The following is a 55485-nucleotide window of genomic DNA, read 5'->3' as shown; positions in this document are numbered from 1 at the left end:
GATTGATTTTAACTAATGGCTGAGGGTCTTGCTAGAGTATTGCGCTAGCCCCAGGTCCGGGCTTGCCCTGGGTAGACCGAGGCCGCCGATCAGGGCAGGCGCCCTGGGCTGCTCAGTCTTCGCTGGTGCTGTTGGCCGGCTGGCGCTGCAGCCATTCCTCAAAGGCCTCGCGGGCCGAGTTGCGCAGTGTTTTGCGAAAGCGCTGCTTGTCTTCCAGGTAGAGGCAGTGGCGCATTACCGTGAAGGGGTTGAAGCTGCTCGACGGGTAGCGGTGCTGGAAATCGGCCTTGTAGTGGCGCACCGTGGTGACATGCTTTTGCACCACGGCAAACAGCCAGCCCGCGTGGCGCACGGCAAAGTCATGCAGCAGCTCGTCGAGGAAGAACTCCACCTTCTGCGGATCGAACTCATAGCCGGGAAAATGCTTGTGGCCAAAGGCGACAAAGCTGAAGGCATCGAGCGGCTCGTTGTTGTCGCCCAGGCCATCGCCCAGTGCGCCGTCGATCTCGTCCTCGGCGCGCGAAAGCGCCAGGGCCTGGCTGGTTTCATTGCGGATCTGCAGGAACTCGCGGTCGGCCAATTCAAACAGCGCCGACAAAATGTTGATGCGGCGCTTGAGGTTGGTCGGGATCGACTTCTTGTACTTGATCTTGTGGTCCAGCTCGCTCCAGGAGTCCTGGATGATGGTGCGGATCTGCAGCTCAAAGGCCTGGTCGGCATAGGCATGGTGCTCGGTCAGCTGCGCCTGCTGCTGGTTGAGCCGCAGGTCCATGTGGATGCCCTTGTAGCCAAACTCGGACTCCGAGTCTTCCATCGGCGAGGTCTTGTCGGTGATCTCGATCACATCGAAGTATTCGCGCACCCGGGACATGATGGCCGGTGGCTCGTCCTCGTAGAGACAGACCACGCGCACGCCGATCAGGTCGGTGATGTAGTCCTGGATGGCATAGTCCTCGGACTGGTCCTCGACAAAGTTGCGGTACTTGCGCTTGAACTTGCGCACGCATTCATCGGCGGTCTTCACCCGGCATTCGAACTTGGCGATGTTGACGCCTTCGAGGTTGCTCAAGATGGCGTGGATCAGCGCATTGAACGAAGCCGCCGCTGCCTTGAGGGTGGGCAACTGGGCGGCGTAGAAATCCAGGAACTCCTGTTTGCGGGATTCAAAATCGCGAGAGGGCATGGGGCAGGGCAGCAAAGAAGGGGCAGGCGCCGTGCGCCCGCCAAAAGAAGAGATTACTTGACGCTATTGTCAACCTCGGCGGAGTCGCTGATGTGGGCCTGGGGCGCAAAAAGATCCCAGACCGCGATGAACAGCGCCGCAATCAGCGGGCCGATGACAAAGCCGGTGAGGCCGAACAGCGACAGGCCGCCCAGGGTGGAGATCAGGATCAGGTAGTCGGGCATCTTGGTGTCCTTGCCCACCAGCAGCGGGCGCAGCACGTTGTCGACCATGCCCATGATGCCGGCGCCATAGGCGGCCAGAACGATGCCTTCGGTGGTGGAGCCGGTGGCAAAGTAATAAATGGCAACCGGACCCCAGACGATGGCCGCGCCGACGGCGGGCAGCAGCGACAAGAAGGCCATCACCACGCCCCACAACAGGGATGCTTCAATGCCCAGAATCCAGAAGATGATGCCGCCAAGCGCGCCTTGGGTGGCGGCCACGGCCAGATTGCCCTTGACGGTGGCGCGCACCACGGTGATGAACTTGGCGCCCAGCTTCTTCTTGTGGGAATCATCGAGCGGGGTGGCGGCCAGGATCTTGCGGATCAGAGTCTTGCCATCGCGCAGGAAGAAGAACAGCAGGTAGAGCATGATGCAGAAGCTCACCAGGAAGCCCATGGTGTTCTGGCCGATGGCCAGCACCTTGGTCGCCACATACTGGCTGGCTTGCACGGAGATGCCGGAGATCTTCTCCTGAATCACCTTGGGATCGTTCAGGTTGAAGCGGGTGAGCAGGTCCAGCACCCACTGAGGCATGGCGTTGTAGATCTGCTGGAAGTACTGGCCGAAATTCATCTCGCCCGAGTGCACGCTCTCATAGATGGTGGCTGCTTCCTTGGCCAGCGAGATGCTCAGCAGAATCAGCGGCAGGATCACTAGCACCAGGCAGAGCGTCAGGGTAATCAGGGCCGCGATAGTCGGGTATTTCGGGAGGCGGACCAGTATTTTTTTGTGTAGAGGCGTAAACACAACAGCGAAGATCACGGCCCAGAAAACGGCGCCCTGAAAGGGGAAAAGCACGGCAAAAAAGGCAATGCTGACGCCTATTAGCAGCAAGATGAATGCTTTGTCGTGAAGAGAGTGGTTGTTGAACATCGAGCGCATCGGTGTGAATGGATAGCGCAAATGTATCTGGTTCCTGCATAAGCCCACGCTATTTCGGATGTGTAGGCGCAGCCCCAAGGCCATCGAAGGACAAGCCCAGACGGAAGTGGCACAATACCGTTTGTTCGGCCCTTCCCAGCCACAGTCGCATCCGCCAATCGGTTCAGCCGTGTCGCGGAAGGTTGTTTATATGCACCAGCTAATGCTTTCCAGAGGAAAGCGGAGGTCAGCGGAGAAAATGAGCGATACAAACTCTGTGTATCAAGCCTATCAAGGCAACACGTATCTTTTCGGCGGCAATGCCCCCTATGTCGAAGAGATGTATGAGAACTATCTGGATAACCCAGGCAGCGTACCAGACACCTGGCGCGCTTACTTTGATGCACTGCAAAACGTCCCCGCATTGGACGGAAGCAACGCCAAGGACGTCCCTCATCTCCCCGTAGTCAACGCCTTTGCTGAGCGCGCCAAACAAGGCGTGACCAAGGTGGTGGTTGCTTCCGGTGCTGATTCGGAACTGGGCCGCAAGCGCACTGCGGTGCAGCAGCTGATTGCCGCTTACCGCAACGTGGGCGCACGCTGGGCCGATCTGGACCCCTTGAAGCGCCAAGAGCGTCCCGAAATTCCTGAGCTCGATCCAGCCTTCTACGGCTTCACCGATGCTGACCAGGAAACCGTGTTCAACATCAGTAACACGTTCTTCGGCAAGGAATCGATGACCCTGCGCGAGCTGCTCAACGCACTGCGCGAGACCTATTGCGGCACGCTGGGCGCGGAGTACATGTACGCCTCCGAGCAGAACCAGAAGCGCTGGTGGCAGCAAAAGCTCGAAACCATTCGCAGCAAGCCCGCCTTCAACGCCGACCAGAAAAAGCGCATTCTCGACCGCCTGACCGCAGCCGAAGGCCTGGAGCGTTTCCTGCACACCAAGTATGTGGGCCAAAAGCGCTTCTCGCTCGAAGGCGGCGAGTCCTTCATCGTCGCGATGGACCAGCTGATCAATGCCGCTGGCCTGACCGGCGTGCAGGAAATCGTGATCGGCATGGCCCACCGTGGCCGTCTGAACGTGCTGGTCAACACCCTGGGCAAGATGCCCAAGGACCTGTTTGCCGAGTTCGACCACACCGCTCCTGAAGAGCTGACTGCCGGCGACGTGAAGTACCACCAGGGCTTCAGCTCCGACGTGTCGACCATTGGCGGCCCGGTGCATCTGTCGCTGGCCTTCAACCCCTCGCACCTGGAAATCGTCAACCCCGTGGTCGAAGGCTCGGTGCGCTCGCGCATGGACCGCCGCAACGACCCAGAAGGCAAGCAAGTGCTGCCCGTGCTGGTGCACGGTGACGCGGCCTTTGCCGGCCAGGGCGTGAACCAGGAAACGTTGGCGCTGTCCGAAACCCGTGGCTACACCACGGGCGGCACGGTGCACATCATCATCAACAACCAGATTGGTTTCACGACCTCCGATCCTCGCGATCTGCGCTCGACCACGTATTGCACGGACATCGTCAAGATGATCGACTCGCCCGTGCTGCACGTGAACGGCGATGATCCGGAAGCGGTGGCCCTGGCCATGCAGATGGCTTTGGACTTCCGTATGGAATTCTCCAAGGACATCGTGGTGGACATCATCTGCTACCGCAAGCTCGGTCACAACGAACAGGACACCCCTGCGCTGACCCAGCCGCTGATGTACAAGAAGATTGCCCAGCACCCCGGCACGCGCAAGCTGTACGCCGACAAGCTGGCCACGCAAGGCCTGGGCGAGACCCTGGGCGACGAGATGGTCAAGGCCTACCGTGCCGCCATGGACGCGGGCAAGCACACGGTGGATCCGGTGCTGACCAACTTCAAGAGCCAGTACGCCGTGGACTGGAGCCCCTTCCTCAAGCAGAAGTGGACCGACAGCGCCGACACCGCCATTCCTGTGGCCGAGTGGAAGCGTCTGGCCGAGCGCGTCACGACCCTGCCTGAGTCGGTGAACCCGCACCAGCTGGTCAAGAAGGTGTACGACGACCGCGCAGCCATGGGCCGTGGTGACATCAACGTGGACTGGGGCATGGGTGAAACCATGGCTTACGCCTCGCTGGTGGCATCGGGCTACCCCATCCGCCTGTCTGGTGAAGACAGCGGCCGCGGCACCTTCACCCACCGCCACTCGGTCGTGCACGACCAGAAGCGTGAAAAGTGGGACGAGGGCACCTACATCCCACTGCAGAACGTGGCCGACAACCAGGCTCCGTTCACCGTGATCGACTCCATCCTGTCCGAAGAGGCAGTGCTGGGCTTCGAATACGGCTACGCCTCCAACGATCCCAACACCCTGGTGATCTGGGAAGCGCAGTTCGGCGACTTCGCCAACGGCGCGCAAGTGGTGATCGACCAGTTCATCGCCTCCGGTGAAGTCAAGTGGGGCCGTATCAACGGTCTGACCTTGATGCTGCCACACGGCTATGAAGGCCAGGGTCCTGAGCACAGCTCGGCACGCCTGGAGCGTTTCATGCAGCTGTCGGCTGACCAGAACATGCAGGTGACCCAGCCAACCACGGCTGCGCAGATCTTCCATTTGCTGCGTCGCCAGATGGTGCGTCCGCTGCGCAAGCCGCTGATCATCATGACGCCCAAGTCGCTGCTGCGTAACAAGGATGCGACCTCGCCTGTGTCGGAATTCACCTCCGGTGGCTTCCAGACCGTGATCGGTGAGCGCGATGAGGCCATCGTCGCCAATGCGGCCAAGGTCAAGCGCGTGATCGCCTGCTCGGGCAAGGTCTACTACGACCTGGTCAAGAAGCGCACCGAAGAAGGCAGCAACGACGTGGCCATCATCCGTGTTGAGCAGCTCTATCCGTTCCCACACAAGGCCTTTGCCGCTGAACTGAAGAAGTACAGCTCTGCTAAGGAAGTGGTGTGGTGCCAGGACGAGCCGCAAAACCAGGGTGCCTGGTTCTTCGTGCAGCACTACATCCACGAGAACATGATCGACGGCCAAAAGCTGGGCTACTCCGGCCGCGCCGCTTCGGCATCGCCTGCAGTGGGCTATTCGCACCTGCACCAAGAGCAGCAAAAGGCGCTGGTCGAAGGCGCATTCGGCAAGCTCAAAGGCTTTGTGCTGACCAAGTAAGCACGAGTTCAGCATTTAACGAATACAGAAAGAATTGTTATGGCAATCGTAGAAGTCAAAGTCCCACAGCTGTCCGAGTCGGTCGCTGAAGCCACCATGCTCACCTGGAAGAAGAAGGCCGGTGAAGCTGTTGCTGTCGACGAAATCCTGATCGAGATCGAAACCGACAAGGTCGTGCTCGAAGTGCCAGCACCCGCCGCTGGCGTGTTGACCGAGATCGTGCAAGGCGACGGCGCAACCGTCATCGCTGACCAGCTGATCGCCAAGATCGACACCGAAGCCGTGGCCGGCGCCGCTGCAGCCCCCGCTGCCGCAGCACCTGCACCCGCTGCTGCCGCTCCAGCCCCTGCTGCTGCACCTGCAGCCGCCGGTGGCAACAAGGGCGACGTCGCCATGCCTGCCGCTGCCAAGCTGCTGGCGGACAACAACCTGTCGGTCGGCGCTGTCGCCGGCTCCGGCAAGGATGGCCGCGTCACCAAGGGTGATGTGCTGGCCGCCGTGGCCGGTGGCGTCAAGTCCACCGCCGCTGTGATCCCCACCGGTGCACCGACCAAGTCGCTGCCCCAGGTGGCATCGCCTGCTGCTGCCCAAGACCTGGGCGAGCGACCAGAGCAACGCGTGCCGATGAGCCGTCTGCGTGCCCGTATCGCCGAGCGTCTGCTGCAATCGCAGTCGACCAACGCGATCCTGACCACGTTCAACGAAGTGAACATGGCACCGGTGATGGCCCTGCGCAAGAAGTTCCAGGACGACTTCACCAAGGAACACGGCGTGAAGCTGGGCTTCATGTCCTTCTTCGTGAAGGCTGCAGTGCACGCACTGAAGAAGTACCCCGTGCTGAACGCCTCGGTCGATGGCACCGACATCATCTACCACGGTTACTTCGACATCGGTATCGCCGTGGGCTCGCCTCGCGGTCTGGTGGTGCCCATCCTGCGCAATGCAGACCAGATGAGCTTCGCCGACATCGAGAAGAAGATCGCCGAGTTCGGCAAGAAGGCTGCTGACGGCAAGCTGGGCATCGAAGACATGACCGGCGGCACGTTCTCCATCTCCAACGGTGGCACCTTCGGCTCGATGATGTCTACCCCCATCATCAACCCGCCACAATCGGCCATTCTGGGCGTGCACGCGACCAAGGACCGCGCTGTGGTCGAAAACGGTCAAGTGGTGGTGCGTCCGATGAACTACTTCGCGATGTCCTACGACCACCGCATCATCGACGGCCGCGAAGCCGTGCTGGGTCTGGTGGCGATGAAGGATGCGCTGGAAGATCCATCGCGTCTGCTGTTCGACCTGTAATCGGGTCGCCGGGCAGTGATGCTACGCGTTCTGGTGGCTGCAGCGTCCGCACTCGTGCTGGGCGCCTGTGGCACCTTGCCCCGTCCTGCGGCGCAGGATGTGGCAGCGCAAAGCTGGAGCGGTGACTACCGCTTCCAGTGGGCAGCAGGCACGCAGGCTGCGCGCCGTGGTCTGCCTGCCCCATCACAGGTTCGCATTCGCCCGATCACATCCGCCAAGGATGTGCCCGGCGCGAAGGCGGACGGAAATGGCCCGCAATGGGCCATTTCGTTTGTCGGCGAGCCCGGTGCGCCGCTGCCGCTCATCCCCTTCAAGGCCCAAGGCTATGAAGAGATGGGCTGGGCGGTGATGCGCGCTGGCGGCAAGATCGCATGTCTGGAGTCCGGCTCCTTCATGTTCGTCTGCCGTACGCATCCCGGCACCACCTTGTCGTTCGGTCGTCAGAACGACGAACAACTGACCACCAAGACAGGCCTCTTCGGTGTGGCATTGCACCAGGGCAGTTTTGAACTAACACCATTGGATTAATCATGAGCAAGCAATTTGATGTCGTCGTGATCGGCGGCGGCCCCGGCGGCTACGTAGCGGCCATCCGTGCAGCCCAGCTGGGCATGCAAGTGGCATGTATCGACGAGTGGAAGAATGCAGCCGGCGGCCCAGCCCTGGGCGGCACCTGCACCAACGTGGGTTGCATTCCTTCGAAGGCGCTGCTGCAGTCGTCCGAGCATTTTGAGCACGCCAACCTGCACTTTGCCGACCACGGCATCTCGACCGGCAAGGTCGCCATGGATGTGGCCAAGATGATTTCCCGCAAGGATGGCATCGTCAAGCAGAACAACGACGGCATCCAGTACCTGTTCAAGAAGAACAAGGTTACTTTCTTCCACGGCCGTGGCTCCTTCGTCAAGGCCGCTGACGGCGGTTACGAAATCAAGGTCGCTGGCAAGGAAGAAGAATCCATCACCGGCAAGCAGATCATTGTGGCCACTGGCTCCAATGCCCGCGCACTGCCAGGCGTGCCTTTCGACGAAGACAAGATCCTGTCGAACGACGGCGCACTGCGCCTGGGCGCCGTGCCCAAGAAGCTGGCCCTGATCGGCGCTGGCGTGATCGGCCTGGAAATGGGCTCGGTCTGGCGCCGTCTGGGCACCGAAGTGACCGTCCTCGAAGGCATGGACAAGTTCCTGCCCGCTGTGGACGAGCAAATCGCCAAGGAAGCCAAGAAGTCCTTCGACAAGCAAGGTCTGAAGATCGAGCTGGGCGTGAAGGTGGGCGACATCAAGGCCGACAAGAAGGGCGTGCAGATCAGCTACACCAATGCTAAGGGCGAAGCCCAGCAGCTGGATGTGGACCGTCTGATCGTGTCCATCGGCCGCGTGGCCAACACCATCGGCCTGAACCCCGAAGCCGTGGGCCTGGCCCTGGACGAGCGTGGTGCCATCGTCGTGGACGAGAACTGCAAGACCAACCTGCCAGGCGTCTGGGCGGTGGGCGATGTGGTGCGCGGCCCAATGCTGGCCCACAAGGCTGAGGAAGAGGGCGTTGCCGTGGCCGAGCGTATTGCCGGCCAACACGGCCATGTGAACTTCGCCACCCTGCCATCGGTGATCTACACCAGCCCCGAAGTGGCTTGGGTGGGCCGCACCGAGCAGCAGCTCAAGGCCGACGGCGTGGCTTACAAGGCAGGTACCTTCCCGTTCCTGGCCAACGGCCGCGCACGTGCACTGGGTGACACCACCGGTATGGTCAAGTTCCTGGCCGATGCAACGACCGACGAAATCCTGGGCGTGCACATGGTCGGCCCGATGGTCTCGGAGCTGATCTCCGAAGCCGTGGTGGCCATGGAGTTCAAGGCATCGAGCGAAGACATCGCCCGTATCTGCCACGCCCACCCATCGCTGTCGGAATCGACCAAGGAAGCGGCTCTGGCCGTAGACAAGCGCACCCTGAACTTCTGATCCTGAAGTTTTAGGCGAAAATAGCCTCTGGTGCAGATCGGTTCTGCGCCAGAGGCTATGTCATTTAGAAGACCGTCAACAGGTTCTTAGCAACAAGAGATTGAGACACCCATGGGTACAGCGGTAAGAGATGCATACGAGGCCGAACTCAAGGCCAAGGGTTTTCAGAGTGATCCTGCACAGATGCGTGCAGTGGACGCCTTGCAGCGCTGTGCCGATGAGTGGGAGCAGTACAAGAACAAGCGCTCCAACCCGATCAAGAAGCTGATCAACCACCCCGACATCCCGCGCGGGGTGTACATGTATGGCGGGGTGGGGCGTGGCAAGAGCTTCATCATGGATTGCTTCTTCAATGCCGTGCCGCTGCGCCGCAAGGTGCGCCTGCATTTCCATGAGTTCATGCGCGAGGTGCAGCGCGAGCTGACCTTGCTCAAGGGCACGCAGGACCCGCTCGATGTGCTGGGCGCCAAGATCGCCAAGAAGTACAAGCTGATCTGCTTTGACGAGTTCCATGTGGCGGACATCACCGATGCGATGATCCTCTACCGCCTGCTGCTGGCCCTGTTCAACAACGGCGTGGGCTTTGTCACCACCTCCAACTTCACGCCCGACGGCCTCTACCCCGATGGCCTGCACCGCGACCGCATTCTGCCGGCCATTGACCTGCTCAATGCACGCATGGATGTAATCAATGTCGACAACGGCACCGACTACCGCCGCCGCGCCTTGGAGCTGGCCCAGCTCTACCATTGCCCGCTGGGCCCCGAGGCCGATGCGGCGATGGAGCAGACCTTTGGCCAACTGGCCGAGGTGCCTGACGAGAAGCCGGTGTTCAAGATCGAGTCGCGCGAGCTCAAGCCGCGCCGCCGCGCTGGCGGCGTGATCTGGTTTGATTTCCATGAGCTCTGCGTCAACCCGCGCTCGCAGAACGACTACCTGGAGCTGGCCACCCAGTTCCACACCGTGCTGCTGTCCAATGTGCCGCAGATGTTCGTCAACATGGCCTCGCCCGCCCGCCGCTTCACCTGGCTGGTCGATGTGCTCTATGACCGCCGGGTCAAGCTCATCATGTCGGCAGCGGTGCCGCCCGAGCAGCTCTACACCGAAGGGCCGCTGTCCCATGAGTTTCCGCGCACCGTCTCGCGCCTCAACGAGATGCAGTCGCAGGAGTATTTGTCGCTGGAGCGACGCGTGGTTGATACCGCGCTGACCTGAGAAGAGAGGGCCCTATGCCTCGTTTGAACACCCTGAGCTTGTTGCTGCTGCTGGCTGCCAGCGGTTTTGCCCATGCGGCATCCGACAAGCCTGCGAATGCCAAGGAGCGCACGCAGGCGCGTGCCCAGATCACGCTGGAGCGCAAGGACAGCGAAGCGCGCCTGGCCAACAACGAAAAGATCTGCTACCAGCACTTTGCGGTGACGGACTGCCTGCAGAAGGTACGCCGCCAGTACAACACCGAAGAGCGCGCACTGCGCCAGCGTGAGCTGGCCATCAACGCGCAGGAGCGCGAAGAGAAAACCGCCAACCAGCGCGCGTCTCGTGCATCCAAGCAGAACGATTTTGAGCGCAAGCACCCCACCTTGGATGGTGGCGCCTTGAACCAGCCCGATCTGGAGCAACGCCAGAAAGAGCATGACGAGCAGGCGGCCCAGCGCAGCAGCCACGCGCCCAAGCGCAATGCCGAAAGCATGGCCGAGCAGCAGCAACGCCGCGAGCAGGATGCCGCCCACCGCGCCAGCAGCCAGGCCGGCAAGCTCGACAGCAAGCAGCGCGCGCAGCAGCGCCAGAACGCAGAGCGGCCTGACAACATCAGTGCCGCCCAAGAGGAATACGACGCCAAGCAGGAGGCTGCCAGGCACAAGCAGGAAGCGCATGAAAAGCGCATGAAGGAGCTGGAAGGCAAGCGCAAGGCGGCGCCGCTGCCCGTGCCCCAGTAAACCGCCTGACTGCCCATCGCGCGTCAGGGCGCCTTGCACAGGCTGCCCAGGCGCTGTAGTTCAGCCCAAACCCTATAATGGAAGATTCGCGCCCGCACCGCTTCAGGGGAAGCCGGACAGGCGCCACCACCGCTTCACACCATGAGTACACCCACTTTTTCCGTCGCTGAGATCCGCAAGACCTTTCTGGACTTTTTCGCGTCCAAGGGGCACACCATTGTTCCGTCCAGCCCGCTGGTGCCGGGCAACGATCCCACGCTGATGTTCACCAACTCCGGCATGGTGCAGTTCAAGGATGTGTTCCTGGGCACCGACAAGCGCCCCTACACCCGGGCGACCAGCGTGCAGACCTGCCTGCGCGCCGGCGGCAAGCACAACGACCTGGAAAACGTGGGCTACACCGCGCGCCACCACACCTTCTTCGAAATGCTGGGCAACTGGTCCTTTGGCGATTACTTCAAGCGCGAATCGCTGAAGTGGGCCTGGGAGCTGCTGACCGAGGTCTACAAGCTGCCGGCTGAAAAGCTGTTGGCCACCGTCTACGAAGAGGACGACGAGGCCTACGACATCTGGACCAAGGAAATCGGTCTGCCCCCAGAGCGCGTGATCCGCATCGGCGACAACAAGGGTGGTCGCTACAAGAGCGACAACTTCTGGATGATGGCCGACACCGGCCCTTGCGGCCCTTGCTCCGAGATCTTCTACGACCACGGTCCGCACATTGCCGGCGGCCCTCCAGGCTCGCCCGATGAAGACGGTGACCGTTTCATCGAAATCTGGAACAACGTGTTCATGCAGTTCGACATGGCCGAAGACGGTTCGGTCAAGCCGCTGCCAGCGCCTTGCGTCGACACCGGCATGGGCCTGGAGCGCCTGGCTGCCATCTTGCAGCATGTGCACAGCAACTACGAGATCGACCTGTTCCAGGCGCTGATCAAGGCCGCTGCACGCGAGACCCATATCGACGATCTGGAAACCCCATCGCTGAAGGTCATCGCCGACCACATCCGCGCAACCGCCTTCCTGGTGGCCGATGGCGTGATCCCGTCGAACGAAGGCCGTGGCTATGTGCAGCGCCGCATCATCCGCCGCGCGATCCGCCACGGCTACAAGCTGGGCCAGAAGACCCCCTTCTTCCACAAGCTGGTCAAGGACCTGGTCGCCGTGATGGGCGATGCCTACCCCAAGATCCGCGAGCAGGAAGCGCGCATCACCGAGGTGCTCAAGGTCGAGGAAGAGCGCTTCTTCGAGACCCTGGCCAACGGCATGGACATCCTGGACAGCGCACTGGCCGGTGGCGCCAAGGTGCTGCCCGGTGATGTGGCCTTCAAGCTGCACGACACCTACGGCTTCCCGCTGGACCTGTCCAACGACGTGGCGCGCGAGCGCGGCCTGAGCGTGGATGAGGCAGGCTTCCATGCCGCGATGGAGCAGCAAAAGAGCCAGGCCCGCGCAGCGGGCAAGTTCAAGATGGACCGCGCACTGGAATACACCGGCGCGGCCAATGCCTTCACCGGCTACACGCAGCTGAGCGAGGCTGCCAAGGTCGTGGCGCTGTATGTCGATGGCAGCAGCGTCAACGCGATCGAAGCGGGCCAGACGGCCGTGGTGGTGTTGGACATCACCCCGTTCTACGCCGAATCGGGTGGCCAGGTGGGTGACCAGGGTGTGATCTCGGCAGGTGCCAACCGCTTTGTCGTGGAAGACACGCTGAAGATCAAGTCCGATGTGTTCGGCCACCATGGTCAGCTGGCTGCGGGCAGCCTCAAGGTGGGCGATGCGGTGCAAGCCGAGGTGGATACCGCCTTGCGCGCCGCCACCATGCGCAACCACTCGGTCACCCACATCATGCACAAGGCACTGCGTGAAGTGCTGGGCGACCACGTGCAGCAAAAGGGCAGCCTGGTCAACGCAGAACGTACGCGTTTTGACTTTGCACACAACAGCCCGGTGACCGATGCGCAAAAGCGCGAGATCGAAAAGCGCGTGAATGCCGAGATCCTGGCGAACACCGAAACCGGCGCGCGCGTGATGGACATCGAAAGCGCACAGAAGACCGGCGCGATGATGCTGTTTGGCGAAAAGTACGGCGAGACCGTGCGCGTGCTGGACATCGGCAGCAGCCGTGAACTCTGCGGCGGCACCCATGTGCAGCGCACCGGCGATATCGGCCTGTTCAAGGTCGTGGCCGAAGGCGGCGTGGCCGCTGGCGTGCGCCGTATCGAAGCGGTGACTGGCGAGAACGCGCTGGCCTATCTGCAGTCGCTGGAATCGACGGTGGACGAAGCCGCTTCGACCTTGAAGGCCCCGGTGGCCGAGCTGAACCACCGCATTGGTGGTGCGCTCGACCAGATCAAGGCGCTGGAGAAGGAACTCGCCCAGCTCAAGGGCAAGCTGGCTTCCAGCCAGGGCGATGAGCTGGCCGGGCAGGCCGTGGACGTCAAGGGCATCAAGGTGCTGGCTGCCATCCTGGATGGCGCCGATGCCAAGGCGCTGCGCGACACCATGGACAAGCTCAAGGACAAGCTGGGCACCGCTGCCATCGTGTTGGCGGCGGTAGACGGCGACAAGGTGCAACTGGCCGCTGGCGTGACCAAGGACAGCATTGGCAAGGTCAAGGCCGGTGAACTGGTGAACTTTGTCGCCCAGCAAGTGGGCGGCAAGGGCGGCGGCAAGCCCGACATGGCCATGGCTGGTGGCACCAACCCAGCGGGCCTGGCGCAAGCGCTGGCGGGCGTTCAGGCCTGGGTGGCCGAGCGGGTCTGACAGCGGTTTAAGCCGCTTCGCCATCCCCAACGAGCCTCCTGCCATGCAGGGGGCTTTTTTGCGTCCGCACGGCAGCCATCGCTTCGCCATTCTGACCATTTCGCATGGCGGTACGTAGTCGCACTTAACGAAATTGACCTGCCCGCATGAGAAGATCGCCGCGCTTTGAAATTAACGCGAGACAGAAAGGTGACTATGTCGGTGCAATTGGAAGAGAGCCGCTCGGCGCGGTTTGCGATGCGGTGTGCGGCTTGGGCCGAGAAGTGGTTCCCCGATTCCTGGGTGTTTGCCGTGGTGGGGATTGCGATTGTGGTGCTGGCCGCGCTGGCCATTGGTGTGCCGGTGCAAGAGACCAGCAAGGCCTTTGGCAAGGGCTTTTGGAGCTTGATCCCGTTCACGATGCAGATGGCCTTTGTGGTGATTGGCGGCTATGTGGTGGCCAGCTCCAAGCCCGCTTCGCGGCTGATTGAGGCGCTGGCCAAGGTGCCGGGCAATGGCCGCAGCGCGGTGGCCTGGGTGGCACTGATCTCGATGGTGGCCTCGCTACTCAACTGGGGCCTGAGCCTGGTGTTTGGCGGCCTGCTGGTCAAGGCGCTGGCCCGCCGTACCGATCTGAAGATGGACTACCGTGCCGCCGGTGCTGCGGCCTACCTGGGCCTGGGCGCCGTCTGGGCGCTGGGCATTTCTTCGTCGGCTGCGCAGCTGCAGGCCAACCCGGCCAGCCTGCCGCCGTCCATCCTGGCGATCACCGGTGTGATCCCATTCACCGAGACGATTTTTCTCTGGCAATCGGGCGTGATGCTGCTGGCCCTGGTGCTGATCTCGCTGCTGATTGCCTATGTGACGGCCCCTGGCGCTGCCAATGCCAAGGATGCGGCTGCCTGCCAGGTGGACATCAGCGCCGAAGCGCAGCCGGTGACCAAGCCGACACGCCCGGGCGAATGGCTGGAGCACAGCCCCATCCTGATCATCTTTCTGGTGCTGCTGGCGGTCGGCTGGATGGTGGAAGAGTTCTCCAGCAAGCCGGCCATCCAGGCGATCTCGGGCCTCAACACCTACAACCTGATTTTTCTGATGGTCGGTGCCTTGCTGCACTGGCGCCCGCGCAGCTTTCTGGATGCGGTGGCACGCGCTGTGCCCACTACCACCGGTGTGCTGATCCAGTTCCCGCTCTACGGCTCGATCGCCGCGATCATGACCGAGGTCAAGGGCGTGGATGGCCATACCATTGCGCACTACATCTCGACCTTCTTCACCCAGATCGCCACGCATGACACCTATGCGCTGCTGATGGGCGTGTACTCGGCGATCCTGGGCTTCTTCATCCCCTCGGGCGGCGGCAAGTGGATCATCGAGGCACCGTATGTGATGCAGGTGGCCAATGACCTGCAGTACCACCTGGGTTGGGCCGTGCAGATTTACAACGCCGCCGAGGCCTTGCCCAATCTGATCAACCCCTTCTACATGCTGCCGCTGTTGGGCGTGCTGGGTCTGAAGGCGCGCGACCTGATCGGCTTCACCTTTGTGCAGCTGCTGGTGCACATCCCGGTGGTGCTGTTCCTGCTGTGGTTCCTGGGCCAGACCCTGGCCTATATACCGCCGGTGATGCCCTGAGCATTGTGAGTTGGCAACCGGCCATGACCAAGGCGAGCTGCGGCTCGCCTTTTTTGCTGGCTTTGCTTACAAAACCGCTGGCGATTTCGGGTTAACCTTGGCCCCCATCGAAGACGACAACGAGGAGAGAGCAATGGCAAAAACAACATGGAGCGGCGCTGCCTTAGGCGCACTGGCACTGGCTTTGGTAGCCATCGCCCCTGCCGCGCAGGCCCAGTATGGGCGCGATGGCGAAGTGACCTGTGAGAGCCAGGACGGACGCACGCGCGAATGCCGCACGCCCTTCCGCGATCCGGTGGTGAGCGAGACCCTGTCGAGCGCATCCTGTGTGGAAGGCCGCAGCTGGGGCCACCGGGGTGGCGGTGTGGTCTGGGTGACCGACGGCTGCCGGGCCCGCTTTGCCGATAGCCGAGGCGGTGGCGGCGGTTGGGGTGGTGGCGGCGGTGGCAGCAACCAGCTGGTGCGCTGCGAAAGCAATGATGGCCGCATGCGTGAATGCGCGATTCCGCGCGGCGCCCGGGTCGAGGTCGCCCGCCAGCTGTCGGATGCGCGTTGCGACGAGGGTCGCAGCTGGGGCCAAGGTGGTGATTCGGTCTGGGTCAGCCGTGGCTGCCGTGCCGACTTTGCGATCAGCAGCGGCTATGGTGGTGGCCGGCCCAACCCGGGCTATGGCCAGGGCCGTGAGCTGACCTGCAGCAGCGATGACCGCCGCGACAACAGCTGCGACTGGAATGCGCGCTGGGGCCGCCCGGTGCTGCTGGAGCAACTGTCCAGCGACAGCTGCCGCGAAGGCTATACCTGGGGCTATGATGACCGTGCGCGCCGCATCTGGGTCACGCGCGGTTGCCGTGGCCGTTTTGGCAGCCGCTGATCTCGGCAAGCCACGACCAAGCGGTCAGCGAGAGCTGGCCGCTTTTTTCATGGGCGCATCCATCGGCTGCAGAATCAGCAGCGCCCGAAAATCATTCACATTGGTGTGGGTCGGCCCGGTCACCACCAGATCGCCCAGCGGGCCAAAAAAGCCATAGCTGTCATTGCGGTCCTGGTAGGCGGCGGGTTTGAGCTGCAGCGCAGCGGCCCGTGCCAGCGTGTCCGGTGTCACCACCGCGCCGGCATTGTCTTCCACCCCATCAATACCATCGGTGTCGGCAGCCAGCGCCCATATGCCGGGCACGGCCTGCAGTGCCTGGGCCAGGCCCAGGCAGAACTCACCCGCACGGCCGCCCCGGCCCCGCGCGACGCCTTCGGCCGGTTTGCGCACTGTCACCGTGGTCTCACCGCCAGACAGAATCACGCAGGGCCGGGCAAAAGGCTGGCCATGCAGGGCCACGGCACGGGCCAGCGCGGCATGCACCTTAGCCACTTCGCGGGACTCGCCCTCCATCTCGTCGCTGAGCACATGGCAGGCGATGCCGGCATCGCGCGCGGCAGCGGCCGCTGCCTGCAAGGACTGCTGCGGGGTGGCGATCAGTTGCACCTGGTGGTCGGCAAAGCGCGGGTCGCCGGGCTTGGGGGTTTCCAGTGCGCCACTGTGCAGCGCTGCACGCACGGGCTCGGGTATCGCAATCGCATAGCGCTCCAAAATCGCCAGCGCATCGGCGCAGCTGCTGGGGTCGGGCACCGTGGGGCCGCTGGCGATGATGGCCGGCGAATCACCGGGCACATCGCTGATCAGCAGGCTGACCACCTGCGCCGGGTGGCAGGCAGCGCCCAGGCGCCCGCCCTTGATGCGTGAGAGGTGCTTGCGCACGCAGTTCATCTCGCCAATGTGGGCGCCGCTCTCCAGCAGCTCGCGGTTGATGCGCTGTTTGTCGGCCAGGCTGAGGCCCTCGGCCGGCAGGGTCAGCAGCGCGGAGCCGCCGCCCGAGATCAGGCAGACCACCAGGTCATCGGCGCTCAGCCCCTCGGTCAAGGCCAGCATGCGCTCCGCCGCTTGCTGGCCGGCGGCATCGGGCACGGGGTGGGCGGCTTCCACCACCTCGATGCGCTGGGCCAGGCCCAGCGGGCGCGGCGGAATATGCCCATAGCGGGTGACGACCAGGCCCGATAGCGGCGCATCCAGGGGCCAGAGCTGCTCCATCGCCTGCGCCATTGCCGCGCCGGCCTTGCCCGCGCCAATCACCAGGGTGCGGCCCTTGGGCACCGCAGGCAAATGCTTGCGCAGGCCCTCCAACGGCAGCGCATCGCGCACGGCGACCCGGTACAGGTGTTGCAGGAACTGCAAGGGCTGCAAATGGGGCTCGGGCAAGGGCTGGGCATCAGCGCTGCCATGCACATCGATCAGGTGGGCTGCAAAGGCAGCGGAGGGGCTAGAGGTCATGGGCTGGGAGCATGGCAGAGTGAGCCGTTTTGCGAAGGCGCGGCTGGTCGCCCTTGGGACCCTCTGTAAAACTCCCTGCCGTGGTCTGAACGCGGTCTCGGGCGATCCGCTGTGTTGTCTTCCTTGTCAATAGCTACGGCTATTGACTGCAAAAGACGCCTTGCGTCTCATCCCGATCCGCATCCATCCCGCTTGGCGAGGGTTTTGCAGAGGATCCCTTGCGGTGGATTGTCGCTGCGCCCCCGGGGTATGGGCAAGCAGCGATAATGCTGGCCTATGTCATCCCCCAAAGTGTTGTTCGGCTTCCATGCCGTTGGTGTGCGCATGAAGACTGCGCCCAAATCAATCATCGAAGTCTATTTCGAGACCACGCGCCGCGATGCGCGCATGCGCCAGTTTCTTGAGCGCGCCAAAGAAGCGGGCGTGCGCCTGATTGAAGCAGACGCGCCACGCATCGCCAAGCTGGCCGGCTCGCACGGCCACCAAGGCGTGGCTGCCCGCGTTGAAGAGATCAAGGACACCCGCACCCTGGATGAGCTGCTGGACGACCTGGAAGAAGCCGGCGTTACATCGCCGCTGCTGCTGGTGTTGGATGGCGTGACCGATCCGCACAACCTGGGTGCCTGCCTGCGCGTGGCCGACGGTGCCGGCGCCCATGCGGTGATTGCGCCCAAGGACCATGCCGTGGGCATCAACGCCACGGTGGCCAAGGTTGCCAGTGGCGCCGCCGAGACGGTGCCGTATTTCATGGTGACCAACCTGGCGCGTACCTTGAAGGAGCTCAAGGAGCGCAATGTCTGGATCATTGGCACCAGCGACGACGCCCCCAATACCTTGTACCAGGTGGACCTGAAGGGCCCCGTGGCCATGGTGCTGGGCGCCGAAGGTGATGGCATGCGCCAGCTGACCCGCAAGACCTGCGATGAGCTGATCGGCATCCCGATGATGGGGGCCGTGTCCAGCCTCAACGTGTCGGTGGCCAGCGGCGTTTGCCTGTATGAAGCGCTGCGCCAGCGCACGCCTGCCAAGGTCGGTTAACCACCCCTCCCCAGTGGCCAGCGTCCCAGGCGCTGCGCCATAGAAAAAAGGCTGAACCCCATCGGGCTCAGCCTTTTGCTTTTGCAGGGGGCGACTTAGTCCTCCAGCTTTTCACGCAGCACCACACCGGTTTCGGGGTGGATCTTCAGGTCCACGCGGAAGCCCTGGGCATTGATCGCATCGGCTTCCCAGATGCCGTCGTCGAGTTCCAGGTCATGGATATGGGTGTAGCCCGCCTGGGTCAGCAGCTGCTGGATTTGCGCTGCGCTCAGAATGGCGCTGCCCGCACCGGCGCCTGGGGTAGGGGCCGGCTGGCCGGGTTGGGACAGTACATCCAGGCTCACCGGGTGCAGCACCAGCTTTTGCTTGACGCCATTGGCGCCGCGCACCTTGGCTTCCCAGAAGCCGTCGTCAAACTCCACTTCCTTGATCTGGCCGTAACCCATGGCCTGCAGCTTGGCAGCGACCTGGCTGGCGCCGGGGTAGGTAGTGCCCAGCTCGGCCTTGCGAATGGCCAGCAGGCTGCCGTCGGCATCGTTCACCAGCACATAGGCGCGGTTGCCGTCTTGCTGGGTGGCCTTGGCGGTCCAGTAACCGTATTGCTTTTCCAGGTCTTGCGGGGCAACCAGGCCGCTGGCGGTAATGCTGTTGAGCACTTCCTGGGCGTTGTAGGCCTGGGCGGCAAAAGGCAGGCTGGCAGCGACGCTGGCGGCACCCAGGATCCATGCGATGGTGGTCTTCTTCATGGTTCAATCCCTTCAATGTTGTGGCATGCAAACCAGCAGGTGGCTGATTCGTCATGGACTGAAGTATTGAAAAACTGCTCTAAACGCCGTGTGAAGCGGCCGTTCATGGTCTGTTTAATCGCGCTTGTCATAATGCCTGCCATGGCGCAAATTCAACCCCGCTTTTCTTGCATCGCTGCCTGGTCGCTGGCCGGCAGCTTGCTGCTGGGCGGCGCCAGCCAGGCGGCCGAGCACGATGCCGTGCGTGCGGCGGTGGCCACCGGCCAGTACAAGCCCTTGTCGGCCATCCTGAGCGACATTGCGGCCAGCCAGGCCGGCCGTGTGGTGGATGTCGAAACCAAGCGCGGCCCCCAGGGCGAACTGCGCTACGAGATCAAGCTGGTGGACAACCAGGGCCTCAAGCAGGAGCTGCTGATCGACGCGGCCAGCGGCCAGACAGTGCAGCGCGTGGCCAAGGACCGATCACAGGCGCTGGGCATGCTGGAGCTGGCCCAGTACCTGGCCAAGCTGGCCCAGCAGCACAGCAGCCGCATCACCGATGTGGAGTTTGAGCGCGACAGCCAGGGCCGGGGCGTCTATGAAATCAAGCTCAGCGCGGACCAGCAAGGCTACCGCAAGCTGGTGATGGATGCCGCTACCGGCCAGGTGCTGCCATCGGCCCAGGCCAAGGCCCGCAACCCGGCGCCGCTCAAGCGGGTGGACGAGGTTCTGCAGGCGCTGGCGCCGCGTTTCTCCGGCCAGGTGCTGGAAGTGGAACTGGAGCATGACGAGCGCCAGGGCTCTTATTACGACATCGAGTTGCTGCAGGCCAATGGCAACACCTTGAAGCTCAAGGTGGATGCGCGCAGCCTGCAGGTGCTCAAGCAAAAAATGGAGGATTGAGCGCCAATGCGAATTCTGGTGGTCGAAGACGATGCCGAGCTGGCAGCGCAGATGGAGCAGGCGCTGGTGCGTGCCGGTTTTTCGGTCGATGTGGAGGCCGATGGCGATGCCGCATCCTTTGCGGGCAGCACCGAGCAATACGACGCGGCCGTGCTGGACCTGGGCCTGCCCCAGCGCGATGGGCTGACGGTATTGCGCGACTGGCGCGAGGCTGGCTGCCAATGGCCGGTACTGATATTGACCGCCCGCAACCGCTGGAGCGACAAGGTGGCCGGTTTTGGCGCAGGCGCCGACGACTACCTGACCAAGCCCTTCATGCTGGATGAAGTGGTGCTGCGCCTGCGGGCCATGCTGCGCCGCACCGCTGGCAGTGCTGCCACGGTGCTGCGCGCAGGCTGCCTCGAATACGATGTGACGGCCGGCCGCTTTTTGCAGGATGGCCAGGGTTTGCAGTTGACGGCCCAGGAGCACAAGATCCTGGCTTATCTGATGCACCACCCCAACCGGGTGCTGACGCGCACCGAGATCAGTGAGCATGTTTATGCCCGGGATCTGGACCCGGACTCCAACACCATCGATGTGCTGATCGGCCGTATACGGCGCAAGCTGCGCCAGTCCGATCTGCTGGTGACCGAGCGCGGCCAGGGCTTTCGCCTGAACGCGCCCAGCTAGCGTTGCTGTAGATACCCAGCGCCATGGTTTTGCCCCTCAGCCCTGCCTCCCAGCGCCTGCCTGCGCGGCGCTGGTCGCTGGCTGCGCGCATGGCCGTCCTGGTCATCGTGCCCAGCTTGTTGGTGATGGTGCTGGGCGGCTGGTGGCTGCGCTATGAGGTGCATGCCAGCCTGCTGGGCAGCATGTCGCGTACCTTGGAAGAAAAATCCGAGCGCATCAACGCGCGCCTGGCGCTGATGCCGGATGGCAAGGTGCAGGAGGCAGCCGGCGGCAGTGATGAGTTCAGTGCCATTTTCTCGGGCTGGTACTGGCAGCTGCAGGGCCAGGCGCCTGCACAATTGCGCACTGCTGCGGCGCCGCTGGTTCTGGCCCGCTCGCGATCGCTGTGGGACCAACCAGATCTGCTGGTGCACCGGGGCGGGCTCTGGGGCAGCGAGCAGCTGCAGACATCGCTGGGCCCGCAGCAGGAGCCGCTGATTGTGCAGCATTTTGCGGTGCAGCTGGCAGCCGGCGCCGCGCCTATGTACCTGCAGGTCTTTGGCCCGGCACAGCCCTTGCTCGCCAGCCTGCGCCGGATTGACCAGATCCTCTGGATTACCGGCGCCGTGCTGCTGTTGCTGATAGGCGCGCTGGTCTGGCTGCAGCTGCGCGTGGGCCTGGCGCCGCTCAAGCGCCTGGTCGATGTGATTGCCGGGCTGGGCAAGCCGCTGCCAGGCGCCGCGCCCGCCACCGAGCAGATTGCCCAGCTGCCGCTGGGCGCCGACCTGCAGCCCTTGCAGCAGGAGCTGGCGGCCTTGCTGGCGCGCAATACCCAGGTGGTGGAACGCTCACGCTCGCACGCGGCCGACCTGAACCATGCGCTGAAAAAACCGCTGTCGCTGCTGATGGCCCATGCCGGCAGCGGTGCGGCAGTGCCAGCAGATCTGGTGCTGCAACAGACCACGGCGATGGCGCGTTTGATTGACCGCTACCAGGCCCGCACCTTCAGCGATGCGACCCTGGTACATGGCGCAAGCGCCGGCCTGCCGATCGATGTGCGGGCCTGCGCACTGCAGATGCTGGCAATGCTGCGACAGCTGCACCAAGCCAGTGACCTGGACTGGCAGCTGGTGGAAGAGGGCAGCGCTTTGTGGTGGCGGGGCGAGCGCGCCGATCTGGAAGAGCTGCTGGGCAATTTGCTGGACAACGCCGGTAAATGGGCGGCCTCGCAGGTGCGCCTAACCTTGCAGGGCAGCGCGACCCAAGGCTTGGTGCTGCAGGTGGAGGACGATGGCCCGGGCATGACTGCCGCGCAAATGCAGGCGGCCGGCGCGCGGGGCCAGCGTTTTGACGAGACGGTTTCCGGCACGGGCCTGGGCCTGTCGATTGCCCAGCACATCGTGCAAGGCTACGACGGCCAGCTGCAGCTGCGCAAGAGTGAGGCTTTGCGAGGGCTTCTGGTGCGGGTCGAGATGGACGGGCTGTTGGGCTGATGGCGCCCAGCCCGGCTTGGGCTGGCCGGGGCTATCAGGTCCCCAGCTGCACGACCGGCGTAAAGCCGCCAAAGATCATGCGCTTGCCATCAAAAGGCATATTGGCCGGTTGCATGTCTGCCAGGCGCGGGTCGGCCATCACGGCGGCATTGATGCGGTCGCGCTCGGCCCGCGAGGTGTAGACGATCCAGGAGAAGCAGGCGACTTCGTCAGGCTTCAGCTTAACGGCCATCGGGAACGAGGTGACTTCGCCATCGGGCACATCGTCGCCCACACATTCCCAGTACTGCAGCGCGCCATGCTCCATCCAGACCTTGCCGGCCGCCTCGGCCATGGCGCGGTAGGCATCGAGGTTGGCGCGGGGCACTGGCAGTACAAATCCATCGACATAGGGCATGCTGGTCTCCTGGGCGCTCAGTGGCGCCGTTATATATGTGGCGCTATATGGCAGCGATCAAGCCGTGGCTACAGTGTGGCAGCCAAGGCCACCAGCTGGTCGGTGGCCAGGCCCCAACCGGTGTGGAAGCCCATGGCCTCGTGCTGCTTCCGGCTCTCTTCGCTCCAGTGCCGCACGGTGGCGGTGTAGCGGGTCTGGCCGCCATCGGGCTCAAAGTCGATGATGGCCGTCATGAAGGGTTTGGCACTGGGCACCCAGCCAGCGGTGTAGGCATCGGTAAAGACCAGCCTGCGGTCAGGTACCACCTCCAGGTACACGCCGGCATTGGGGTATTCATTGCCTTGCGGGTCGCACATGACGATCTGGCTGCCGCCGCCCACGCGCACATCGATGTCGGCGCTGGCAATCGTCCAGGGTTTGGGCACAAACCATTGGGTCAGCAGTGCAGGTTCGGTCCAGCAGCGGTAGAGGGTGGCGGCGGGGGCGTTGATCAGGCGGCTGAGCACCAGATCATGGAGATGGGGCTGTACGGACATGGTGGCTGGCTTGGTGCGTTTTGCGGGTATGGCAGCGGGATGAGGAGGAGCTTAGGCTGCGGGCTGGGTTTGGACGTTCACCATCCAGGGCGTCCCAAAACGGTCGGTCACCATGCCAAAGCCGGGCGACCAGAAGGTGGCGGAGAAGGGCATCGCAACCTGGCCACCATCGGCCAGAACCTTGAAGATGCGCTCGCCATCGGCTGCGGAATCGACACCGATGGAGACCCACATGCCCTGGGGTTTGACATAGCCGCCTCCACAGGTCTCGGCGCTCGCACCGGGCATGGCAGGCATGGTGTCCGAAGCCATGATGGCCTGGCTGCCCACTTGCAGGTGGGCATGCATCAGGCGGGATTGCGCCTCGGGCGGGAGCGGCGGCATGCCTTCGCTGGGCGGCATGTCGCTAAAGCGCATCTGGTGCTTGATCTGGCCGCCAAACAGCTTGGCGTAAAAGGCCATGGCTTCGGCGCAATGGCCGTCAAAGTTCAGATAGGGGATGAATTGCATCTGCGTCTCCTGGTCGTGGTTCAGCCATTCTGGGCTTGGCCCGTTGGTCATGTCCATCTCCAAATCGTGATGACCGTTTCTGAATGTAAACCTCCTGTGTGCTGCGATGCTGGACTGTGGCGGCTGTGCTCACAGCTTGCTTTATGCTGATCGCCTGCCTTTCCACGTTTTGTATATGTCTCTTGCCCCCTTGAATACCTCCGCAGCCCTGCCGCTTGCCGATACAGAAATTGCCAGCCTGCGACAGCGCTTGCAAAACGCGCGGCATGTGCTGGTGTTGACGGGGGCCGGCGCCAGTGCCGAATCGGGTGTGCCGACCTTCCGGGATGCGCAGACGGGCTACTGGGCCCAGTTCAGCCCGGAGGAGATGGCCAGCGAAGCGGGCTTTCTGGCCCATCCGCAGCGGGTCTGGGACTGGTACCAGTACCGCCGTGATCTCGTCCGCCAAGTGCAGCCCAATGCCGGCCATGTGGCGCTGGCCCAATGGCAGGCGCGCCATCCTGATCGGATGACCCTGGTCACCCAGAATGTCGATGGCCTGCACCAGCGTGCCGGCAGTGCGCCGGTGCTCTGCCTGCATGGCAATCTGATGGACAACCGCTGGCTGCTGCCGCCCAAAGCCTGTTGCGATGTCCGCTTTACCGAAGGCGATGCGCCGCCGCAGTGCCCTGGTTGTGGCAACTACCTGCGCCCTGGCGTGGTCTGGTTTGGGGAGGCGCTGCCGCTGGCCGAGCTGCAGCAGGCCCAGGATGCGGCCAAGGGCTGTGACCTGATGCTGGTGATTGGCACCTCAGGCCATGTCTACCCAGCGGCGGGCCTGGCCCATATTGCGGCCCGGGGCTGCGCCCATGTGGTGGTCATCAACCCCGAGCCGACCGAGTTGGACAGCGTGGCCGACAAGTGCTGGCGCCTGCCTTCGGCGCAGATTTTGCCGGCTTTGCTGGCCTAGGCTATCTGGCCTATGGGCTTCAAGCCTCGGCGCTGGCGGCGTTGAGCGTGGCCATCGCATCGGCATCCAGCTGCAACTGGCTGGCGCGGATCAACGACTGCAGCTGTTCCAAGTTGCTGGCGCTGGCGATCGGCGATGCAATGGCCGCCTGGCGCATCACCCAGGCGACGGCTACCTCGCCCATCGGTGCATCGATGCGGGCACTGACCTGTTCCAGCGCAGCCAGAATGCGCATGCCCCGGTCATTGAGGTAGAGCTGGGTGGTCTTGGCGCCGCGCGGGCTTTTGCTGGCGTCTTCAGCCTTGCGGTATTTGCCGGTCAGAAAGCCGGCGGCCAGGCTGTAGAAATTGATGACGCCCACGCCCTGCGCAACGCAGAGCGGTTGCAGTTCTTTCTCGAACACGGCACGGTCGTAGAGGTTGAAGAGTGGCTGCAGGCTTTCGTAGCGCGCCAGGCCATGCTGCTCGCTGGTCTGCAGCGCTTGGGCCAAACGCGCTGCGCTGTAGTTGCTGGCGCCCACGGCGCGCACCTTGCCTTCGGCGATCAGCTCGCCAAAGGTGCCCATCACATCGGCCAGCGGCACCTGCGCATCGTCGTCATGTGATTGGTAGAGATCGATGTAGTCGGTCTGCAGGCGCTGCAAGGAGGCATCAACCGCCTGGCGGATGTATTCCGGGCGCAGGCCGACCTTGCCATCGCCCATGTCCTTGCCGACCTTGGTGGCCAGCACCACTTGTGCGCGCTTGCCAGAGCTGCGCAGCCATTTGCCGATCACGCGCTCGGACTCACCTCCGCTGTGGCCGGGTGCCCAGCGCGAGTACACGTCAGCGGTATCGACAAAGTTCATGCCGGCATCCAGCCAGGCATCGAGTAGGCGAAAACTGGTGGCCTCGTCGGCCGTCCAGCCAAACACATTGCCGCCCAGGCACAGCGGCGAGACTTGCAGTGAGGATCGGCCAAGAGAACGCAGGGATGTTGTCATAGGTAGAGCGCGCGTTGGAGCCCAGCAGGGCGGAGAAAACATTATGCGGCGCGGGCTGGCGCTGTGCCATCGTTGATGCAGCGCAAACGGATCGCAATCGCCGCAAGCGCAGCAGTGCTGCTCGGCCGTGCCCGTTTGCCGGGCCATGCGTTTTAGAGTAAGTTATGCATGCAACAACAAAAAGGAGTGACACTATGTTCAAACATATTCTGGTTCCGGTCGATGGGTCTGCCACCTCCATGCTCGCCGTCAACAAGGCCGCCGGTCTTGCCAAGGCTTTTGGTAGCCAGGTCACTGCGGTATATGTGATCGATCCCTATCCCTTCACCGGCGTGGGTGCAGATTTTGCCTACGGCCAGGCGCAGTACCTGTCGGCCGCCACGGCCGATGCGCACACCGCGCTGGACGCCGTCAAATCCGCGATGGAACAGGCGGGCATCCCCGTTGACACCGTCATGGGCGAGGGCCACTCCGTGCACGACGGCGTGATGGAAGCCGTCAAGACCACCGGCGCCGACCTGATCGTCATGGGATCGCATGGCCGCAAGGGCCTGGAAAAGCTGGTACTGGGCAGCGTGACCCAACGCGTGCTTAGCGATAGCCAGATCCCTGTATTGGTCGTCCGCCAGTAAGCAGCCAACACGCCGCCCTAGCGCAGGGTTTGGCGCGGACAGTGTCTTCATTCCTAGGCGATGAGGCACCAGAGGGCAGCGCTGCGGCGCTGCCCAAACTTGTGTAGCACGCAATGCTTTTGTGACCGCCGTAAGCTCGCCCGCTTGACGGAGTTTTACATGCAGTCTTTTCCTCCTCCTTACTGTGATGCCGACCAAGTGGACGGCACCTTGCGTGCGTATGGCTATGCGGTACTCAGCCCCGCAGCGGTGGCCCAGTGGGCAGCCTGCCCAGCCGATGCGCTGGCGGCACTCAGCAGCCACTGGGAGGCCATGCCGCACGATGCCTATCTGAAAGACGGCGGCCGCTACCGCAAGCGCCGCCATTCCTGCTATGTCGTGCAGGACGACCAGGTGCTGCTGGTGCCCCACCGCGCCCACTGGCAACCGGTGGAATACAACGCCTTGCATGGCGGCATGCAGCGCTGGTTTGAGCCCGTGGCTGCCAGCACCCAGGCGCTGTCGGCCTGGAGCCAGATCATGCTGGCACTGGGGCACACAGCGCAGGCGCTTTTCCCCAGCGCCGAACATGCGCCCTGGTACACGGAGGCGCACCAGTTCCGTATCGACACTGCCGAAGGCATTGGCCGGCCAACCCCCGAAGGCGCGCACCGCGATGGCGTGGACCTGGTCGCAGTATTTTTGGTGGCGCGCGAAGGCATCAAAGGCGGAGAGACCCGCGTGTTCGATGCCCAGGGCCCGCAAGGCCTGCGCTTTACCTTGACCGAGCCCTGGTCGCTGATGCTGCTCGACGATGCCCGCATGATCCATGAGAGCACGCCGATCCAACCAGTGGGTGAGGAACCAGGTCACCGCGATACGCTGGTGGTGACCCTGCGCCGCGAGGCTTTCCAAGGCGACGGCGCCTGATCGCTGGCATCGCCGTTGATCGCCATTGGCCCCTTGGCCTGGCCACAAAAAAGGGCACCTGTTAGGTGCCCTTGTCGTATCCCAGCCCTGCGGCTTACTGGATGGTCGCGCCGGAGGCTTCGACGATGGCCTTGGAGTCCTGGAAGTCCTTGTGGAAGAACTTGTCAAAGTCAGACACGGACATGGCTTGGGGCTCGGCGCCTTGGGCCAGGATGGAGTCCTGAATTTCCTTCTGGCCCAGCAGCTTGTTGACCTCGGTGTTGAGCTTGCTGACGATGGGCGCGGGCAGGTTCTTGGGGCCAAACAGGCCGTACCAGGTGCTCACATCAAAGCCCTTCATGCCCAGCTCGGCGACAGTGGGCACATCGGGCAACGATGTGCTGCGCTTGGCCGAGGTGACGGCCAGCGGACGCAGCTTGCCAGCCTTGATCTGGCCAATGGCCGAGGGCACCGAGGAAACCAGCAGGTCGACATTGCCGGACAGGGTATCGAGCAGCGCGGGGTTGGAGCCCTTGTAAGGCACGTGGGTCAGCTTGACGCCAGCGGCCTTCTCAAACAACACGCCAGCAATGTGGATGCTGGTGCCGTTGCCAGGTGAGCCATAGGTGATCTTGCCGGGATCGGCCTTGGCGGCGGCGATCACATCGTTCAAGGTCTTGAACCTGCTGTTTTCCGAGGTGGCGATGATGACCGGCGAGTAGGCCACATGGGCAATCGGGGTCAGGTCCTTGGCGGGGTTCCAGGGCAGGCCCTTGTACAGGTAGTAGCCCAGCACCACGTTGTCCTTCTGGCCCATGACGATGTCGTATCCGGTTGGCTGGGCCTTGGCCACTTCGCTGATACCGATGGTGCCGCCCGCGCCGGCACGGTTGTCGGCGACCACGGTCCAGTGGTTTTGCTCGCTGAGCTTTTGTGCAATGATGCGCGCCAGAATGTCGGTGCCACCCCCTGGAGGGAAGGGCACGACCATGCGGACTGGCTTGCTGCCGGGGTAGTCTGCCCCCGCACCCTGTGCCATGGCACCCGAAGCTGCCCCCACCGTGAGTGCCACTGCGGCGCACTGCAGAATCTGTTTCATCATTTTGTTGTCTCCTTGAGAGTGACACCTTCGCATGGCTTTTGCAGAGTTGGCCAAGGAGGTAGTTGCATAAACGGTCAAAGGGGTGATGATGCATGCCATCACGCCAGGTGGCATATTCTAGGGGCTGTGGTGTGGAGCGATGTTGCGCAGACCTGTTGCAGCATGCAAAACATGACAAGCCGCTGACAGCCCCGGCGTGGGGCGTATGCAGATGACAACAGTGACAACAGAAGGATCGACTATGAAAGCAAAACTCGTGGGGGCTTTGGCCTCGGTGGTCATGGGCTGTGCGGCCTTGGTAAGCCTGCCCAGCCAGGCGGCGCTGGCTGTCGGCGCCCAGGCACCGCTCTTCAGCACCCAGTCGGCATTGGCGGGCAAGGTGCAGCGTTTTGACATGGCCGAGGCCTTGAAGCGCGGCCCCGTAGTCCTGTACTTCTTCCCCAAGGCCTTCAGCCAGGGCTGCACCATCGAGGCCCATGCCTTTGCCGAAGCCACGCCGACTTTTGCGGCCTCCGGTGCCCAGGTCGTTGGCATCTCGCATGACGACATCGCTACAATGCAGCGCTTCTCCAGCGAAGCCTGCCGCGACCAGTTCAGTGTGGCTTCCGACCCCGATGCCAAGGCCATCAAGGCCTATGACGCGAGCTCGGCCGCACGGCCCGGCACGGCATCACGCATTTCCTATGTGATCGCACCAGACGGCAAGGTGATCTATGCGCATGAGGGCAGCGATCCACTCGAACACGTGCAGCAGACCTTGAAAGCGGTGCAGGACTGGAAGGCACGCCAGAAGTCTTGAGCTGCACTGGCAGCGGGTGGCAGCAGCGCTCCGTCCTGCCCGCCATCCTGCTGAACACTCCCCATGCCGGCATCTATGGCCTATGATCGCCTGATGCTGGCAAGTCTGCTCCAACCCCAATGGCCCCACCGGACCTGGCGCACCGCGCGCCGCTGGGCGGTGGCCTGGTGGCGCATCTTTTATCTGGGTGCCGTTGTGCTGGTGATGCTGATGTCGCCCAGCAGCTACGGCCCGCAAACCCGCGCGCGGCTGATGCGCCGCATGTATGTCGACACGGCGCCCATCCTGCTGGGCTTTACCGGGCTGGCCGCCTTGCTGTGCCTGGTGGTGGCGCGCATCGTTTTTGTCACTGCCACCAGCTATGGCCTCTCGCGGGTGGCCGTCGAGATGGTCATCCGCGTGCTGGTGCTGGAGCTGATCCCGCTGACGGCCGCGCTGTTTGTGGCGATGCGCTGCTCCATCCCTGCAGGTGCCGCTCTTGCCAAGATGCGCGAGGACGGGCATTTTGAGCGTCTGCGCCACCATGGCTATGACCCTGTGCGCACGGAGATGCTGCCCCTGGTCGTTGCCAGCATGTATGCCTCCATCACCTTGGCCGCGCTGTCTTGCGTGGTGTCGCTGGTCATGGTCTACCTGAGTGTGTATGGCCTGAGCTGGGTCGGTTTTGAGCTGTACACGCGCATGTTTGCCAGCGTGTTCACCCCCATGGTGACCTGGTTGTTCGGCCTCAAGACCTTGTTGTTTGGCCTGGCCGTGGCGCTGATCCCCACGGCATCGGCGATGAACCGGCCCTACGGCATAGGCCGTAACGAGAGCCTGGGCCCCGCATCCGATCTGGGCGGTCTGGCGCGCATGTTTGCGGTGCTGGTGCTGATTGAGGTGGCGTCGCTGCTGGGGAACTACTACTAGTCTGTTCTTGGCTTCAGCGGGGCGGCGAAAGCAGAGTCCTTGTCCTGAACGGCTTATTGCTCGAATTGGAAGCCCGAACTAACGCGCAAACAGCCCCATGTAGTGCAGGCCGTTATAGCCCTTGTGTATGTCGGCGATCGACAGCAGCGGATCTGAGTAGATAAACATGGCATTGGCCGCTGTGATGTTGTGGCGTGAACAAGCTTCTAAAACTGCGGCGAATGCCGTGTCAGAAGTGAGAGCACCCAAACCCAGCAGATCATGCACAGCCATAGGTTTGCTTTTGTGGACGACCAAGAGCAGGTCTTCATCGTATAGGCGTTGTTGCATAAATCGGCCATAGGCTGAGACATCCCCAATCCCAAATAGATTTACGCAGCAGCGACCGTCTGGGGTGTGCCCAGAGCGGTAAATTGATTGAGGATTGAAGCTCGGATGTGGAGCTCGGTCACCTGGCGCTCAAACGTCCTGGCCATCACCTTCTCGCCCAGGCGCTTGAAGCAATTCATCTTGGTCTCCACCAAAGACCGTCGGTGGTAGCCGCTCCAGCGTTTCCAGATAGCCCGCCCCAACAGCCTACACGCCTTGACCGCTTCATTGCGGTGAGCAAATGCCAGCCCTTTGCGCAGCTTCGCTCCTTTACGTGGCGGGATGATTGGAATGGCTCCCCGCAGGTAGCACGCCTTATGTACATCCTGCGTGTCGTACGCCCCATCACAGGTAAAGCTAGCTATCTCTTCATTGCTTGGGATTTGGCCTAGCAGGTCAGCTGCCATTGGCGAGTCGCCCACTTCATTGGTTGTAACTGCGATGGCCCGAATCTGCAGCGTCTGGGCATCAATACCCAGATGCACCTTGCGCCACTGGCGGCGGCGCTCGGCGCCGTGCTTTTTGGTTTTCCACTCACCTTCGCCCAAGAACTTGATGCCCGTGGAATCGGCCAGCAGGTGTAAGCCTTTCTCGCTTGCTCGGTAGTGCACCTGCACATTCAAGCTGTTTTGCCTGCGACACACCGTGCTGCAGTCGGGCACTGGCCAAGGCAGGCCTGCCATACGCAATAGCGACTGCACCAGGCCCAGTGTCTGGCGCAAGGGCTGGCCAAACAGGCTCTTGATGGTCAGGCAAAACTGGATGGCCGCATCTGAGAACTTCTGGCAACGACCACGCCTACCCGTGGGCAGGGCTAGCCACTGCATGTCCCTATCCAGCCAGATGCTCAGGTCTCCTCGCGCCTTCAACGCTGCGTTGTACGCCTTCCAGTTTGTGGTGCGGTATTGCGCCGCCCCCAGTTCGTCTCACTCATCTCCTTAGCCTACGCTAGCTGAGGACGACATTTGTGCAACAACGCCGCGGCGCCATGCAAATGGCACCCAAGGCCGTGGCCAACCTGAAAAAAGGTGTCGATATGGGTGCATCCGGCACGTACAAAGACACGCGGGGCGGCAAGGTGTCTGATGTCACCCCGACCGAGGCCATCATGAAGGCAATCGGTTTCCAGCCCAGCTCGGTGGCCGACATTCAAGAGGGGAACTATCTGCGTCAGCAGGCAAAGAACTTCTACAACATGAAGTCACAGGAGATCCGGGCACTTTGGGCCAAGGGTATCGCCGAGAAGGACCAGGACATCATCGCCCGCGCCCGCGCGGCGCTCAAGGACTGGAACACCAAGAACCCCGATCAGCCGATGGTGGCGAATCTGCCTGCCATCATCAAGAAGGCCAAGGAGCTGCAGCGCGATAAGGCTGACAGAATCGCGGCCACCGCCCCCAAGGCGATGCGCACGCAGATGAAGCGGGAGATTCTGGAAGCCAAGGGGGAGCTACTGCACTGACACCCAAGGAGCGCGAGTCCATTTCAGCCCATGCCGACAACCTCCGGCATGGGTCTGAAAAGTTGTCGCAAATGGGACCACATTTCGCGATTGTTATAGGAAAAAGTGAAGATGACGTAAGTCAATTTTCAAAGGGATTAGGGCTGATGCGCGGTTAACATTCCGGTTCCGTCTGCAACCATGTGTGTCAATGATGTTGCCGATCTCTCGCATTGCTTCCGTCCTTCTTCTTACCTTTGGTGCTGTTAGCGCCTCCAATGCTGCTAAGCAATGCTTTCAGGCTGGTGGTCCCACCGTCTATGGCGACGTTACTGCCACAGTAACAGGCTGTGTTAACCATTCCGGCCGTGGGTTTGCACCCTTCGGACCATTCGAGGCTCAATCTATCAGTGAACGCCTAACATGTACGTACACCTTCAATAAGCCGCTTCTGACGAGCTCTGTCACAGTGGAATCGCAATCACATGACCAGTTGGCACTGTTGACGATTGCGACTGATGCAGGTCCGTATACCCCAGCTGAAGGTGACGTTGTTACGCCTATCCCTGGCAGCTTAAGCCGGTTTGCTGTTGTGGTTAGTGGTGCGGGTTACACCGGTACGAATCCGGCCTCTTCGGGCACCATGAGTTTGAAGAACAATCCACCCGAAGCAATCCGCAGCATATCTGTTACCCAGACCGGCGTGGGTTCTTCGCCAACGGTAATTCGTGTGTGTGCAGATGATGCCGGCGTACCAACTCCAGTTGTCAGAGAATCGGTGCCAGTCCCAACGTTGTCAGAATGGAACGTTTTGCTGACCGCATGCTTGTTGGGCGTCGGCGGCTTGTTTGCATTCTGGCGTTCGAAGCGCAACTCTCATCAGGCACAAGCCTAACCAGGCTGTTGCTCTGAGTCCATCAGACTCGAAGTTGCTACAAATCTAGGTCCTCTTCAACCCATGCCTTGACAACGAGGTATGGGTTCTCTTTTTTTCCTGTCCTTTGGGAAGTGAGACACCGAAGTAGCCGCGCCGTGCGACCAGGTGAACATCGAGCACCGGCTGAGCGATGACGACAGCGACCAGGCCTGCAGGCATGCCTCCCCGAAGCCAAATTTGCCCGGGATGACTCTTATCGTTGACGTTAGTTCCACCCAAATCCCTCTAAGCGCAATACCCAAAAATAGTGATTTGTTAGATTTGTTGTTTAATTGTTTCATTTGTTTGTAAATGCAATAAATAGCTTATAACAGTTGATCTACATCAAGGAGGTTTTCATGTTGTTTTTCATAGTATTGGGGCGAGTCATCGCATTGATTAAATCACGATCTCAAATCCTTCTAGCTCTCGCCGTGGCCTGTTGCGGATCTGTGGCGGTGGCTCAACAGACCGATTACACCTATTCACTACGCATCGTCAACGCTAATGCACCTTTTTTAATGAGGTGAATGACATTGACACAATGCAACCAGGTGACAAGGCTTGGATCCGGTTAGAAGCGGCAACTGAGGGCGGTGTATCTCATGGGGCAGTACAGTTAGTGGGAAATCTTCCCACACCACTACAAGCAGGCAGCGTCTCCGATAGCTCCAGTACTTGTATGTTCTATCTGTATGGATCACAGGAAGGCGAAGCGCAATACAGCATGGGCTTTAGCCAATGGGACGGGCAGCCAAGCTGCGTCATGTATGTGCCGATTGTCTGGCCTGCAGACATTCCTTGTGGCACACCTCGCACGCTTACAATTAATGCCAGCAAAAATGAGCTTAGTAACCCTACAGTTGCAAGTGACTCGGTACGCTGCGGCGCTATAGTTCCTGCATCGGCTCAGGCAGTGCCCACAACAAATTCATTTGCTTTGGCACTTTTAGTAGTAATGCTGGCAACAGTAGGAATCTTCATGCGGCGTCGTTTTTGACATCTCAGAAGAAACCTAGCTAGCTGATAGGCGCGAAGTCAGATTCTTTTCTACCGCGACCGAGATGTATTGCAGGATAGAGGCTTTAGTGCTTGAGAAACAGGAGCCTCCCCGCGCCACTACGGCACTGGGGAGGCTCTTTTTTCGCTTGTGGGGTCATTGTGCGCTGGGTATACTGTATTTTTATACAGTGCTGGAGATGACCCCTTGCAGATCGATCAGGTTGCCATCGCGGTGCTCGGAGCAGCTGCTGCCTGGCTGTCGCAGGCCCGCTCTGAGAGCTTCAGGCGCTGGGCGTGCATCTTCGGCATGCTGGGCCAGCCGTTCTGGTTCTACGCTTCGTGGAAGGCTGAGCAGTGGGGCATCTTCGCCGTGAGCGTGCTATATGCTCTCGCCTGGATGAAGGGGCTGTGGATCCATTGGATTCGGCCTGCTGGCAGCGGCGCAGCGGGCTAATACAGCAGAATCCCCCATTTGCTGGGTATCCTGAAATCTTAGGACACATGGAAGCCATGTGCTTTTCCGCCGGCTCAATCGCTGGGGCGACAAAACGAATATTCGGCCGCTAACGGCTGCTTCGCTACAAGCGTAAAAAAGCCCTCCGAAGAGGGCTCCTAAATCAGATCGATTTGCGTCGTCGCATGAAACCCATGGACCCCGCTACGAACCCAGAGAGCAGCAGTAGACCAAAGCCTCCAAGGGTTGGCACTGGAGTGGGAGTGGAAGGTACAGGTGTTTCCGTACATCCCAGATCAGCTTCGGCGGGTATATTGACCTGCCCCAAAGAAGTGCTGAACTGACCACCGCTAGCAGCTGTACCAGGTGTGATCGTATTGGTCACCGATGCAGCAACGCAAGTCCGCTCTGCCCAGCGGACCACTGCGGTGATTGCACAGCCTGACGCTGGAAGGGTTCCGCCCGTCAAAGTCAGGGAGTTAGCTGAGGTTGCCAAACTACCACCGCAAGTGTTACCAGTGACGCTTACCAACGACAGAGGTGCAGGCAGCTGATCTTGAACATACAGTTCATTTGCGGCGGCTGCGGGTTGAAGAGTATTGGCGATGTTGATCGTGAGAGTACTAGTTTGATTTGGGTTGATAGATGCAGGGCTAAAAGTTTTGCTTACTTCGCCAGCAAGGCCGCATGCACCCCCACTTTTTACTGAATTGAGGAAAGAGACGCCCACTTTACCTTGGTTTCTTTGATAGCTATTCTCGTCGAATCCAGACGAGTCTGAAACACCAAAAAGACAAGCACCGGCGCCATTAAATGATTGTGCAATTGGAAAGAAGACACCATAAGCACGATTGTTCGTGCTTTCGGCTGCGGGCATTGGCTGGCCTGGATCGTAGTAAAGGGTATTGTCTGCAGGCACCTGAGTCCAAAAATGAAAAGCATTGCCTTCAAATGTAGGGAGGCTTGTAAATGACCCTTGATATGCAGAGTTTGTATTAAGAAGAGTAGTTACGTTCCCGGCGAGTGGCGATAGGGCCATCGACAAGCCCGAGGCTGAGTTGAGCAAATTAAGTGCTGGGCCTAAGTTTGCGATTGACTGACAGCAAGAATCTGTGAACAGGAGGAATGCGTTAGCGCTGCGGTTTTGAACAGCATTTTGTATGCTTGTCCAGTTTCCCGAATCTACAGGGTTATAGACTGTTGCAATAATAACCAAGTCATATGGCTGGGACTGTGCATCGAGGAAAGTGCTAGAGGTTACTGAACCCGCTTGGCCAAGAATGTCCTGCCGAGTAACTGTTGCTCCTGCGGTAGCGAATTCATTCTGCATATTGCTAAGAATGTTGGTGCCATCCGCCTGTGTTTCTGCTGTGGCAAGCATCAAAACCTTCTGAGCGAATGCAGAAGTCATTGGTAATACCAACAAAGAAAATGATAGCAAGAAGGCAAATCGAAGCTTTGATTTCATTTTGGACCTATTAGGAGTGAAGGTGTTCGACCAATGATGGTGCCGGGAGAGCAAACATCATTGGGCAAATGAATGAGCCATTGTTGAACAATCATCCGCGTCTATAGACGAGATGCCATCTATTGATTGTTGTAATTTCGCATACCGCCAAGGCGGTTTCATTGAGATCCCACGTCCACACTGAAGGAGAAAAGGACATTTCTAGCCGTAATTACAGACAACACCTACTTAGTTAGGAACTGTCAACGACTTGTTTCTAAATGTCAATACCCGAAAATGACTAAAGGGTAAACCCTTGCATTTTCAGAATGTTAATCTACGCATAGCTATACGCCTTCCTGCGTCACTACGACGCTGGAAGGCCTCTTTTTCCGATTCAGATAGGGTTTCGGACGACACCTGTCAGCTGCTGGGCCCAGTACCTTGGCGCTAGGAGACTCCAATGTGCAATCGCTACCACTCCCCTGACGAAGGCTACATCCAGCAATACTGGCGGCTGAATCCCCGGCAGCTGGGACTGGGCGCCCGTGATGTGTTCCCGCGCTCGCCTGGCGGATTTATTCGGCGCGCAATGGACGATCCGGGCTACAGCAAAGAGCTGGCCGTGGGGCGATGGGGCTTGATCCCTTGGTTCAGCAAAACGCCGGACATCAAGTTCAGCACCAACAATGCCCGGGCGGAGGAGGTTGCGGACAAGGCCAGCTTCAAAGATCCATGGAAGCGCGGCCAGCGTTGCATCATCCCGGCGACGACCTTTGATGAGCCAAACTGGGAGACCGGGAAGAACGTCTGGTGGAGGTTTGCCCGAGTCGACGGCGATCCCTGGGGGCTGGCGGGGCTGTGGAACACCTGGAAGGACCCGGCAACCGGCGAGTTGATCAAGAGCTACACCATGCTCACGCTCAATGCCGACGAACATCCATTGATGAACCGCATGCACAAGCCAGATCAGAAGCTGGCACCTGACAAGCAGGACAAACGCAGCGTGATCCCGATTGAGCTGGCCGATGTGGACCAGTGGCTGGAAGGATCGGTCAAGGACGCCCAGGCGCTGCTGAGACTGGCGCCAGTCGAAGTGTTCTCGGCAGGGCTAGCCTAACTCTCGACATTCTCAGCAATCCACTGGTGAACCGTCTCATATGCCCGCCCTGGCATGTCGAGCAGGTGAGGGTGGCCGGCCTGCAGGTATTCATAGAACAGATGGATCTGCTTACCAGTGTCGTAGTACGGGAACCAGCCGTCGCTCAGGTCGTGCATGTTCTGGCGCCATGCCCGCCAAAGACCAATGACTACACCGCGGCGTTCAGAAAGGGACATCTGGTTCAAGGCTTTCGTAGAAGGCTGCCACATCAGAGGGCAGCGGGGCACCATGCAAGATCATAGTGCCCAGGACTGGCATGGCCTCCGGTCTATACAGCTTGATCCCATCCCAGCGCTCATGCTCGTTGGTCTGAGACCATTCCTGGTCATCCTTGATGTGCCAGAGCCAGTATCTTGATTGAAACATAGCTACCTCCAAAAGACTGTATATTTATACAGTAAATGGAGCGAGTAATGGAAGCAGTCAGGAAATTTGCGGGTGAAAGTTTGCCGGGGCTATACCTGGGCATGGCTACGCCTGGCACAGAGCTAGATTTGGAGGGCAAGCGCCGGGGTGGGTGCGATGCTTATGTGCTTCGGCTGCGCTTCAATGGTGTCTACCTGCCGGCGGAAATTCTCGCCCGGCGACCTAAGTCCACAGGAATGCTGCTCAGCACCCCGATGCAAGATGGCAGCTTCCAAACTTGGCTAGTCGACCGCAATGAGCCTATGCGACTCATCATTCATGGACTGGAGCGTGTCGAGGTGTGGCGTCAACGCCAGTCAGGAACACTCTTGCTTCGAGGGTTCGAGTTTGATGAGGGCGAGCTTCAGCGCTGGCCGCAAACGTGGATGTGCGGCACCAATTTACGGGAGATGCAAGAGATCTTGGGGGAGATGTCGCACTGGCTTTCAGCGAGGTACAAGGAGGTCAAGCAGGCGCCGTACCCTCATGTTCGACCAGGTTGAATCTCTACCCAGCCAGAAGCTTAGTCTTCCATTCCCAATTTTCGTATCTATCCCCGACCTTTTTGAACTGGGTATAGCGCTGCAAGCTCTGCCAAGAGCGATGCCCAGAGACTTGCGCAACATGCGGAATGTTCCAGCCCATCTCAAACAACCGGCTGATCCCCTCATGTCGAAGGTCATGGAAATGCAGGTCTTCAATCCCGAGCAGTTTGCATGCTCGAGTAAAGCTTGTGCTGACAGACTCAGCGTTGTAGGGCCAGATGCGTCCCTTGGCTACTTTGCGGTTTTGAATCAGCTTGAGGGCTTCAGGCGGGAGGAGGGTGGTTACATCGTTGCCTATCTTTTCACCCGGGTTTTTCATGTCTCGAACGATAACCTCAGAGTTTTCTACATCCACATCCTGGCCCAAGATGCGGCAGGTTTCCTCCTGTCGGCGCGTGGAGAATAGGCTGAACAGTATGATGTAGGTCATCGGGATAGAATCCTCCCGCTTACGCTCATAGACCGAATAGTAGGTCATGAGCTTGTTCAGCTCCTCAAGAGTTGGGCGGCGTGTGCGCTGCTTTGACCTGGAAATTAGCCCAAGCTTTTCAGCCACCACGCGTGCGTCTTCACAAGCTTGCTTGTCGAGGGGATAGCCCCACGCAGGCCGGGCCACAGTGAAAATTGCTGAAAGGTGGGAAAGGTAGTTGGCTCGGGTTTGGGGCTGACTGGTTAAGCCTTCTAGGAACTTGATGACATTCGCACTGTCGATCTGGGAGCAATGTGTCTCGCCAAGCCAAGAGTTGGCAATTGTGCGCAAAACTTGATCCTTGGTCTTCCCGTGCGGCTTGAGCTTATCCCCCAGGTACTTCTGGATGACGGCAGATAGGATTGGGTCCTCAGGTTGGTCAAGTGCGCCGGGCTCGGCGAGCTCTGTCTCACGCTTTTTGATCCAGGTTTTGGCGGCTGCTTCGCGGTCAAAGGTCTGGGTTTCAGCGTGAACGACCTTGCCACCCTTTTTAACGCGGACTTGGGCGGTGTAGCCCACACTTCCGTCTTTGCGCTCACGGCGAATTATGGTTCCAATAGTCTCGGTGCAACATTGAAAAATTGTTGCACCGAATGTAGCACCGAAGTGCTAAAAATGGCATGAAATTAGATCAAATGGCATCGAATCAGACAGTAGAAAAATCGTTGGTTTCCATAGGGAAAACGCCGCTTCATTGGCCAGGACGCATGTCCGTCGCGCCGATGATGGACTGGACTGACCGCCATTGCCGCTTTTTTCACCGTCTGCTGACGCGGCAGACCTTGCTCTATACCGAGATGGTGACGACGGGCGCGCTGATTCATGGGGATGTGGCGCGGCATTTGCGTTTTCATGCCGAGGAGCACCCAGTCGCCTTGCAGCTGGGCGGCAGCGAGCCGGCGGATTTGGCCCAGTGTGCCAAGCTGGCGCAGGACTGGGGTTATGACGAGGTCAACCTGAACTGTGGCTGCCCCAGCGAGCGCGTGCAGCGTGGTGCTTTTGGCGCCTGCCTTATGAACGAGAAAGAGCTGGTGGCCGACGGCGTCAAGGCCATGCGCGATGTGGTGGACATCCCCGTGACGGTGAAGCACCGCATTGGCATCGACAAGAACGAAAGCTATGGCTTTGTGCGCGACTTCATCGGGACGGTCGCCGATGCGGGTTGCGAGGTGTTTGTGGTGCATGCCCGCAATGCCTGGCTCAAGGGCCTCTCGCCCAAGGAGAACCGCGAGATCCCTCCGTTGCGCTATGAGGTGGTGGCGCAGCTGAAAAAGGATTTTCCGCATCTGACCATTGCCATCAATGGCGGCATTGCCGATGACGCCACGGTGCTGGCGCAGCTGGAGCAGGTCGACGGCGTGATGGTGGGGCGTGAGGCTTACCACAACCCTTGGTGGCTGGCGACTTGGGATGCGCAGTTCTATGGCGCCGAGCCGAACCACGACATCAGCCGCGAATCGGTCGAAGAAGAGATGGTGTGCTATATGGAGCGTGAGGCTGCCGAACATGGCACGCACTGGTACTCCATCGCTCGCCACATGCTGGGTCTGCGCCAGGGCATGCCCGGTGCCCGCCGCTGGCGCCAGGTTTGGAGCGACCACCGCATGAAGCAGCTGCCACCGCATGAGGTGATGCAGGCCGCCCGCACCAAGCCGGAACGCCACACTGACAGCCCCGTTTTGGTAAGTATTTGATACGAAAAGGCTGCGGGCACCCGGGCGGTGTCGGTCGGCCTTACGCGGAGGCTTTTTCGCAGTGGGCCTCTGTGTTCCACCTCTGCATTTGCCTGGTTTCTAGGCTCAATAACTTTCTTTCAGCCGCCGCTGTGCGCCAGCTATAGGAGCTGCACACCATAGGCTCAAGCGCGCCGACAGCCCTGACGCAGCCGATAGCGGTTGCTATACTTCCCGCGATATATGCCGCCCCGGGCAGCGCCGATATGGTGCATGTCCGGGCCGGAAAGTGCAGAACAAACAAAGCACAAGGGAAGAGGGATGGGGGAAAAGAATCCGCGATGGGCCCTGGGCCTGTTGTTGGCGGTGGGCTGGCTGGGCGCACACCGCTTTTATCTGGGACGCTATGCAAGCGCCGTGGCGCAGCTGGCCTTGGCCTTGCTGTGCGCGGCGCTGTGGCTATGGGGCGGACGGGCTGCAGCCTACGCGCCTTATCTGCTGGGCCCGATGGTTTTTTGGTTGATCCGCGATGGCTTTTGGCTGTTCGACTACTTTCGGGTCGAAGAGGACATGGATTCGCGCTTGTCGGCCTTTGCCCAGTCGCAACTGGATGAGCAGGCATCGCTGCCTGCAGCCAAGGCAGAGGTGGCCGCTGCGCCGGTACCGGCCTCTGTGGCCCAGCCTGCTATAGCCGCCGCGCTACCGGCTGATCCACTGCCCAAACCCGCGACCGATCCGCAGACCGACAAGAAGTCCCTGGCCATCCAGATGGCGCAAAAGCATATTGGCGATGCGCTGGCTCGCCGGGATGTGCAGACGGCCCACGCAGAAGCGGAGACCTTGATCAAGTACCTGGTCCAGCGCAGCCGCAAACCGCAAAGCGACCCGCACCTGGCAATGGCCTATCTGCTGCAGGGGATGACCTTCTACCAAACCGGGCAACTGGATGCAGCGCGCAAAAAGCTGCAGATGGGTGTGCACCTGGGGGCTGCCTTTGCCGAGCTGGCGCAGCCTGTGCGACAGGCCCAGCTGTTTTTGCAACGCCTGCGTTCGCCCCAAATGGCATCCGCAGCCGCTGCTACGCCCGTGCTGCAGCCGGGCCAGTATCCGCTGTTGATGCAATCGCAGGACTGGGCCCGGGCTCTGGCCTTGTGCGAGCAGACCATTGCCTTGCGCCAGTCGGGCCATGAGGCGGATGTGCCCGATCTGGCCCAGCACCACCTGCATGCGATGGAGATTGCCCAGCATTTGGGTGATAAGGACCGTCAACGCGTGCATGGCCAGGCCTTGGTAGCGCTGGCCGCGCCTGTGGGCGCAGCAGTGCCTGTGGCGATGCGGCGCCAGGCCTTGGAGCGTCTGGGTGATCTCTGCCAAGCGGATGAAGACCACCAAGCTGCCACGGCGCACTATGCGCAAGCGCTGGAGCTGGTGAATGTGCGCAGCAGTGGCGGCAACGCAGCCGCGCAGGCCATGGCGCTGTGCGCCCTGTTGCAGCGCATGGCCAGCAGCCATGCGGCCTTGGGCGAGACGGCGCAGGCGCTGCAATGCTGGCAGCGGCTGGCGCTGTACCTGGACAGCTTTGACCGGCTGGACCAGCAAGGCCAGCGCATGCCTGATCCCGAGGCGGTGTCGGTCATGCTGGCCGACTACGCGGCCTTTGCCATCCGCCACCAGCCCACAAGGGTCAAGCCGCTGGTGCAGCAGGCCTTGCGCATACAGCAGCGCAGTTGCCGGGGCTATTCGCTCGCGGCAGCGCGGGCCTATGAGGTATTTGCGGCATTTTTGGAGGCGCATGGCCACGCCGATGCACGCCGCAGCTATCTGAAAAAGGCGCTGTTGCTGGTGCAGATTTGTGACCCGGACAACAGCGTGCATCTGCAGCAGCTAAAAACCGCGATCAGGGAGGCCGCATGAGCGTGCAAGGGCTTTTTTATGCGCTGCCGCGCCATGGCTTGCGGGCTTTGCTGGTGGAGCCTTCGACAATGGATGACTACCTGCAGCGCAGTGCTGAACAAGGCGGGCCGCTGGCCATTCTGGACCAGGGCAGCCTGTGGCAGCAAGACATGCAGCGCCTGCCTGAGATCGAGCCTGGTGTGGCGGTGGACGGCAGCTTGGCCCAGCATTGCTGGGCCTGGCCGGCCGATCTGGTGACGGACAGCGCGCAAAGCTTGGCCGCTATCAGCGCTACTCAGCTGGTGCAGCGCATGCATGCCTGGCAAAAGGCACAGGATGGCAGGCCGCCTGATATTGAGGCGCTGCGCCAGTGGGTGCGCCGGCAGGCCGCGCTGCGCAGTTTTTGGCAGGCAGCGGCGCAGCGGCGCGATGCCGTGTTGCTCTACGTGGTGTAGCGCTGGGCGGGCTTAGCCCATCAGCGCCATCAAGTCGGCGGCAGCGGCCTCGGGCTTGTCCGCGTTGACGATGGCGCGCACCACGGCGATCGATCCCACACCGCTCTCGCGCACCTGCGGAAACTCCGCTGCCGAAATGCCCCCAATGGCGACCTGGGGGTAGCTGCGCGTCAACGCGGCATAGCGCTGCAGGCGGGCCAAGCCCTGCGGGACGGTGGCCATTTTCTTCAAGGTGGTTGGGAAGACCGCCCCCATCGCGATATAGCTGGGCTGCGCCTGGCTGGCGCGCACCATCTCGGCATAGCCATGGGTGCTGACGCCCAGGCGCACGCCGCTAGCACGCAGCTCGGCCAGTTCTGCAGCGCTCAGCGCATCCAGGTCTTCCTGGCCCAGGTGCACGCCATAGCTGCCGGCGGCGATGGCCTGGCGCCAGTGGTCGTTGATAAAGAGCAGGGCGCCGGTTCCCTCCACCGCTGCAACGGCTGCAGCGATCTCTGCAGCAATGGCCTGGGCATCGTCGGACTTGAAGCGCAGCTGCACGGTGGGCACGCCGGCGCGGGCCATGCGGCCCACCCATTCAGCCGTGGGCAGCACCGCATACAGGCCCAGCTGTTGGGGGCAGGGCGCAAAAGCCTGGGGGCCGCCACTGGTCAGCAAGCCAAAATCAGCAGCTTGTGTGGGCCAGGCCTGGGCATCGAACTGTCCTGTGCGGGCGCTCTGCGCGCTCCAGGCGCTGGCCAGGCAGTCGGCATCGATGGCGATAAAGCCCAGCGTGCTGCAGGCGGCCAAGGCGCCGGCGTAGACGGCATCCTGCGCGCGGTTGGCGGGCAGCGCAGGCGCTGCTTGGGGTGGAAAGCTGGCAAAGGCGGCCTGGTGGGCGGCGGTGATGGCCTGCGTGATCTGGGCGGCGGTGGGGGTGGCGTGCATCGGCAAAGTCTCTCAGTGGCTTTGGTGCCAGAACGGCGTTCCAAGCACCGGGGTGCTGGGTTGGGCCATGTCCTGCGCCTGCATCGCGCCGGCGCGGTAGGCGGCGTGGCCGGCGGCGGTGGCATCGGCAAAGGCGCCGGCCATCGCCACCGGATCTTGCGACAAGGCCACGGCGGTGTTCAGTAGCACGCCGTCAAAGCCCCATTCCATGACCTGGCAGGCGTGGCTGGGCAAGCCCAGGCCGGCGTCGCAGATCAGCGGCACATCCAGGCGCTCCCGCAAGGTCTGCATTGCATAAGGATTGACGGGGCCACGGCCGGTGCCAATCGGCGCGGCCCAGGGCATGACGGCCTGACAGCCCACATCGACCAGGCGCTGGCAGAGCACCAGGTCCTCGGTGCAGTAGGGCAGCACTTGAAAACCATCCTTGATCAGGATGGAGGCGGCCTCCACCAGGTTCAGGGTGTCGGGCTGCAGGGTGTAGTCATCGCCAATCAGTTCCAGCTTGATCCAGGGCGTCTCGAACACCTCGCGCGCCATCTGGGCTGTGGTGATGGCCTCTTGCAGGCGCATGCATCCGGCGGTGTTGGGCAGCACCGGCACGTTCAGGCGCTTGAGCAGCGCCCAGAAGTCGCTGCCGGTCTCGGCGGCATTGCTGCCCTGGCGGCGTAGCGATGCGGTCACCATGGCCGGCTGGGCCCGGGCGACGGCTGCTTCCAGCACGGCGGGCGATGGATAGCGCGAGGTGCCCAGCAGCAAGCGGCTTTGAAAACGCTGGCCATACAGCACCAGGGCGTCGTCGGAAGAAGAAGTGGCGTTCATGGCAAAGGCCTTGGGTAAATGCGGGTCAGGGGCCCTGGCGGTGCTGGCCGGGGCGGGTGGCGCCAGAGCAGATTAACCGCCGGTGACGGGCGAGATGACTTCGAGCTTGTCGCCTGCGTGCAGCTGGCGGCTGTCGTACTGGCCTTTGGGCACGAATTCGGTATTGACGGCCACGGCAAAGGGCGGGCGCGGCTGCAGCTGGGCCAGCGCCACGGCAATGGTGGCGCCTTCGGGCAGGGCGGTGGCCTGGTTGTTCAAGAGGATCTGTATCGTCATCATTCAAGGCTCATCATAGGGCTGCGGGCCATCAGGCGGTCGCGAGCAGGCGCACATCCATGTCAAAGCGCGCGGCAAGGGGGGCTTCGCCAGTCAGCAGCAGCTCGACTGCGCAGTCCAGCACGGCGGGCGAGATCATGAAGCCGTGGCGGTACAGGCCGTTGACCTCCAGCACCCTTGGCCGCACCTGGCGGATGGCTGGCAGATTATCGGGCAAAGTCGGGCGGCACTGGGTGTTGATCTCCAGGATGCGCGCCTCGGCAAAGCCGCTGTGCACGGTGTAGGCCGCACTCAGCAGCTCCATCGCCGAGCGCACGCTGGCCGGCGACATGTCATCGGACTCGATCTCGGTGGCGCCGATGACGAAGTGGTGGTCCTGCTTGGGGGCGATATAGATCGGGTAGCGCGGGTGCATCAGGCGGGTGGGGCGGCGCAGCTGCACCTCGGGCGCATGCACGCGCAGCACTTCGCCACGTACGCCGCGCAGTTGGCTCCACTGCGGTTTGGCACCCAAACCGCGTGTGTCGATCAGCAGATCGGGCTGGCCCTGCGTGCCGGGCATAAAGTCATCCAGCTCGCGCGCTTGCTGCCAGTGCAGGCGCACGCCCCGCGCCTGCAGCGCAGGCACCAGCGCGGCCAGCAGCTGGCGGTTGTCCAGCTGGCCCTCGCCTGGCAGGTAGTAGGCGGCCTGGAAATGCCCCGCCAGCGCTGGCTCCAGCTCGGCGATCTGGGGGCCGCCCAGGGTTTGCGAAGGCGGCAGCTCGGGGATGGCTGCCTGGGTGCGCTGCAAGATGCCATGGAAGCGCTGGGCTTCGGGGGCATCCTGACGGTGCCAGACCACCATGGTGCCGGCCTGCTGCAAGAACACGGGGGCATCCAATTGCGCAAGCAGCTCCGGCCAACGCTGCAGCCCGTACTGGCCCATGCGCACCACGCCATGCTCAGTGACGGCCGATTCGGCCAGCGGTGCCAGCATGGCGGCAGCCACGCGCGCTGCGGCGTGCTCAGCTTCTGGCCCGCCCCGGTCGTATAAGTCGATGGAGAATCCCCGGCCCGACAGCTCCAGCGCCATCAGACGGCCCAGCAGACCACCGCCGAGGATGGTGATACGGGCTTGGGGAGAAATGAATGGGTGAGAGGACATGTTTTGTGCTTGGCAATAGACAAAACAGTGCGCGCAGCTGCCGAAAACTCCCCACGCCAGCATGACCTGGATCGGGTTGCGGAGCGCTGCCATGGTGGCTCGCTCCAGGGTCTAATCTCAGTCGCGCTACAGCCAAACTGCTGCAGGGACACCCCTGTTTCGTCTCAGGCTGCATTAAAACACAGCGCTGCGCCGGGGGAATGGGGCTGCGTCAAGCCGTAGTCACAATCGTGGATAATTTTGCCCAGGCCGGGCCAGTGTTGCCCGGCATTGTTTTTGGACTGCAGCCATGGCCTCACTGAACCCCTCTTCTCCCGTCTCCTCGCCGCGCTATGCACGGGTGCTGTCGATTGCAGGCTCTGACAGCGGCGGCGGGGCCGGCATCCAGGCCGATCTGAAGACCATGTCCGCACTGGGCTGCTTTGGCATGACCGCCATCACGGCGCTGACCGCGCAAAACACGCAGGGCGTGCGTGCCATCCACGGCGTGCCGCCAGCTTTCTTGCAACAGCAGCTGGATGCGGTGCTGGAGGACATTGGCTGCGATGCCGTCAAGATCGGCATGCTGCATGCGCCCGAGATCGTGGCCGTCGTGGCCTCGGCGATTGACCGCTATGCCTTGCCCCATGTGGTGCTGGATCCGGTCATGGTCGCCACCAGCGGTGACCGGCTGATTGCCGAGGCCACCGTGGGTGAGCTGGTGCGCGAGCTGTTTCCCCGCGCTGCGCTCATCACCCCGAACTTGGACGAAGCGGGTTTGCTGCTGGGCCGCAGCCTGGTGCATGCGGATCAGCTGGAGCAGGCTGCGCAGGATTTGTTGGCCCTGGGCGCTAGGGCGGTGCTGATCAAGGGCGGCCATTTGCCCGGCGATGAGGTGGTCGACCTGCTGGCCACTGCCGACGGCGAGCGTTTGCGTCTGGCTTCCACCCGCATCCACACCCACAACGGGCATGGCACGGGCTGCACCTTGTCGTCTGCCATTGCCTGCCAGTTGGCCCTGGGGCATCCGCTGCCGGCCGCTGTCAGCCTGGCGCGGCAGTACATTCTGGGCGCCATTGAATCGGGTGCCGATGTGCATACCGGCCAAGGCCATGGCCCGCTGAACCATGGTTGGAACCCGCAAAAGCAGGTGATTGTGCGCTGAATGCCTGCGCTTGGCGGCTTCTGTAAGCAGCGGTGAGGATGGCGGCGCGGTCGATTTTTCGTCAGTATTTACGTCGAAATGGCTAAATAATCGACGATTAAAAATCGAAATGACCTAATATTTGCCGATATTACGACGAAATGCAATATTTGTTGGCCATTAAACGGCGTCGCTGTTAATTTAAGTTACTTTCTGCGTTTACGATTTAAGTCTATGATATATATCGATAAAACGCTGAAAATGTAGCTTGAATCAAGCTTTTGATACATTTTCCATTGTTGTTTTTCATGGGTTAAATATTTCTAGGTAAACAGCATGTAAACATTTAAATTTATGGGGCCTGCTGTCAACCGCCTCGTAGGCCCCGGCGTTGAACACTCATCTTTAGGAGATTGTTCACATGACCACCGCAAATGTTTTCAGCATCTGGCCAGAAGACGAACGTGATCGCAAGCGCTAAGCACTGGCGCCAGTAACTCTTTTTTCTTGCTTGCCGATACGCTGAAGTCGGCAAACTAACCCAGTAGACGGCTCCTTGATGGAGCCGTTACTTGCGAATAGGGCGTGGAAGCTGCACATTCCCGCCCCGGATGGCCCAAAGGCAGTCCATCCCCTCTCAACATGCACCTCGCTTCCGTGGCCATCAGGCTGTAGGAAGGCGGGGTGTTTGTTTTTGTGGCGCCGGATTGGGGCGCGGCCCTCAGGTCAGCGCGCCTGGCGCGCTGATTCAAAATTTTTAATAGGATTTAAGCGGCAGAGCTGGCCGTGCTGAGGCTTGGCTGGCCCAGCAAGCTGCGCGCTTCCTGGCCAGCCTGGGCCCTTGAGACGGACAGGCGCAGCAGGCGCTCCAGTGCCCGGTCCTGGATGCCACGGCTCTTGAGGGCCGTGTAGGTGGACTCGGCATAGTCCAGGGTTGTGCCGTAGATGCCGCAGGACTGGGCAAAGATGCGGCGGTAGTCTTCTTCGCTCAAGGTGCCCGTGCAGCGTGGGCTGGACTTGGACAGCGTAAAGGCCAGCGCCTTGACGGGGCCGTCTTCGGTCTGGCAATCCAGCCACTTGGGGTCGTAGGAATCAGTGGCCATTTCGCGCTGCCACAGGCGGGGCATCATCTCCGGCACATGCTGGCGGGCGATGCGAAAGGCCATGCCTCTGCAACTGCCACCCGAGAACATGCCAAACACTAGGCCCGGGCATTCCGGTGTGCCCCGGTTGATGTGGCTCCACATCTTCAGCGCGCGGTGCCAGCCAAAGACCCGCGCGTGGCGGCATTCCAGAAATTCGAACTCCGGGCGCCATATCAGCGAGCCGTAGGCAAAAACCCAAAGGTCGTCCGCTCCTCCCCATTCCTGCATGGTTTGCGCGAACATTTGTTGCGGGCAACGGCTGCGGGGGGAAGCGACCAAATTCGTCATAGTGCTATCAACCAACAAAGCAAAGTAACAAGCAATTGTTATAGCGCTCAGCGTCAGCCAGCGCTAGCGTTGCAGAGCCCCGACATTTAAATTTGCGTTGAAAGCAACAGTCTGGCGGGCGCTGGACGCACTGTGCACAACGCGGCAGATGGGCAGAGCGATGACAGCAGCGGCGCGCCGTCTTGTGCAAAGATTTGCATATCGGGTGCGGGTCCTATCGGAAGGCGCTGCTTACGGCTCTGTTGCAGGCTTGTCGCGCGCTGGATGGGCTGACAAAGTGCCGAGATTATTCAATGCTATGATGTTCATAGCTGATGCGGTACTCAGCAGTGCTCGGAAACCGGTTTTTCGGTAGTTCTTGCCAGCCTGCTGCCGCTTACAGGTGGCTTGCGTGGGGCAAAGCCGCCTGGTTGGCGTTCGACGAGAATGGTCTTCCTATGAATATTGTGATCTTGGACGATTATCAGGATGCGGTGCGCAAACTGCCATGCGCATCCGTTCTCGACGCTTATTCAGCCAAGGTCTATACCAATACGGTCAAGGGTTTGGGGCAACTGTCAGTGCGCCTCAAGGATGCGGACATCATCGTGCTGATCCGCGAGCGCACGCACATCAGCCGCCTGCTGCTCGACAAGCTCCCCCGCCTCAAACTGATTGCCCAGACCGGGCGCATTGGCTCCCATGTGGATTTGACGGCCTGCACCGAGCGCGGCGTGGCCGTGGCCGAGGGCGTTGGATCACCTATCGCGCCTGCCGAGCTGACCTGGGCGCTGATCATGGCCGCTGCGCGCCGCCTGCCACAGTACATCTCCAACCTCAAGCACGGGGCCTGGCAGCAGTCGGGCTTCAAGGCGGCCAATATGCCGCCCAATTTTGGCCTTGGCACGCTGCTGCGCGGCCGCACCTTGGGCATCTGGGGCTATGGCCGCATCGGCCAGCTGGTGGCCAGCTACGGCAAGGCCTTTGGTATGGAGGTGCTGGTCTGGGGCAGCGATGCCTCGCGCGCCAAGGCGCTGTCCGATGGCCACAAGGTCGCCTCGAGCAAACAGTTCTTCTTTGCCAACAGCGATGTGCTGACCGTGCATCTGCGCCTGAGCGAGCAGACCAAGGGCTGCATCAGCTTTGATGACCTGGCGCAAATGAAGCCCTCGGCCACCTTTGTCAACACCTCGCGGGCCGAGCTGGTGCAGCCCGATGCACTGATTGCCGCGCTCAACCGGGGACGCCCAGGTATCGCCGCCGTGGATGTGTTCGAGAGCGAGCCCATCTTGCAAGGCCATGCCTTACTGCGCCTGGAGAACTGCATTTGCACGCCCCATATCGGCTATGTCGAGCAGGACAACTACGAGCAGTACTTCGGGGCGGCTTTTGACAACGTCATCAACTTCATCAAAGGGCGGCCGTCGAACATCGTCAACCCGGGAGCCTTGCAGGTTCGGCGCTGAGACTGTTTGATGGATAGAAAAGGGCCATGCGAGGGCCCTTGGTGTTACTGCAGTGCAGGCATCACTCCAGCTGCAGCTTCTTTTTGGCGATCAAGGCGTTGTACATCTTGCGGTCGCTGCTGATGCGGGTTTGCAGCGCATCGGGCGATGCATCGTCCAAGGTCCAGGCCTGGCGCAGCAGCTGATCGCGGATGTCGGCGGTATTGAGCACCTTCAGCAGCGCATCGCTGAGCTGGGTACGGATGGCCGCAGGCATGCTGGCCGGGGCCATCAGTGCGTTCCAGACTTCTATATTCACATCCTGGGCACCAATCTCGCGCATCGATGGCGTCTGGGGCATCAGTTGCGTGCGCTGGGCCGAGGTGACGGCCAGGGCCGCCAGCTTGCCGCTTTGCACCAGCGGCAGCACCGATGAGATCGGCAACAGCGCGCAATCGAGCTGGCCGCCCATCAGCCCGGAGACCACACCGGGCGCGCCGGTGAAGGGGATGTGCACGGCATCAAAATGCAGCGCGTCCTTGAGCAGCTCCATGCCCAGGTGGCCACCAGAGCCCAGGCCCGTGGAGCCGTAGCTGGCGGCATTGCCTTTTTGGCGCAGATTGGCGAGCGCCTTGTCGGTCTGCGCACCTGCGCTGGCTGGCACCACCCAGGCCAGGGGCGATACGCCCACCAGGGCCAGCGGCGCAAAGTCCTTCACCGGGTCATAGGGCAGCTTGGCATACAGGGCTTGCGACGAGGTCAGTGGGCCATTGCCGACAATGCCAAAGCTGTGGTCGTCCGTTGCGCGCGCCACCTGGTCGGCGCCAATATTGCCGCTGGCACCGGGCCGGTTGTCCACCACCACAGGCTGGCCCAGGATCTGCGCCAGGGGCTGGGCGATCATGCGTGCCTGCATGTCGGGCGAGGAGCCCGCCGGGTAGCCGACGATAAAGCGCAGGGGTTTGCTGGGCCAATGGGCTGGGGCAGCATGCGCGCTGGTCCAGCCGGCAGGCAGGGCGGCAGCAGCGGCAAATCCCGCCAGGGATTGCAGCAGGTGGCGACGGTCGATGGTCATGAAAAACAGGGCAGGGTGATAACTGGCGGCCATCCTAACCCAGTCGGCACCCGCTGGAGGCGCTGGCCCTGTCCGCCTGGCGGCAGCGGCCAACCATGAATAAAGCGCGGCAAGCCCCAGCGCACAGTGCAGCGGCGTGGCCCGGGTCATGCCAGTATGATTTATGCTTTGTCGCCGGCCGTCGCACAGTTTGCTTGCGTAGGCAAAAAATTCCGATCCATGAGCCGATTACGTACCCGACGTCCAGATTCCTCCCCCTCTGCGAAGCCCGCAGGCCTGGCGCAGCCATCGCCATGGCCGGGCAGCCCCCAGCCCGCTGGTGGCCCAGGCCCCTTGCGCACACCGCCCGATGCCAACCGCCGCACCACCTGGATGCTGCTGGCCATCTGGATCGGCGTGATGTTCGCGATCTACCTGGTGACCGAGGTCTACCGCAAGCCCAACGAGGGCAAGGTCATGGCCCATGATGTGCTGGAGATTCCGCGCGACCGCGATGGCCATTTCCGCGTGGCGGGATCGGTCAACGGCGTGCCGGTGCAGTTTATGGTGGATACCGGTGCCAGCCTGATCAGCATCACCGATGCGGTGGCCGAACGTGCCAACCTGGGCGAGGGCGTGCCCATCAGCTTTCAGACCGCCAATGGCGTGCGCCAGGGCATGATGAGCCGGGCCGAGCGGATTGAGGTAGGCCCATTGGCTGTCAATGATTTGCGGGTGGGCACCGGTTATACCGGCGAGAGTGCGCGCGATGCGCTGCTGGGCCAGAACTTTTTGCGCTATTTTGATGTGAGTATCTCGGGCAATAGCATGGTGCTCAAGGCCCGCGACAACGAGGCCTCGCGATAAATACAGGGGACGGCTCAGCCCATGTCCGGCTTGCAGTCGAACGCCGCCTGCAGGCCATTGTTGCCATCGGGCAGTCGCACGGCGGGTGGTGATTCGCTGGCCTCGTACAAGCCAACGCAGTGCTGGGCGGCCAAGTCGCGCGCCAAGGCCAGCGCGGCCTTGGCCTGGGCCGGCTGCAGCGCCACAAACACGATATTGCGGCCAATGCTGTAATCGGCCAGCAGGCTTTTGTCCTCGGGTGGCAGCTCGTCCCGGTAAGGGCCAGATCGCGGGGGAAAGCGCTGCATCATCTCCAGGCACCAGGCCTTGAGCGACAAGGTGGCGACGGCCGGGTCCTCGTAGTCGTGGTGCTCGGGCCATTCGGTCTGCGCCTGGAACCAGAGACCAAAGGCCGCTGGCTCCTTGGGGGCAGCAGCGGGCGCAAAAACCAGCAGGTGGTAGCTCATGGTGTGGCCTCCAGGCGGTGATGCTCTGGACGCCATTTAACCAAAGCGGCGCGGTGCTGTATGTGAGATTTGTCTTACGCGCAGACACTGGCGGGCAGGCTGCGACGCCTGGCATGCCCAGCGCGTGGTGGGCATGCCATGTGGCAGGGCTTACTTGGTGCCGAAGATGCGGTCGCCCGCGTCACCCAGGCCCGGCAGGATGTAGCCGTGGTCGTTGAGCTGGCGGTCCACGGCGGCCGTGTAGATATCCACATCGGGGTGGGCGGCCTGCATGGTCTTGATGCCTTCAGGGGCGGCCAGCAGGCACATGAACTTGATCGATTTGGGCTGGCACTTGTCCTTGAGCTGCTGCACGGCGGCGGCAGCCGAGTTGCCGGTGGCCAGCATCGGGTCCACAACGATCACATCGCGCTCGCCCATGTTGTCGGGCATCTTGAAGTAGTACTCGACGGGCTGCAGCGTTTCAGGGTCACGGTACAGGCCGATGTGGCCGATACGGGCGCCGGGCACCACGTTGAGCATGCCGTCGAGAAAGCCATTGCCGGCGCGCAGGATGGAGACCAGGGCCAGTTTCTTGCCGTCGATGACCTTGCCGACCATCTTTTCCATCGGGGTCTCGATTTCGAGATCCTGCAGCGGAAAGTCGCGCGTGATCTCGTAGGCCATCAGGGTGGACAGCTCACCGAGCATGCGGCGGAAGCTGTTGGTGGATGCTTCCTTGCGGCGCATCAGGGTGAGTTTGTGCTGGACCAGCGGGTGGTCGATGAGGTGAACGGTGCTCATGGTAGTTGCCAATGTCATTTTTGGCCGCAATGGTAGCAGCGCCGTCCTGCGGGCGTGCGCTGCTGGTGAATATATTTACCGAATGGTAGGCTTTTGCGCTGCGAATCGCCGTCCATGGCCGCTCAGGCGCTGCCCAGCAATTGCGCGTAGCGGCCCAGGTCCACATTGCCGCCGCTGATCAGCACGCCCACTCGGGCACCTCGCAGATCGACACCGCCAAAGCGCGCTCCGGCCAGGCTCAGCGCGCCAGTGGGCTCGACCACCATCTTCATGCGCTCGGCATAAAAGCGCATGCAGTCCACCAGTTGCGGATCGCTGGCGGTGACGATGTCGGTCACGTCACGGCGGATGATGGCATAGGTTAGATCGCCCAGAGCCTGGGTTTGTGCGCCATCGGCAATGGTGCGGGGCGTGGCGATCTTGACGATCTCGCCCTTGCGCAACGATTGCTGGGCATCGTTACCGGCCTCGGGCTCCACGCCATAGACCTTGCACTGGGGTGCCATGGCCTTGGCAGACAGCAAGCAGCCCGACAGCAGACCGCCGCCGCCCAGGCAGACAAACAAGTAGTCGAGCTGGGGCACGTCCTGGAACAGCTCCATCGCGCTGGTGCCCTGGCCGGCAATCACATCGGCATGGTTGTATGGCGGCACCAAGGTCATGCCGCGCTCCTGGGCAATGCGCTGGCTGATCGCCTCGCGGTCCTCGGTAAAACGGTCATAGGTGATGACTTCCGCGCCATAGCCGCGCGTGGCATCGAGCTTGGCGGCCGGTGCGTCTTGCGGCATCACGATGGCGGCGGGCATCCCCAGGATGCGGGCCGACAGCGCAATCGCCTGCGCATGGTTGCCCGAGGAGAAGGCCAGCGCGCCGCGCTTGGCCTGCTCTGGCGAGAAGCGGGCCAGTGCGTTGTAGCCGCCCCGGAACTTGAACGCGCCCATGCGCTGGTAGTTCTCGCCTTTGAAGAAGAACTCTGCCCCCGTCAATTTGTCGAGGGTGGACGAGCGCATCACCGGCGTGCGGTGGGCAACGCCTTGCAGGCGCTGCGCAGCCGCTTGCACATCGTCAAAAGTGGGGAGGGGGGTGGCGTGGATGGAGGCGTTCATGGTCGGTCAGATGGCAGAGGCGTCGAGGGGATTCATGGTAGTGGCATTTTGGCGATTTGGTGTCGCTCTGGTGGTCGGTCTTGCAGATGGCGTTGGGCATTGGCCTGCCCAAGCGCCGGACAGGCTGACGAACAAGCTTGTGCGCAAAGGCAAGCCAGCGCTGGCGACCAGACGTTGCCAGCCGTTGTCTGTAGGCGTTTACGTATAATCGGCCGCTTGTATCGGCTTATGTAGCTAAAGGTTGGGGTATGTGGAACAAAAAATTTGCGCTGGCCATCGGTGCCGCAGCGGTCTCGGTGTTGGCAGCAGGCGCCGCGCAAGCGCAGGGCCGTGATCTGGTGGTGGCCTCCAGCGCGACCTATGCACCTTTTGCGTTCGAGAACAAAGACAAGCAGATCGTCGGTTTTGACATCGACATCGTCAATGCCATTGCCAAGCAGCAGGGCATGAAGCTGCGCATCGTCAACACGCCGTTCAGCAGCATCTTCGCATCGCTCAACAACGGCGATGTGGACTTTGTCATCTCCGGCGTGACCATCAATGACAAGCGCAAGCAGAGCTTTGATTTCTCCCAGCCTTACTTTGACGCCCGCCAGCTGATCGCCGTGCCCAAGGACAGCACGGTGGCATCGCTCAAGGACCTCAAGGACAAGAAGGTGTCGGTGGTCAGCGGCTCGACCGGTGACGATGTGATGAGCCGCGAAGTCGGCAAGACCAGCCCCAATATCCGTCGCTTCGAAAGCACGCCGCTGATCATCTCCGAGCTGGCCGCTGGCGGCGTGGATGCCGCCATTGGCGACAACGGTGTCATCGCCTACCGCGTCTCGCAGTACCCCGCGTTGAAGACCGTGGATGACACCAGCTTCCCCAAGGAGCATTTCGGCATCGTCGTGCGCAAGGGCGACAAGGCCTTGCAAGAAAAGATCAATGCCGGCCTGGCCGCCATCCGCGCCGATGGCAGCTACAACGTGATCTACAAGAAGTGGTTCAACCAGGACTACAAGCCCCAATAAGGCGGCCGCGACTTCCGCTGCAATGACGGCCCGATGGCCGTCATTTTGTTTGAAAGAATTGATTGATGGACAACAATACCCCCGTAGAGTGGTTCGGCTGGTTCCGCCCCGACATCCTGGTGGAATACAAGCAGATGTTTTGGCAGGGTGCCATGGTCACCATCGGTATGACGGTGGCCTGCGTGATCATGGGCTGCGCGCTGGGCCTGATGCTGGCTCTGGCGCGCCTGGCCGACACGCGCCACCAGCCCTGGAAGGGCGTGTGCAAATACCTGCTGCGCTGGCCATCGACGGCCTATGTCAGCTTTTTCCGGGGTACGCCCCTGTTCGTGCAGATCTTGCTGATGCACTTTGCGGTCATGCCCTTGTTTGTGCACCCGGTCAACGGTCTGTTCATCAGCGGTGACCTGGCACGCACGCTCAAGCAGGACCATGGCGCGCTGATGTCCGGTGTGGTGGCGTTGACGCTCAACTCGGCGGCCTATATCTCCGAGGTGTTCCGTGCCGGCATCCAGTCGATCGCGATCGGCCAGAAGCAGGCGGGTATGTCGCTGGGCATGACCCATGGCCAGATGATGCGCTATGTGGTGATTCCGCAGGCCTTCCGCCGCATGCTGCCTCCGCTGGGCAACAACATGATCTCGCTGCTCAAGGACACCTCGCTGGTCTCCGCCATTGGCTTGGCCGAGATGGCCTATGCCGCGCGCACCGTGGCCGGCGCCTATGGCCGCTACTGGGAGCCCTACCTGGCCGTTGCGCTGGCCTATTGGCTGATGACCTTCATGCTGACCCTGGGCCTGCGGGCGCTGGAAAACCACCTGGCACGCACCGACCGCAGCTGATTGCGTAGCGCACAAGCGAAAAGCCGGCAATGCCGGCTTTTTTTTTGGTTCATCGCTGAATTCCGTGGATGACTGGCGAACGCTTGAGTACCCTAAGGCCTGATTCAACGGCAATCAGGAGGAACAAGTGCTCG

At 61.6% G+C, this 55485-nt stretch carries 54 protein-coding genes and 1 pseudogene; 32 read left to right on the top strand and 23 right to left on the bottom strand.

The window, feature by feature from the left end; translation table 11 throughout:
* Positions 1 to 112 precede the first annotated feature (112 nt).
* Both EDF71_RS14290 and EDF71_RS14285 read right to left on the bottom strand, forming a co-directional pair.
* Entirely contained in the window at positions 113 to 1183 is a 1071-nt protein-coding gene (locus EDF71_RS14290) for a (p)ppGpp synthetase (RefSeq protein WP_133857258.1), read from the bottom strand.
* Positions 1184 to 1236: 53 nt separating this feature from the next.
* Complete coding sequence (locus EDF71_RS14285; RefSeq protein ID WP_133857362.1) at positions 1237 to 2322, bottom strand: AI-2E family transporter; 1086 nt, start codon at positions 2320 to 2322, stop codon at positions 1237 to 1239.
* Positions 2323 to 2569: 247 nt separating this feature from the next.
* On the opposite strand from EDF71_RS14285, the gene EDF71_RS14280 reads away from it, so the two are divergent.
* The 9 genes from EDF71_RS14280 to EDF71_RS14240 all read left to right on the top strand — a co-directional run bounded on the left by EDF71_RS14280 (position 2570) and on the right by EDF71_RS14240 (position 15897).
* Positions 2570 to 5449 (top strand): 2-oxoglutarate dehydrogenase E1 component, encoded by a 2880-nt coding sequence (locus EDF71_RS14280; RefSeq protein WP_133857257.1) that lies wholly within the window; start codon positions 2570 to 2572, stop codon positions 5447 to 5449.
* 39 nt (positions 5450 to 5488) lie between these two features.
* On the top strand, positions 5489 to 6751 hold the full coding sequence (odhB, locus tag EDF71_RS14275; RefSeq protein ID WP_133857256.1) for a 2-oxoglutarate dehydrogenase complex dihydrolipoyllysine-residue succinyltransferase: 1263 nt from the start codon (positions 5489 to 5491) through the stop codon (positions 6749 to 6751).
* Positions 6752 to 6769: 18 nt separating this feature from the next.
* On the top strand, positions 6770 to 7279 hold the full coding sequence (locus tag EDF71_RS14270; protein ID WP_133857255.1) for a hypothetical protein: 510 nt from the start codon (positions 6770 to 6772) through the stop codon (positions 7277 to 7279).
* 2 nt (positions 7280 to 7281) lie between these two features.
* Positions 7282 to 8709 carry a dihydrolipoyl dehydrogenase gene (lpdA, locus tag EDF71_RS14265; protein WP_021028484.1) on the top strand — a complete coding sequence of 476 codons (1428 nt, stop codon included), beginning with the start codon at positions 7282 to 7284 and terminating at the stop codon, positions 8707 to 8709.
* A 111-nt stretch (positions 8710 to 8820) separates the two neighbouring features.
* Positions 8821 to 9924, top strand: a complete 1104-nt coding sequence (zapE, locus tag EDF71_RS14260) for a cell division protein ZapE (RefSeq protein ID WP_116925572.1) — start codon at positions 8821 to 8823, stop codon at positions 9922 to 9924.
* Positions 9925 to 9938: 14 nt separating this feature from the next.
* Positions 9939 to 10646 (top strand): hypothetical protein, encoded by a 708-nt coding sequence (locus EDF71_RS14255; protein ID WP_133857254.1) that lies wholly within the window; start codon positions 9939 to 9941, stop codon positions 10644 to 10646.
* A 141-nt stretch (positions 10647 to 10787) separates the two neighbouring features.
* Positions 10788 to 13412: an alanine--tRNA ligase gene (alaS, locus tag EDF71_RS14250; protein WP_133857253.1), complete on the top strand. Its 2625-nt coding sequence runs from the start codon at positions 10788 to 10790 to the stop codon at positions 13410 to 13412.
* 195 nt (positions 13413 to 13607) lie between these two features.
* Positions 13608 to 15026, top strand: a complete 1419-nt coding sequence (locus EDF71_RS14245) for a TIGR00366 family protein (RefSeq protein WP_133857252.1) — start codon at positions 13608 to 13610, stop codon at positions 15024 to 15026.
* A 133-nt stretch (positions 15027 to 15159) separates the two neighbouring features.
* Positions 15160 to 15897, top strand: a complete 738-nt coding sequence (locus EDF71_RS14240) for a DUF3011 domain-containing protein (protein ID WP_133857251.1) — start codon at positions 15160 to 15162, stop codon at positions 15895 to 15897.
* Positions 15898 to 15921: 24 nt separating this feature from the next.
* Here the strand turns inward: EDF71_RS14240 and EDF71_RS14235 are convergent, their stop codons facing one another.
* Positions 15922 to 17346, bottom strand: a complete 1425-nt coding sequence (locus EDF71_RS14235; protein ID WP_133857250.1) for a glycerate kinase — start codon at positions 17344 to 17346, stop codon at positions 15922 to 15924.
* 276 nt (positions 17347 to 17622) lie between these two features.
* Here EDF71_RS14235 and rlmB point away from each other — a divergent pair, with 276 nt between their 5' ends.
* Positions 17623 to 18384, top strand: a complete 762-nt coding sequence (gene rlmB / locus EDF71_RS14230) for a 23S rRNA (guanosine(2251)-2'-O)-methyltransferase RlmB (protein WP_133857249.1) — start codon at positions 17623 to 17625, stop codon at positions 18382 to 18384.
* Positions 18385 to 18479: 95 nt separating this feature from the next.
* Here the strand turns inward: rlmB and EDF71_RS14225 are convergent, their stop codons facing one another.
* Positions 18480 to 19130, bottom strand: coding sequence for a PepSY domain-containing protein (locus EDF71_RS14225; RefSeq protein ID WP_133857248.1), 651 nt, complete (start codon positions 19128 to 19130; stop codon positions 18480 to 18482).
* Positions 19131 to 19271: 141 nt separating this feature from the next.
* Between EDF71_RS14225 and EDF71_RS14220 the strand changes: the two genes are divergently transcribed.
* Genes EDF71_RS14220 through EDF71_RS14210 form a run of 3 tightly spaced genes read left to right on the top strand, consistent with a single transcriptional unit; the run spans position 19272 to position 22156 of the window.
* Positions 19272 to 20012: a PepSY domain-containing protein gene (locus EDF71_RS14220; RefSeq protein ID WP_166656545.1), complete on the top strand. Its 741-nt coding sequence runs from the start codon at positions 19272 to 19274 to the stop codon at positions 20010 to 20012.
* 6 nt (positions 20013 to 20018) lie between these two features.
* Positions 20019 to 20684 carry a response regulator transcription factor gene (locus EDF71_RS14215; protein WP_133857246.1) on the top strand — a complete coding sequence of 222 codons (666 nt, stop codon included), beginning with the start codon at positions 20019 to 20021 and terminating at the stop codon, positions 20682 to 20684.
* Between the two features lie 23 nt (positions 20685 to 20707).
* Positions 20708 to 22156, top strand: a complete 1449-nt coding sequence (locus EDF71_RS14210) for a sensor histidine kinase (protein ID WP_133857245.1) — start codon at positions 20708 to 20710, stop codon at positions 22154 to 22156.
* Between the two features lie 34 nt (positions 22157 to 22190).
* Here the strand turns inward: EDF71_RS14210 and EDF71_RS14205 are convergent, their stop codons facing one another.
* From EDF71_RS14205 to EDF71_RS14195, 3 genes are all read right to left on the bottom strand, one after another.
* Positions 22191 to 22553 (bottom strand): DUF1428 domain-containing protein, encoded by a 363-nt coding sequence (locus tag EDF71_RS14205; protein ID WP_133857244.1) that lies wholly within the window; start codon positions 22551 to 22553, stop codon positions 22191 to 22193.
* 68 nt (positions 22554 to 22621) lie between these two features.
* Positions 22622 to 23089 carry an SRPBCC family protein gene (locus EDF71_RS14200; protein WP_133857243.1) on the bottom strand — a complete coding sequence of 156 codons (468 nt, stop codon included), beginning with the start codon at positions 23087 to 23089 and terminating at the stop codon, positions 22622 to 22624.
* Positions 23090 to 23140: 51 nt separating this feature from the next.
* On the bottom strand, positions 23141 to 23599 hold the full coding sequence (locus EDF71_RS14195) for a VOC family protein (RefSeq protein ID WP_133857242.1): 459 nt from the start codon (positions 23597 to 23599) through the stop codon (positions 23141 to 23143).
* Between the two features lie 190 nt (positions 23600 to 23789).
* Here EDF71_RS14195 and EDF71_RS14190 point away from each other — a divergent pair, with 190 nt between their 5' ends.
* A complete protein-coding gene (locus EDF71_RS14190) occupies positions 23790 to 24548 on the top strand; it encodes an NAD-dependent deacylase (RefSeq protein ID WP_243854313.1) in 759 nt (252 codons plus the stop codon).
* 19 nt (positions 24549 to 24567) lie between these two features.
* Here the strand turns inward: EDF71_RS14190 and EDF71_RS14185 are convergent, their stop codons facing one another.
* Positions 24568 to 25530 carry an aldo/keto reductase gene (locus EDF71_RS14185; RefSeq protein ID WP_133857240.1) on the bottom strand — a complete coding sequence of 321 codons (963 nt, stop codon included), beginning with the start codon at positions 25528 to 25530 and terminating at the stop codon, positions 24568 to 24570.
* Between the two features lie 194 nt (positions 25531 to 25724).
* Between EDF71_RS14185 and EDF71_RS14180 the strand changes: the two genes are divergently transcribed.
* Both EDF71_RS14180 and EDF71_RS14175 read left to right on the top strand, forming a co-directional pair.
* Positions 25725 to 26162 (top strand): universal stress protein, encoded by a 438-nt coding sequence (locus EDF71_RS14180; RefSeq protein ID WP_133857239.1) that lies wholly within the window; start codon positions 25725 to 25727, stop codon positions 26160 to 26162.
* Positions 26163 to 26321: 159 nt separating this feature from the next.
* A complete protein-coding gene (locus EDF71_RS14175) occupies positions 26322 to 27071 on the top strand; it encodes a 2OG-Fe dioxygenase family protein (RefSeq protein ID WP_133857238.1) in 750 nt (249 codons plus the stop codon).
* Positions 27072 to 27165: 94 nt separating this feature from the next.
* Here the strand turns inward: EDF71_RS14175 and EDF71_RS14170 are convergent, their stop codons facing one another.
* Complete coding sequence (locus EDF71_RS14170; RefSeq protein WP_133857237.1) at positions 27166 to 28152, bottom strand: tripartite tricarboxylate transporter substrate binding protein; 987 nt, start codon at positions 28150 to 28152, stop codon at positions 27166 to 27168.
* A gap of 241 nt (positions 28153 to 28393) precedes the next feature.
* Between EDF71_RS14170 and EDF71_RS14165 the strand changes: the two genes are divergently transcribed.
* Positions 28394 to 28951: a peroxiredoxin gene (locus EDF71_RS14165; RefSeq protein WP_208301055.1), complete on the top strand. Its 558-nt coding sequence runs from the start codon at positions 28394 to 28396 to the stop codon at positions 28949 to 28951.
* A gap of 93 nt (positions 28952 to 29044) precedes the next feature.
* The gene (locus tag EDF71_RS14160; RefSeq protein ID WP_133857361.1) at positions 29045 to 29860 is read left to right on the top strand and encodes an ABC transporter permease; all 816 of its coding nucleotides are present in this window, start codon (positions 29045 to 29047) and stop codon (positions 29858 to 29860) included.
* A gap of 78 nt (positions 29861 to 29938) precedes the next feature.
* On the opposite strand, the gene EDF71_RS14155 is transcribed toward EDF71_RS14160, so the two are convergent.
* Both EDF71_RS14155 and EDF71_RS14150 read right to left on the bottom strand, forming a co-directional pair.
* On the bottom strand, positions 29939 to 30190 hold the full coding sequence (locus EDF71_RS14155) for an immunity 22 family protein (RefSeq protein ID WP_133857235.1): 252 nt from the start codon (positions 30188 to 30190) through the stop codon (positions 29939 to 29941).
* Between the two features lie 41 nt (positions 30191 to 30231).
* Positions 30232 to 31163 (bottom strand): annotated as a pseudogene (locus tag EDF71_RS14150) (IS5 family transposase).
* A gap of 33 nt (positions 31164 to 31196) precedes the next feature.
* Here EDF71_RS14150 and EDF71_RS14145 point away from each other — a divergent pair.
* The 4 genes from EDF71_RS14145 (at position 31197) to EDF71_RS14130 (ending at position 34042) form a co-directional block, all read left to right on the top strand.
* A complete protein-coding gene (locus EDF71_RS14145; protein ID WP_133857233.1) occupies positions 31197 to 31691 on the top strand; it encodes a PLxRFG domain-containing protein in 495 nt (164 codons plus the stop codon).
* Between the two features lie 193 nt (positions 31692 to 31884).
* On the top strand, positions 31885 to 32565 hold the full coding sequence (locus EDF71_RS14140; protein ID WP_133857232.1) for a hypothetical protein: 681 nt from the start codon (positions 31885 to 31887) through the stop codon (positions 32563 to 32565).
* Positions 32566 to 33112: 547 nt separating this feature from the next.
* On the top strand, positions 33113 to 33586 hold the full coding sequence (locus tag EDF71_RS14135; RefSeq protein ID WP_133857231.1) for a hypothetical protein: 474 nt from the start codon (positions 33113 to 33115) through the stop codon (positions 33584 to 33586).
* A gap of 207 nt (positions 33587 to 33793) precedes the next feature.
* The gene (locus EDF71_RS14130) at positions 33794 to 34042 is read left to right on the top strand and encodes a hypothetical protein (protein ID WP_133857230.1); all 249 of its coding nucleotides are present in this window, start codon (positions 33794 to 33796) and stop codon (positions 34040 to 34042) included.
* Between the two features lie 163 nt (positions 34043 to 34205).
* Here EDF71_RS14130 and EDF71_RS14125 read toward each other — a convergent pair whose 3' ends face one another.
* On the bottom strand, positions 34206 to 35510 hold the full coding sequence (locus tag EDF71_RS14125) for a DUF11 domain-containing protein (RefSeq protein ID WP_133857229.1): 1305 nt from the start codon (positions 35508 to 35510) through the stop codon (positions 34206 to 34208).
* A gap of 442 nt (positions 35511 to 35952) precedes the next feature.
* Between EDF71_RS14125 and EDF71_RS14120 the strand changes: the two genes are divergently transcribed.
* Positions 35953 to 36609 (top strand): SOS response-associated peptidase family protein, encoded by a 657-nt coding sequence (locus tag EDF71_RS14120; protein ID WP_133857228.1) that lies wholly within the window; start codon positions 35953 to 35955, stop codon positions 36607 to 36609.
* Here the strand turns inward: EDF71_RS14120 and EDF71_RS14115 are convergent.
* Positions 36606 to 36827, bottom strand: coding sequence for a hypothetical protein (locus EDF71_RS14115; RefSeq protein WP_166656544.1), 222 nt, complete (start codon positions 36825 to 36827; stop codon positions 36606 to 36608). The two genes, EDF71_RS14120 and EDF71_RS14115, sit on opposite strands and share 4 nt — an antisense overlap.
* Before the next feature lie 237 nt (positions 36828 to 37064).
* Here EDF71_RS14115 and EDF71_RS14110 point away from each other — a divergent pair, with 237 nt between their 5' ends.
* Positions 37065 to 37559 (top strand): hypothetical protein, encoded by a 495-nt coding sequence (locus tag EDF71_RS14110; RefSeq protein WP_133857226.1) that lies wholly within the window; start codon positions 37065 to 37067, stop codon positions 37557 to 37559.
* Positions 37560 to 37563: 4 nt separating this feature from the next.
* Here EDF71_RS14110 and EDF71_RS14105 read toward each other — a convergent pair whose 3' ends face one another.
* Positions 37564 to 38589 carry a site-specific integrase gene (locus EDF71_RS14105; RefSeq protein WP_243854312.1) on the bottom strand — a complete coding sequence of 342 codons (1026 nt, stop codon included), beginning with the start codon at positions 38587 to 38589 and terminating at the stop codon, positions 37564 to 37566.
* 116 nt (positions 38590 to 38705) lie between these two features.
* On the opposite strand from EDF71_RS14105, the gene dusA reads away from it, so the two are divergent.
* The 3 genes from dusA to EDF71_RS14090 all read left to right on the top strand — a co-directional run bounded on the left by dusA (position 38706) and on the right by EDF71_RS14090 (position 42091).
* Positions 38706 to 39764: a tRNA dihydrouridine(20/20a) synthase DusA gene (gene dusA / locus EDF71_RS14100; protein ID WP_279586290.1), complete on the top strand. Its 1059-nt coding sequence runs from the start codon at positions 38706 to 38708 to the stop codon at positions 39762 to 39764.
* Between the two features lie 300 nt (positions 39765 to 40064).
* A complete protein-coding gene (locus tag EDF71_RS14095; protein WP_133857223.1) occupies positions 40065 to 41657 on the top strand; it encodes a TM2 domain-containing protein in 1593 nt (530 codons plus the stop codon).
* A complete protein-coding gene (locus EDF71_RS14090; protein ID WP_133857222.1) occupies positions 41654 to 42091 on the top strand; it encodes a hypothetical protein in 438 nt (145 codons plus the stop codon). Before EDF71_RS14095 ends, EDF71_RS14090 begins: the two co-directional genes overlap by 4 nt.
* Positions 42092 to 42103: 12 nt before the next feature.
* Here the strand turns inward: EDF71_RS14090 and EDF71_RS14085 are convergent, their stop codons facing one another.
* The 4 genes from EDF71_RS14085 to EDF71_RS14070 all read right to left on the bottom strand — a co-directional run bounded on the left by EDF71_RS14085 (position 42104) and on the right by EDF71_RS14070 (position 45260).
* Positions 42104 to 43018 (bottom strand): thiamine phosphate synthase, encoded by a 915-nt coding sequence (locus tag EDF71_RS14085; RefSeq protein WP_133857221.1) that lies wholly within the window; start codon positions 43016 to 43018, stop codon positions 42104 to 42106.
* A gap of 12 nt (positions 43019 to 43030) precedes the next feature.
* On the bottom strand, positions 43031 to 43840 hold the full coding sequence (locus EDF71_RS14080; RefSeq protein WP_133857220.1) for a thiazole synthase: 810 nt from the start codon (positions 43838 to 43840) through the stop codon (positions 43031 to 43033).
* 72 nt (positions 43841 to 43912) lie between these two features.
* On the bottom strand, positions 43913 to 44110 hold the full coding sequence (gene thiS / locus EDF71_RS14075) for a sulfur carrier protein ThiS (RefSeq protein WP_133857360.1): 198 nt from the start codon (positions 44108 to 44110) through the stop codon (positions 43913 to 43915).
* 37 nt (positions 44111 to 44147) lie between these two features.
* Positions 44148 to 45260, bottom strand: a complete 1113-nt coding sequence (locus tag EDF71_RS14070) for an FAD-dependent oxidoreductase (protein WP_133857219.1) — start codon at positions 45258 to 45260, stop codon at positions 44148 to 44150.
* A 289-nt stretch (positions 45261 to 45549) separates the two neighbouring features.
* On the opposite strand from EDF71_RS14070, the gene thiD reads away from it, so the two are divergent.
* Entirely contained in the window at positions 45550 to 46404 is an 855-nt protein-coding gene (gene thiD, locus EDF71_RS14065) for a bifunctional hydroxymethylpyrimidine kinase/phosphomethylpyrimidine kinase (RefSeq protein ID WP_208301054.1), read from the top strand.
* A 746-nt stretch (positions 46405 to 47150) separates the two neighbouring features.
* On the opposite strand, the gene EDF71_RS14060 is transcribed toward thiD, so the two are convergent.
* The gene (locus EDF71_RS14060) at positions 47151 to 47771 is read right to left on the bottom strand and encodes a gamma-glutamylcyclotransferase (protein ID WP_243854311.1); all 621 of its coding nucleotides are present in this window, start codon (positions 47769 to 47771) and stop codon (positions 47151 to 47153) included.
* Positions 47772 to 48253: 482 nt separating this feature from the next.
* On the opposite strand from EDF71_RS14060, the gene EDF71_RS14055 reads away from it, so the two are divergent.
* Positions 48254 to 49261, top strand: a complete 1008-nt coding sequence (locus EDF71_RS14055; RefSeq protein WP_133857217.1) for a D-2-hydroxyacid dehydrogenase family protein — start codon at positions 48254 to 48256, stop codon at positions 49259 to 49261.
* Positions 49262 to 49322: 61 nt separating this feature from the next.
* Here EDF71_RS14055 and EDF71_RS14050 read toward each other — a convergent pair whose 3' ends face one another.
* Positions 49323 to 50315: a tripartite tricarboxylate transporter substrate binding protein gene (locus EDF71_RS14050; protein ID WP_166656543.1), complete on the bottom strand. Its 993-nt coding sequence runs from the start codon at positions 50313 to 50315 to the stop codon at positions 49323 to 49325.
* 219 nt (positions 50316 to 50534) lie between these two features.
* Between EDF71_RS14050 and EDF71_RS14045 the strand changes: the two genes are divergently transcribed.
* Positions 50535 to 51161, top strand: coding sequence for a retropepsin-like aspartic protease (locus EDF71_RS14045; RefSeq protein ID WP_243854310.1), 627 nt, complete (start codon positions 50535 to 50537; stop codon positions 51159 to 51161).
* Between the two features lie 14 nt (positions 51162 to 51175).
* On the opposite strand, the gene EDF71_RS14040 is transcribed toward EDF71_RS14045, so the two are convergent.
* From EDF71_RS14040 to EDF71_RS14030, 3 genes are all read right to left on the bottom strand, one after another.
* On the bottom strand, positions 51176 to 51607 hold the full coding sequence (locus tag EDF71_RS14040; protein ID WP_133857215.1) for a hypothetical protein: 432 nt from the start codon (positions 51605 to 51607) through the stop codon (positions 51176 to 51178).
* A 150-nt stretch (positions 51608 to 51757) separates the two neighbouring features.
* Positions 51758 to 52390: a uracil phosphoribosyltransferase gene (gene upp / locus EDF71_RS14035; protein ID WP_021028434.1), complete on the bottom strand. Its 633-nt coding sequence runs from the start codon at positions 52388 to 52390 to the stop codon at positions 51758 to 51760.
* A 122-nt stretch (positions 52391 to 52512) separates the two neighbouring features.
* Positions 52513 to 53496 carry a threo-3-hydroxy-L-aspartate ammonia-lyase gene (locus tag EDF71_RS14030; RefSeq protein ID WP_133857214.1) on the bottom strand — a complete coding sequence of 328 codons (984 nt, stop codon included), beginning with the start codon at positions 53494 to 53496 and terminating at the stop codon, positions 52513 to 52515.
* A gap of 248 nt (positions 53497 to 53744) precedes the next feature.
* On the opposite strand from EDF71_RS14030, the gene EDF71_RS14025 reads away from it, so the two are divergent.
* Complete coding sequence (locus EDF71_RS14025) at positions 53745 to 54509, top strand: basic amino acid ABC transporter substrate-binding protein (protein WP_133857213.1); 765 nt, start codon at positions 53745 to 53747, stop codon at positions 54507 to 54509.
* Between the two features lie 65 nt (positions 54510 to 54574).
* A complete protein-coding gene (locus tag EDF71_RS14020; RefSeq protein WP_133857212.1) occupies positions 54575 to 55351 on the top strand; it encodes an amino acid ABC transporter permease in 777 nt (258 codons plus the stop codon).
* Positions 55352 to 55485: the final 134 nt, after the last annotated feature.

This window comes from Comamonas sp. JUb58, assembly GCF_004364775.1.
Lineage (GTDB): Bacteria > Pseudomonadota > Gammaproteobacteria > Burkholderiales > Burkholderiaceae_C > Comamonas.
This window is presented reverse-complemented; position numbering and strand designations above follow the sequence as displayed.

Coding starts and splice junctions, on each gene's coding strand:
- EDF71_RS14290 (WP_133857258.1), bottom strand. CDS start 1,183: ATGCCCTCTCGCGATTTTGAATCCCGCAAACAGGAGTTCCTGGATTTC.
- EDF71_RS14285 (WP_133857362.1), bottom strand. CDS start 2,322: ATGTTCAACAACCACTCTCTTCACGACAAAGCATTCATCTTGCTGCTA.
- EDF71_RS14280 (WP_133857257.1), top strand. CDS start 2,570: ATGAGCGATACAAACTCTGTGTATCAAGCCTATCAAGGCAACACGTAT.
- odhB (WP_133857256.1), top strand. CDS start 5,489: ATGGCAATCGTAGAAGTCAAAGTCCCACAGCTGTCCGAGTCGGTCGCT.
- EDF71_RS14270 (WP_133857255.1), top strand. CDS start 6,770: ATGCTACGCGTTCTGGTGGCTGCAGCGTCCGCACTCGTGCTGGGCGCC.
- lpdA (WP_021028484.1), top strand. CDS start 7,282: ATGAGCAAGCAATTTGATGTCGTCGTGATCGGCGGCGGCCCCGGCGGC.
- zapE (WP_116925572.1), top strand. CDS start 8,821: ATGGGTACAGCGGTAAGAGATGCATACGAGGCCGAACTCAAGGCCAAG.
- EDF71_RS14255 (WP_133857254.1), top strand. CDS start 9,939: ATGCCTCGTTTGAACACCCTGAGCTTGTTGCTGCTGCTGGCTGCCAGC.
- alaS (WP_133857253.1), top strand. CDS start 10,788: ATGAGTACACCCACTTTTTCCGTCGCTGAGATCCGCAAGACCTTTCTG.
- EDF71_RS14245 (WP_133857252.1), top strand. CDS start 13,608: ATGTCGGTGCAATTGGAAGAGAGCCGCTCGGCGCGGTTTGCGATGCGG.
- EDF71_RS14240 (WP_133857251.1), top strand. CDS start 15,160: ATGGCAAAAACAACATGGAGCGGCGCTGCCTTAGGCGCACTGGCACTG.
- EDF71_RS14235 (WP_133857250.1), bottom strand. CDS start 17,346: ATGACCTCTAGCCCCTCCGCTGCCTTTGCAGCCCACCTGATCGATGTG.
- rlmB (WP_133857249.1), top strand. CDS start 17,623: ATGTCATCCCCCAAAGTGTTGTTCGGCTTCCATGCCGTTGGTGTGCGC.
- EDF71_RS14225 (WP_133857248.1), bottom strand. CDS start 19,130: ATGAAGAAGACCACCATCGCATGGATCCTGGGTGCCGCCAGCGTCGCT.
- EDF71_RS14220 (WP_166656545.1), top strand. CDS start 19,272: ATGGCGCAAATTCAACCCCGCTTTTCTTGCATCGCTGCCTGGTCGCTG.
- EDF71_RS14215 (WP_133857246.1), top strand. CDS start 20,019: ATGCGAATTCTGGTGGTCGAAGACGATGCCGAGCTGGCAGCGCAGATG.
- EDF71_RS14210 (WP_133857245.1), top strand. CDS start 20,708: ATGGTTTTGCCCCTCAGCCCTGCCTCCCAGCGCCTGCCTGCGCGGCGC.
- EDF71_RS14205 (WP_133857244.1), bottom strand. CDS start 22,553: ATGCCCTATGTCGATGGATTTGTACTGCCAGTGCCCCGCGCCAACCTC.
- EDF71_RS14200 (WP_133857243.1), bottom strand. CDS start 23,089: ATGTCCGTACAGCCCCATCTCCATGATCTGGTGCTCAGCCGCCTGATC.
- EDF71_RS14195 (WP_133857242.1), bottom strand. CDS start 23,599: ATGCAATTCATCCCCTATCTGAACTTTGACGGCCATTGCGCCGAAGCC.
- EDF71_RS14185 (WP_133857240.1), bottom strand. CDS start 25,530: ATGACAACATCCCTGCGTTCTCTTGGCCGATCCTCACTGCAAGTCTCG.
- EDF71_RS14180 (WP_133857239.1), top strand. CDS start 25,725: ATGTTCAAACATATTCTGGTTCCGGTCGATGGGTCTGCCACCTCCATG.
- EDF71_RS14175 (WP_133857238.1), top strand. CDS start 26,322: ATGCAGTCTTTTCCTCCTCCTTACTGTGATGCCGACCAAGTGGACGGC.
- EDF71_RS14170 (WP_133857237.1), bottom strand. CDS start 28,152: ATGATGAAACAGATTCTGCAGTGCGCCGCAGTGGCACTCACGGTGGGG.
- EDF71_RS14165 (WP_208301055.1), top strand. CDS start 28,394: ATGAAAGCAAAACTCGTGGGGGCTTTGGCCTCGGTGGTCATGGGCTGT.
- EDF71_RS14160 (WP_133857361.1), top strand. CDS start 29,045: ATGCTGGCAAGTCTGCTCCAACCCCAATGGCCCCACCGGACCTGGCGC.
- EDF71_RS14155 (WP_133857235.1), bottom strand. CDS start 30,190: ATGCAACAACGCCTATACGATGAAGACCTGCTCTTGGTCGTCCACAAA.
- EDF71_RS14140 (WP_133857232.1), top strand. CDS start 31,885: ATGTTGCCGATCTCTCGCATTGCTTCCGTCCTTCTTCTTACCTTTGGT.
- EDF71_RS14125 (WP_133857229.1), bottom strand. CDS start 35,510: ATGAAATCAAAGCTTCGATTTGCCTTCTTGCTATCATTTTCTTTGTTG.
- EDF71_RS14120 (WP_133857228.1), top strand. CDS start 35,953: ATGTGCAATCGCTACCACTCCCCTGACGAAGGCTACATCCAGCAATAC.
- EDF71_RS14115 (WP_166656544.1), bottom strand. CDS start 36,827: ATGTCCCTTTCTGAACGCCGCGGTGTAGTCATTGGTCTTTGGCGGGCA.
- EDF71_RS14110 (WP_133857226.1), top strand. CDS start 37,065: ATGGAAGCAGTCAGGAAATTTGCGGGTGAAAGTTTGCCGGGGCTATAC.
- dusA (WP_279586290.1), top strand. CDS start 38,706: ATGGCATCGAATCAGACAGTAGAAAAATCGTTGGTTTCCATAGGGAAA.
- EDF71_RS14095 (WP_133857223.1), top strand. CDS start 40,065: ATGGGGGAAAAGAATCCGCGATGGGCCCTGGGCCTGTTGTTGGCGGTG.
- EDF71_RS14090 (WP_133857222.1), top strand. CDS start 41,654: ATGAGCGTGCAAGGGCTTTTTTATGCGCTGCCGCGCCATGGCTTGCGG.
- EDF71_RS14085 (WP_133857221.1), bottom strand. CDS start 43,018: ATGCACGCCACCCCCACCGCCGCCCAGATCACGCAGGCCATCACCGCC.
- EDF71_RS14080 (WP_133857220.1), bottom strand. CDS start 43,840: ATGAACGCCACTTCTTCTTCCGACGACGCCCTGGTGCTGTATGGCCAG.
- EDF71_RS14070 (WP_133857219.1), bottom strand. CDS start 45,260: ATGTCCTCTCACCCATTCATTTCTCCCCAAGCCCGTATCACCATCCTC.
- thiD (WP_208301054.1), top strand. CDS start 45,550: ATGGCCTCACTGAACCCCTCTTCTCCCGTCTCCTCGCCGCGCTATGCA.
- EDF71_RS14060 (WP_243854311.1), bottom strand. CDS start 47,771: ATGTTCGCGCAAACCATGCAGGAATGGGGAGGAGCGGACGACCTTTGG.
- EDF71_RS14055 (WP_133857217.1), top strand. CDS start 48,254: ATGAATATTGTGATCTTGGACGATTATCAGGATGCGGTGCGCAAACTG.
- EDF71_RS14050 (WP_166656543.1), bottom strand. CDS start 50,315: ATGACCATCGACCGTCGCCACCTGCTGCAATCCCTGGCGGGATTTGCC.
- EDF71_RS14045 (WP_243854310.1), top strand. CDS start 50,535: ATGAGCCGATTACGTACCCGACGTCCAGATTCCTCCCCCTCTGCGAAG.
- EDF71_RS14040 (WP_133857215.1), bottom strand. CDS start 51,607: ATGAGCTACCACCTGCTGGTTTTTGCGCCCGCTGCTGCCCCCAAGGAG.
- upp (WP_021028434.1), bottom strand. CDS start 52,390: ATGAGCACCGTTCACCTCATCGACCACCCGCTGGTCCAGCACAAACTC.
- EDF71_RS14030 (WP_133857214.1), bottom strand. CDS start 53,496: ATGAACGCCTCCATCCACGCCACCCCCCTCCCCACTTTTGACGATGTG.
- EDF71_RS14025 (WP_133857213.1), top strand. CDS start 53,745: ATGTGGAACAAAAAATTTGCGCTGGCCATCGGTGCCGCAGCGGTCTCG.
- EDF71_RS14020 (WP_133857212.1), top strand. CDS start 54,575: ATGGACAACAATACCCCCGTAGAGTGGTTCGGCTGGTTCCGCCCCGAC.